Below are 57671 nucleotides of genomic sequence, written 5' to 3'. Positions count from 1 at the left end.
ATGTGGCACACATTGCATTGACGGTAAGTAAACTTAAACTCGGCGCGCAGTCAATCACGATAAAATCATACGGTTTCGTTGCGCGGCCGTTTTTGGCAGGCATATCAGCGAGCTGCTGCATGGCTTTTGACAAAATTGCATGATTTTCAGGCTTTTGACTTAAATGCAAATCACTGCCTGACAATTCATTGTTGGCACCGACAATATCAAACCCATTCGGGGTTTTGACAATCGCCTCATGGATTGGTAAATCATCCAATAGCACATCAGCAATACTGTACTCTAACTCGCGTTTATCTAGCCCTGATGCCGTGGTCGCATTGCCTTGGGCATCCAAATCAATCAGTAAAACTTTTTTGCGGCGATGTGCCAGTGCACTTGCCAAATTAACCGCGGTGGTGGTTTTGCCCACCCCACCTTTTTGATTAGCAATGGCTAAAATATCCATGAACTGTCTCGCAATGTGTTGATAAAAAGGTTAAAAATTGTAGTCAAAAACAGCCAGTTTTTCAAACCCTAATACCGGTAAAACTGGCTGAAATGGGGTGTTTATCTTTGCAAATAAATCAAATGGCGTGATTCATGCAGCTCAGGCACGGTTAACACCTGCGTGTTAATTTGCCACTCATTTTGAAGGGCTTGAATCTCGTCAACAGGTTCAACCCCCTTCATGGCACAAATGATACCATTGTCTGCCAATTTGCTTTGACTATGGGTGACAAAATCCACCAGCGATGCAAATGCCCTTGAGGTAATCACTTGATAAGTCCCTGCATGCGCTTCGATACGACTGGCAACCGGTGTTAGATTTTTTAACCCCAATTCACTGGCGACTTGCTTGATAAAGCGAATCTTCTTTTGGTTACTATCGAGTGCTGTCACCGCACGTTGTGGCTGACAAATAGCCACCATCACCGCTGGCAAACCCGCACCCGTCCCAATATCTAGCAAATCACCGGCTGGCAAAAATGGTACAATCGACAAACTATCAAAGATATGTTTGATTAATGCTTGTTGGTCATCTTTGATAGCGGTCAAATTATACGCTTTATTCCAAAATAACAGCTGCTGTAGATAATACAGTAGCTGTAATTGCTGCTCATCCGATAGCTGCAACTTTAACTCAGAGAGTGCTTGTTGCAACTGCGGCTTTAATTTTACGTACTGGGGTTGTAGCTTTACATTAATCTGCGCCATTAAAACACCCGATTAAGACCATTGAGCGCAGCAACGCGGTAGGCTTCTGCCATCGTTGGGTAGTTAAAGGTAGTATTGACAAAGTATTCTAGCGTATTGCTGCCCTTACTTTCCATCACTGCTTGTCCGATATGAATAATCTCAGAGGCGTGATTGCCATAGCAATGGATACCCAAAACCTCTAAGGTTTCACGGTGGAACAGTATTTTTAACACCCCACTACGCTCACCGATGATTTGTGCGCGGGCAAGGTGTTTGAAGAAGGCTTGACCGACTTCATACGGCACTTTTTCGGCGGTTAATTCTTGTTCGTTTTTGCCAATGCTTGAAATTTCAGGAATGGTATAAATACCCGTTGGCACACTGCGAACAGGTTGTGCGTTTTCATCGCCCACCATATAAGCAGCGGCGCAGCGTCCTTGGTCATAAGCCGCCGATGCAAGCGATGGCCAGCCAATGACATCCCCTGCGGCATAAATATTTGGGATATCGGTTTGGTAATGCTCATTGACTTTGAGTTGACCCCGGCTGTTTGCGCTGAGTCCGATGGCGGCAAGGTTGAGACTGTCGGTATTACCTGAGCGACCGTTTGACCATAAAATAGCATCTGACTTGATGCGTTTACCACTTTTTAGGTATAAAATCACGCAGTCATCATAAGTTTCTAGCCGTTCAATTTCTTCTTTGTTGCGAATCAACACGCCAAATTGTCTAAAGTCATGCGACAATGCGTCAGAAATCTCATCATCTAGATAGCTAAGCAACTGCTCTTGGGTGTTAATCAAATCTACTTTATAACCCAGACCGGTAAAAATAGACGCATATTCACAGCCAATCACGCCCGCACCATAAATAATAATGCGCTGTACTACATAATCCATTTGTAGGATTTTATCGGAATCAAATACGCGAGGATGGCTAAAATCTAACAAATCAGGACGATAAGGACGGCTACCCACGGTAATAATGGCTTGTTCAAAGGTAATGTCTTGCTCGGTACCATCACTCATATCAACATGAATGGTATGGGTATCTTTAAAACTTGCCCAGCCATTGATTAAGTCAATTTGATTGCGCTCGTAAAAACGGGTATGGGTTTCTACCTGATTACGCACCACTTCGCGCGCTTTGGTTAATACTTTATTAAGTGGAATCTGGTGATAGTCGATGCCCTGGTTTAAGATAGGATCGCGGCGATTACCGATAATATTAAACACCGACTGGCGCAATGCTTTACTTGGAATCGTACCTACGTGTGTACAGTTACCGCCCACTTGTTTGCGTGGATCAATCACGGCAACTTTTTGCCCAGATTTGGCGATTTTCATCGCTGCCGCTTCGCCCGCAGGTCCTGCGCCAATCACAATAGCATCATAATCATAGGCATGGCTAACGGCATCTTGACGCTTATAACGCTTTAAATTGATACGGGTGTTATCCAGCGGGCTAATTAAATCAAAATGCACCGATGCATCATCAAAATGTTTGACCTTATCGTCGTCTTCACTGATACTGACGGTATTGGCTTTTTTATCAGAATCCGAAATTTCAGTTTTGGTTGGTTTTGCCAAAATTTCGGTAATATTTTCTTGGGGCTCAATAATTGACTGCATATTGGAATCACAGATGTTTTCGTTTTCATTGTTTGTAGCGGGAATTTGAGTAACTTTGTCATTCATCCGTTTTTTTGGCATATTAGCTCCCATATTTTAAGCCTTGATAATGAATAAAAAATTTTTAAATTGAATATAAAATACAATAAATCAACCGTAGGTTAAGAGATTACATTAACCAATTCGACGTTTTAACCCCGTCATTTGTAAAATACGCGTCGCGATTTCTTCAATCGACATTGTTGATACATCAATATTTGGAATCCCTTGAGAAATATAAATACCTTGAATGGCGCGCAATTCCTGCTGACATTGCTGGTAACTTGCATAGCGGCTACCTGCACGGCGCTCGTTACGAATTTTCACCAGTCGATCGGTGTCAATCACCAAACCAAACAGTTTGTCACGGTAGGGCTTTAACGCTTTGGGCAACGAATTTTCATATAAATCATCTTCAGTCAACGGATAATTTGCCGCACGAATACCGAATTGCAACGCTAGGTATAAAGAAGTAGGCGTTTTGCCCGAACGTGACACCCCAACCAAAATAATATCTGCCGCATCATAATGGGTGGTACGCGCGCCATCATCATTATCTAAAGCAAAATGCACCGCATCAATACGCGATTTATAGTTCTCAGAATCGACATCCCCATGGGCATGACCGGTATGCGGTGCAGGTTGTACTTTGATTTCATCGGCAATTTTACTAATTAAACCTTCATAAATATCCAAGTTAAAGGCATCTGCACCGTTGATTCGCTCACGAATCACAGGGTCAACGATGGTATCAAAGACTAGCGGCTTTACCCCATCACGTTGGTGGGCAAGATTGATTTGATTGACCGCTTCATCGGCGCGATCAAGGGTATCAACATAAGGAATAACCCGGGTCTCAAATGGTACCGTGGGAAATTGACTTAAAATAGAGCGACCTAGGGTTTCAGACGTAATCGCGGTACCATCGGAGATAAAAAACACACTTCGCAACGACTGCGAATTTGCAAAATTTAAGGCGTCTTTATTTTGAATCGTGGCTTTGATTTGCTCAATGGTCATGAAAAATTATCCAAAAAAATGACAAGAAGCGTCCATACTATTTTAAATTAACACTGGTTTAAACTGACACTACTGACATTAGGGGTTAACCCCATTCATTCACCGCGTTTTTGGCAGTCAATGTCATCTATTAATGTCCTTATCAGTGCAGACACTATCGTTTGTCTCACGGGCATTTGTTTTACAGGTCGAGAGTTTGTTATTATACGTGACTTGTAGGCTTTAATCTAACAAATCGATGCTTAATTTGCCTTAATTAGCCATCAGTTATTGTCATTGAAGGCTTATCTACGTTTTTTATCCCCTTAAACTCAAAGATATCCAAGCAAAATTTTAGTTGGATTGTTGATGGCTGACAGTTTTTCTAAAATTATAAATTTTTTGCTAGAAAATCATTTTTTAAGATGAATTTTCTGCGAAATACCGTTATAATCTTTCCAAAATAATCTTTATTTCACGGAGTTATCACCTTGAACGCACAAGTTATCTCACTCGACAAGTTAGGCAAAAACGACATTGACAAAGTAGGCGGTAAAAACGCTTCATTAGGTGAAATGATTAGTCACCTAACGGATTTAGGGGTAAGCGTACCAGGTGGTTTTGCAACAACGTCTGAAGCTTTTAACAAATTCTTAATTGGTACAGGTCTTCAAGACAAAATCAAAGACGCGCTTCAAGGTCTGGATGTGGATGACGTTGCGGCATTGACTGCCACGGGCAAAAAAATCCGTGACATGATTATCGAGCAAGAGTTGCCTAAAGATCTAGAACAAGAAATCCGTGATGCCTTTGCCGAGATGAGCCAAGGCGAGGACATCGCTGTTGCAGTTCGTTCATCAGCGACTGCCGAAGATTTACCAGACGCCTCATTTGCCGGTCAACAAGAAACTTTCCTCAATATCCGTGGTATTGACAATATCTTGATTGCTATTAAAGAAGTCTTTGCTTCTTTATACAATGACCGCGCCATCGCTTACCGCGTTCACAAAGGTTTTGAGCACGCAGGTGTTGCGTTATCAGCTGGCGTACAACGCATGGTACGTTCAGAGACAGGCACTTCAGGTGTGATGTTCACCATTGATACCGAAAGTGGTTTTAATGACGTGGTATTTATCACAGCAAGCTATGGCTTGGGTGAAATGGTCGTACAAGGTGCGGTGAACCCTGACGAATTCTACATTTCAAAAGCGTTATTAAATGCCGGCAAACCCGCCGTAATCCGTCGCAACCTCGGTAGCAAACAACAAAAAATGGTTTATGCGGACGAGCACTCAGCTGGCAAATCAGTCAAAATAGTCCCAGTAGACAAAGCAGAACGCAACCAATTTTCACTGAGCAATGAAGAGTTGGTTGAACTTGCCAAACAAGCATTAATCATCGAAAAACATTATGGTCATGCGATGGATATCGAATGGGCAAAAGATGGTGACAGTGGCAAATTGTTCATTGTGCAAGCGCGTCCAGAGACCGTAAAAAGCCGTGAAAGTCAAAATGTCATGGAGCGTTACATCCTTAAAGAAAAAGGCGATGTCATCTGTGAAGGTCGTTCAATTGGGCAACGTATCGGCGCAGGTACTGTACGCGTGGTCAATTCAATCCATGAAATGGATAAAGTACAACCAGGTGACGTCCTTGTGTCTGATATGACTGACCCAGACTGGGAACCCGTCATGAAACGTGCCGCTGCTATCATCACTAACCGTGGTGGTCGTACCTGTCACGCGGCAATTATCGCGCGTGAATTGGGCGTCCCTGCCATCGTGGGTTGTGGTAACGCCACTGACCTATTGACCGATGGTCAAGCCGTCACTGTATCTTGTGCAGAAGGTGATACCGGTTATATTTACGAAGGTCAATTGGACTTTGAAATCCAAAACAACTCAATTGAGTCAATGCCAGACTTGGCATTTAAAATTATGATGAACGTCGGTAACCCTGACCGCGCATTTGGGTTTGCCCAAATCCCTAATGAAGGGGTGGGTCTGGCGCGTTTAGAATTCATCATCAACCGCATGATTGGTGTGCATCCAAAGGCACTGCTTAACATGAACACCCTACCACGCGAAATTGTACAAGCGATTCAAGAGCGCATGGCAGGTTATGCTTCACCGATTGATTTCTACGTTGATAAATTGGTTGAAGGTATTTCAACCCTAGCCGTCGCATTCAAAGATAAGAAAGTTATCGTACGTATGTCTGACTTTAAATCGAATGAATATGCAAACTTAATCGGCGGTAAACTATACGAGCCATCTGAAGAAAACCCCATGCTCGGTTTCCGTGGTGCCAGCCGTTACGTATCAGAAAACTTCCGTGACTGCTTTGAGTTAGAATGTCGTGCATTAAAACGCGTTCGTGATGAAATGGGCTTAACCAACGTTGAAATCATGATTCCATTCGTACGTACGACAGAGGAAGCGCGTAAGGTATTAGAACTGCTTGAGAAAAATGGTCTTAAACGTGGTGAAAACGGTTTACGCGTCATCATGATGTGTGAGTTGCCAACCAATGCCTTGTTGGCAGAAGAGTTTTTACAATACTTCGATGGTTTCTCAATCGGCTCAAACGATTTAACCCAGTTAACGCTTGGTCTTGACCGTGATTCGGGTATCGTATCTCAATCATTTGATGAACGTGACCCAGCGGTTAAAAAACTACTGAAAATGGCTATCGATGCCTGTAACGCACAAGGCAAGTATATCGGTATCTGTGGACAGGGCCCTTCTGACCATCCAGATCTAGCCATGTGGTTAATGGAACAAGGTATTACTTCTGTTTCACTGAACCCTGATTCAGTGTTAGATACTTGGTTCTTCTTAGCAAAAACCGAAAAATAAGCTGGTTAGCATTAATAAAGCCCTTAGTTTTGACTAAGGGCTTTTTTTATTTTTTAGGGTCAAAAAAAACCTAGCATGGATATAACACGCTAGGTTCTTTTGACGCTGCAATTTATAACAACACGCGGCGTGGATCTGCTAGTAATTTTGCAATATATCGGGTAAATACCGCAGCGTCCGCACCATTGATCACACGGTGGTCATACGATAATGACAACGGTAGCATTAAGCGTGGCTCAAACTCGCCTTTAGTCTCATTCCAACGTGGCTGAATGCTAGATTCACTGACGCCTAGAATCGCAACTTGTGGCCAATTGACCAGCGGCGTAAAGTAAGTACCGCCAAGATTGCCTTGACTTGAAATCGTAAATGACGCGCCGGTTAACTCTTTAGCAGATAGTTTTTTATCACGCGCTTTTTTGGCAAGCTCACCGATTTCAATCGCTAGTTGCTTGATGCCTTTTTGCTCTACATGTTGAATGACAGGAACTGTCAAACCATCCTCGGTTGCGACGGCAAAGCCTAAATTCACAGATTTACGGATGATAATCTGGGTATTGTCATCGCTTAAATGGCTGTTAAATTTTGGATGTTGCATCAGCGCGTAAGCAGTTACTTTCATGATGAAAGCCAGAATGGTTAGACTCACCCCTTCTTTTTTCATCTCATCTTTTAGGTCGCCACGCAATTTTTCTACATCGGTAATATCTGCCAAATCAAACTGGGTGACTTGTGGCAAATAGGTATTGTAATTAAGCTGCGGAATTGAGACTTTTTGTAGACGGGTCAAATCTTGGCGCTCAATTTCTCCCCAAATTTCCGTTTTACTCATATCGGGTAAATTAGGTAATCCTGAGCGAGCCGCTGATGGCGCAGATATATTATTTGCTGCTGCGGGCGTGCTAACTGCTTTTATTGTATTTTTGACATAAGCAAACACGTCTTCTTTGACAATACGCCCATTAGCGCCCGTACCAGTCACCTCACTGACATCAACACCCAATTGGCGGGTAAGTTTGCGCACCGCAGGACCTGCATAAACTGCGGCGTTTTTGGCATTAATTTGCGCTTCAGACAGTTTTGACTGTGAACTTGACTGGCTAGCTGTCGTGGTAGCGCTATTAGTTGAAGTCGACGCGGTATTTTGCGTTTTAACGACTGCTTGCTGAGTAGTATGGGTGGTCGCTTGCGGCTGTGAAGCTGAACTTGATGCAGATTGCACTGATCCCGCCGCTTCAATCACAACAAAGTCTTGACCATTGGTGACGGTATCGCCAGCGTTAACCAGTAATTCAGCCACTTTACCGGCGACTGGCGAGGGGACTTCCACCGAGGCTTTATCGGATTCTACCAACAACAAGGGTTGTTCTGCTGTAACCTCATCGCCTACTTTCACCATCCATTCACTAATCTGTGCCGACTCTACCCCAAGATCAGGCAAACCAAAGGTTTGTTTACCAGCGGGTGTGGATGATTGAGGGGCAGATACCGTTTGAGCAGGTGGCTGATTTTGGTTTGCGGCTGAATTGGCTTGACTGGCAGCTTGTTCTGATGAGTCACTGGCTAATGGCTGTTGCGTGGCTAATTGGGAGGTCATCACGATAAAATCTTGACCATTGGTGACCGTATCCCCTGCATTGACTAAAAATTTGACAATTTTTCCGCTGACAGGTGCCGGTACTTCGACCGATGCTTTATCGGATTCGACCAATACCAGCGGTTGTTCAGCAGTGACAGTATCACCTTCTTTGACCAACCACTCACTAATTTCTGCGGTATCGACACCCAAATCTGGCAATGTATAGGTTGCTTCAGCTGATGTAGATGTGGGCTGTGATTGGTTTGACGCAGCCATAGACGGCGCTTGCGATGAAGTCGTATTAGCCTCTTTAGTCTCTTTAGTCTCTTTAGTTTCTTTAATTCCTCCAGCTTCGTTAGATTGGGCTGCTTGTTGGTCTGTCTGTTGCGCAGATTGCTCTACGGGTGTAGTGTTGGATTGGCTATTGCCTGCACTGTCGATGGTGAGAATCACATCACCTTCTTTGACCTTATCGCCGATTTGAAGACTAATTGCTGTAATAGTCCCTGCTGATGTTGCAGGCACTTCCACAGAAGCTTTGTCAGACTCTAATAAGACAATGTTATCGTCCACATTGATGACATCGCCGACTTTGACCATAATTTCGCTGACTTCAGCGCTATCAACGCCTAAGTCGGGAACTTTGATTTCCATGGGTTTATCCTTAAAGTTTTATTTTTACTAAGTTGGCAATCAGCCGCTAATACGTGGCTGATTTTTTCCAATTATTAATTGATATTATTCAGGTTTTTCGTTAAGAATTGGCGCATCGGCTTTATCTTCTGCTTTGCCATCTGCTGAAATCGCTTCATCATCCTCTTCAACCAAGGTTGGTACAGGTTTTGGATGCGCGCCTAAAATCGCTGGGGCATCTGGGGATTGGTCGATTTGTACTTGAGGATACCAAGCAGGTGAAGCATCGGCATCAATACCTAGGCTACTAATGGCATCTTTGACCAAACGCGCATCAACTTCGCCTTCATCTGCCAATAGTTTGAGCGTTGCTACCACAATATGGGCAGCATCCACTTTAAAGAAACTACGTAATTGGCTGCGGCTATCCGAACGACCAAAACCATCGGTACCTAAGGTGGCATACGGACGACTGTCTGGTAGGTAGGCGCGGATTTGTTCAGAGAATATGCGCATATAGTCGGTGGCGGCGACTACAATACCTTCATGCTGGGCAAGCTGCTCAGTAATCCAAGGCGTACGCTGTTCATCTAGTGGGTGCAAACGATTGTACTCATCACATGCCATGCCCTCACGAGTGAGTTCATTAAAGCTTGTGACACTCCACACGTTGGCATTGATGTTGAATTCTTCAGCTAGAATTTGCGCGGCTTTTTCAACCTCACGTAAAATCACGCCCGAACCCAGCAATTGCACTTGTTTTGAACCATTATCTTTGAGCAAGTACATGCCTTTTTTGATGCCTTCTTCGACCCCTGTTGGCATAGCTGGTTGCTCATAGTTTTCATTCATTAAGGTGATATAATAGAAAACCCGTTCGCCTTCACCATACATACGGCGCAGACCATCTTGTACAATCACCGCTAGCTCATAACCATAACATGGGTCATAAGTGACACAGTTTGGTACCGTATTAAATAAAATCAACTGATGACCATCTTGGTGCTGTAAGCCTTCGCCATTGAGTGTGGTACGACCTGCAGTACCGCCAAGCAAGAACCCTTGCGCCTGCATATCGCCTGCGGCCCAAACTAAATCACCGACGCGTTGGAAACCAAACATGGAGTAATAGATATAAAAAGGAATCATCGGTAACGCATTGGTTGAATAACTGGTCGCTAACGCAATCCAAGTACTCATCGCACCCGCTTCATTAATGCCTTCTTCCAGCATGTGACCGTCTTTGGCTTCTTTGTAACCCATCAAGGCTTCATGGTCTTCAGGGGTATAATTTTGGCCCGATGCCGAGTAGATACCCAATTGGCGGAACATACCTTCAAGACCAAAAGTACGGGCTTCATCAGGCACAATCGGCACCACACGCTCTTGCAGCACTTTATTTTTTAGCAGTGCCGCTAGCAAGCGTACAAATACCATGGTAGTAGATTGCTCTTTGCCTGCACTACCTTGTAGTAATTTATCAAAAATCTCTAACCCTGGGACATCGAGTGGAATATGACCACTACGGCGATTGGGCAAATGTCCGCCCAGTGCTTGACGGCGACCTTTCAGATATTGGATTTCAGCAGAATTTTCATCAGGACGATAAAACGGCAATTCTTCAAGCTGCGCATCGGTAAATGGCAAATCAAAACGGTCACGGAAATATTTTAATGAATCAATTTCGAGTTTTTTGATTTGGTGGGTTTTGTTGACTGCTTGGCTTTGGTTAGATAAGCCATAACCTTTGACGGTTTTAACCAAAATCACCGTCGGCTGACCTTTGGCTTTCATGGCTTCACTAAATGCAGCATACACCTTCATCGGGTCGTGGCCACCACGGTCTAAATTTTGGATTTCTTGGTCAGTCCAATCTTTGACCATCTCGGCAAGCTCTGGGTATTTACCAAAGAAATAGTCACGGACAAATTTACCATCACGCGCTTTATAGACTTGGTATTCACCATCGAGGGTCTCAAGCATACGGTATTTGAGCGCGCCTGTATGGTCTTTGTCTAGTAGCGTATCCCATTTACCGCCCCAAATGACTTTAATCACCCGCCAGCCTGCACCGCGAAACACGGATTCAAGCTCTTGAATGATTTTACCGTTACCACGTACCGGACCATCTAGACGCTGTAAGTTACAGTTAATCACCCAAATCAGATTTTCTAGATTCTCGCGACCGGCTAGTGAGATAGCACCTAAGCTTTCTGGCTCATCGGTTTCACCATCGCCCAAGAATGCCCAGATTTTGCGACCTTCTTTTGGAATCAAGCCACGATTTTCAAGATATTGGTGGACATGCGCATGATAAATTGACATGATTGGGCCTAAACCCATCGACACGGTTGGGAACTGCCAATAGTCAGGCATCAAATAAGGGTGTGGGTAGCTAGATAGCCCCTTGCCCCCTACTTCACGGCGAAAATTCGTTAGCTGCTCTTCAGTCAATCGACCTTCTAAAAATGAGCGAGCATACATCCCTGGCGAACCGTGACCTTGATAATAAATCATATCACCGCCAAAGCTTTCACTCGCTGCGCGCCAAAAATGGTTAAAACCTGTTTCGTATAACGTTGCGCTAGAGGCAAAGGTCGCTAAGTGACCACCTAAGTCGTCGTCATTTTTGTTGGCACGCATCACCATCGCCACCGCATTGTAACGAATGATAGCGCGAATTTTACGCTCTAGGGTTAAATCACCGGGATACGAGGGCTGATCTTCTACCGGAATAGTATTGATGTAAGCGGTATCAAGGCGGTTAACGCGTAACCCTTCTTGTACCGCCTTATCATAGATGGCTTTTAGTAAAAAAGTAGCACGTTTTTTTCCCACTGACTTGATCACCGAATCAAAGGCGTCAAGCCATTCTTGGGTTTCTTGACTATCAGGGTCTTTAAAATACTGATATTGCATTTTTCGTTCCTTCTGGCAATGGCATCCATCCATGGAAATAACCTAGAATGGAGCTAGGTTGTAAACGACTCAAAGTATTCAACTATTAGACACAAAACATTGTTATAAATAGCGATAGCAATATTTTACATGAAAAAAATATTTATGTATTTTCGCTAATTTTTGATAGGTATTTAGTTATGAAATAAAGGTAAAAAAAACAACTGTTTTTTCTGACCCAATAGTAAATTTATCGACAAAGTAAAGCGATAAAAGCGTTAAATCGCTTGACAGTCAACCATCAACACTTATCAACTGCTTTTTGATAAGCTGGACGAGCTTGGCATTTTTTTAACCAATTGTGAATGTTGGCGTATTTTGCCTCTAAACTATGGGTTTCTTGCATGGCGTTTATGCCAAATTCAAGCTGTATATCAGCGCCGCTAAATTGGTTGCCAGCAAGCCATTCATTACTCCCCAAATGCTTATCTAACATCTTGAGCTGTTCGGTTAGTGAATGATTCAGATAAGATTTGTCTATCCCTGATTTGAGTAATTTTGCCACTTGCTTGATACCTATCGGTGATTTTTCTATCATGGTAGCAAATATTAGTCGGATAATAAGCAAGGGCATCAACGAGCTTTCGGTAAAATGCAGCCAATATCGATACTGTTCATACGCCTCACTGCCATAATCTGGGCGAAATTTTTTATTCAGCACCAGTTGTGAGATTGGATGTGCATCTTGCGGGTCGCTTAACTGGTCATAGTTATCAATCAAATACTCAATGATATTGGCAGATTCAATCAGCGTTTTTTCATTATCTTGCAGGATAGGTGCCTTACCCATCGGGTGAATTTTTTGCAAAGATTTGGGTGCCAAACCATGATGGCGTTCGTACTTGGTCAACTGATACGGCAGCTCTAATTCCTCTAATAGCCAAAGAATACGAAACGAACGTGATTTTTCAAGGTGATGTAGATGCAGTTTTGACATGGGTATACTCGTCTTCTAATGTAATAGGATTTTTGGAACAAAGTAACTTTAAATTTTATAAGGCTTTAAACTTACTGGCTGTTGCGAAATTGTAGAATTCAGCGAAAAAAAACCAGCTTATTGATTGATAAGCTGGTTTGATAAAGCGAGGTTACAAATATCAAAGCTACAAATTAGTCATCTAACTGTTGTGCATCGGCTTCTAGTAAACCATCTTGCTGCAGCGCATCAGACAACTCGATGTTTTGTAAATCCGCGCTGTCTGGTAAATCAGTACCATCTTGCGCCATATTGTCAGACAATGCTGTCTCTAAACTCTCTTCGTCCAGCTCGTCTTCACTACCGCCTTCAACCAAAGCGATAGAAACCAATGATTCATCTTGTGAAATACGAATCAGGGTGACCCCTTGCGCATTACGACCTGTCTGCGCGATTTGTCCGACAGGTGTACGCACCAGCGTGCCGGCATCAGAAATCAGTACAATATCATCAGCATCGGTTACCGCTAATGCCTGCACCAGCTCGCCATTACGCGCCGTGGTTTTGATGGCGATAATACCTTTACCGCCACGACCTTTGACAGGGAAATCAGAGACAGGGGTACGTTTGCCAAAGCCACGCTCACAAGCACATAAAATCTCGCCTTGCTGTGGGGCAACAACCAACGACACCACACGGCTAACCGCAACGACACTGTCATTGTCTTGGTCATCTTGGCTATCGTCTTCAAGCTCGGTGTCGTCGTCTTCAATACCTTGATTGGCCAGTAGCGTCACCCGCATACCGCGTACCCCTTTTGCGGTACGACCCATCGCACGGATTTTACTTTCATTAAAGCGAATGGCTTTACCTTCATTAGAAAATAACATAATGTCTTGCTCGCCATCGGTAATGGCAACACCAATCAAGTTATCGCCGTCGTTGAGCTCAACAGCGCGAAGTCCGTTGGCGCGAAGGTTTTTAAATTGTGACAATTGGACGCGTTTTACCATACCCGATGCGGTTGCAAAGAACACATAGCTATTGTCATTTTGCTTGTCGTCTTCGGTCACGGGCAAGATGGCGGTGACTTTTTCATCGGCATCGAGTGCAATCAGATTGACCATCGGACGGCCACGCGAACCGCGGCTGGCCATAGGCACTTCAAACACTTGTAACCCAAATACACGGCCACGATCGGTAAAAATCATCACGTTGTTGTGTGTGGACGTGACCACCATATGGTCAATGACGTCGTCTGCTTTCATGGCAGTGGCTGACTTGCCTTTGCCACCGCGTTTTTGGGCGATGTAGTCGCTGATAGGCTGGGTTTTGGCATAGCCCGTGCGTGAAACAGTCAACACAACGGTTTGTTCAGGAATCAAATCTGCACGGCTAAAGTCACTGCGGCTATCGACGATTTGGGTTTTGCGCGCATCGCCAAAATCCTCACGAATTTGGATTAATTCGTCTTTGATTACTTGCATTAATTGCTCAAAGTTATCCAAAATGCTTTGTAATTGGGCAATGAGTGCCAAGATTTCTTTGAATTCTTGCTGTAGCTTGTCTTGCTCTAGCCCCGTTAAACGGTGCAGCTGCATATCCAAAATAGCATTGACTTGGTCAGGCGATAGACGATAATGTTGGTTGTTATCAATCAGTCCATATGGGGCGTTTAGGTCTTCGCCTTCAATCACATCAGGGCGAATCGAATGACTGCCTGCTGCCTCTAACATGGCAATCACGCCACCTGACTGCCAAGTATTGGTCAGTAAGTTATCGCGGGCTTCTTGGCGGTTTGCCGATGCCTTGATAGTATCAATAATACGGTCAATGTTGGCAAGGGCAATCGTTAGTCCTTCGAGCAAATGGCCACGCGCCTGCGCTTTTTTGAGTTCAAAAATAGTACGGCGAGTGACCACTTCTTGGCGGTGACGCACAAAGGCGGCAATCAAATCACGCAACGTCATGATTTTAGGTTGGCCTTCATCTAAGGCAACCATGTTAATGCTAAAACTTGATTCTAAAGGCGTTTGGATAAATAGGTTGTTAACGATGACTTCCGCGTTTTCACCACGTCTTAAGTCAATGGCGATACGCATCCCATCTTTATCTGACTCATCACGAATCTCGCTAATGCCTTCAAGTTTTTTATCGCGTACCAATTCTGCGATTTTTTCAATCAGTTTTGCTTTATTGGTTTGGTATGGAATCTCGGTAAATACAATACGCTCACGTTCTTTATTGGCGCCCGTTTCACTCATCGGTTCGATGTGATATTTGCCGCGCAAATGCAAGCGACCTTTACCGGTGCGATAAGCATCGACAATGCCTGAACGACCATAAATAATACCGCCTGTTGGGAAATCAGGACCGGTGATATGCTGCATGAGCATTTCACCAGAGATGTGCGGATCATCGGCATAGGCCAAACAGGCATTAATCACTTCGGTCAGATTATGTGGCGCCATATTGGTCGCCATACCCACCGCAATCCCTGTGGCACCATTGACCAGCAAATTTGGAATACGGGCTGGCATGACGCTTGGCATTTGCTCCGAGCCATCATAGTTTGGCTCCCAATCCACAGTGTCTTTATCCAAATCACCCAGCATTTGGTGAGTAAGTTTTTGCATGCGCACTTCGGTATAACGCATCGCTGCGGCAGGGTCATCATCCACTGAACCAAAATTACCTTGACCATCGATGAGCATATAGCGCATTGAGAACGGCTGCGCCAAACGCACAATCGCGTCATAAACTGCCGTATCGCCATGCGGGTGGTATTTACCGATAACATCACCGACCACACGCGCCGATTTTTTGTAAGGTTTGTTAAAGTCGTTTGATAATTCATGCATCGCGTATAACACACGGCGATGGACAGGTTTCAGCCCATCACGCACATCAGGTAAAGCACGGGAGACAATTACGCTCATGGCATAGTCGAGATAAGATTGTTTTAATTCATCGACGATGCCAATGGGGCTAACGGAATCGGTGGACATGCACGCTCCTTTTATCAAGCTACTTAAATATATGAGTCATCTTATTTATTTTACTTTTCAAGGCGATGCCTAAGCTAACAACCATGCGTTTAAAAGCAATGCGCAATTTTGACCAAAAGCTGCAAAAAACCCCAATCAAAAACTTCAGAAAAGTAACACAGATGACGTTATATTTTTAGGATAGTAAAAAGGAATAATTATAGCATAAAACGCATGATTTAGCAGTTAACTCACCGCCAAATGTCGACGGTAATGTCAAAATATCATGCTTTGACGGGTGTTATTTTACCCCCATGGTAAACTGCCCAAAATTAACCAGCTATCTTAATCAACTATTGTAATAATCTATAAAATAAACTGTCTAATGACAAAGCCTGTTGATAAACAGGCTTTGTTAAATGAGAATCAGTTAAGTGCATGTTGGTTAATTGGCTATAGCTTCAGGCTATCGCCAATTTAGAACTGACTAAACAATGTCTGTGCCACACCCATACAATACGGCGTGACTAAACCATGATATTGCATAGCGATGGCTTGTGATGGATTGCCCCCGTTGGCAGCCGCATTCGCTGCAATATTTTGCACTTTGCTAGCAAATCCTGCTTGCATTTTTTCTGATTGAGACTGGATGCTATTATTGTTAACGGTATCAAAACCTAACGTTTGATAAATCGGTTTTTGACGCGTGGCGCGATTGGTGACATCAATATCAATAATTCCCAACTTGGTCGCGCTAGTTTTATTAGTATCTGTATCCCATAGTTTTTTCATTAAGCTAGTATTTACGTCAAAGAATACCATCGGATCTTGGTTACCACCACACATAATGACAGGCATTGTGGGTAAATAGCCGCGCAAGTCATTGGCTTTTAACGCTTTACGTAGTGGATGTTCAGGCAGTGTGGCTGGCACTGGGCTATAGTTGGTATAACCTTGTAAATAAGGCACTGCCCAATCGACATTTTTTTGGGCATCTGCCAAGTACCCTAATCGGTAGTCATTTTTGACTAAATAATGCGTCGTGTCAAAACCAAAGCTAAATGCTGGGTCAGACGGTGATATCGCATCGAGCGTTGAATTGCCCGTTGGGGCTTTTTGAAACATCGCTGAGGCAGGCAATCTGCCACTTAAAATGAGTTGCATATCAGTCATACTGGTGCTAGGCAGTAGCGAGGGGATTTCATCGGCATTGGCTGGCGCAAACATGTCACTGGGTTTGGCATAAATATCGCCATACTGCTCTTGATAGTTGCGAGCCATCAGCGGGGCAAAAAACGTCGCACCGAGCATGACTTTGCCACCAAATACCACATCACCAAAGGCTTCCATGGCATAGGGTCCAGAAATTGGCAGTGCTGCTGTCACAGGTTCTTTGAGCGTTTCAAGATAGCGTGTGGTTGCCATAGTGACATAGCCACCTTGAGAATAACCTGTGATAAACAATTTGCCATTGTCAGCTACATTGGTTGCACTGCCCGTGCGGCGTACCACTTCCCTGCCTGCTTTTAACGCATCTGCCATCTCGTGTGACTGCTGCTGGGCATTGAGGTATGGATGATAAGCTAGGCTTGATTTGTCATAACCTGCGTAATTGGGTGAGACAACCACATAGCCCTGCCCTGCAAACAGAGCCGCTAACAATGTCGCGGCTGGTCCTGCTTCATTGTTGGCATTACCCACTTCTGCAAAATTATAGGCTTTGGTCGTTGCCGTACCGTGGGCATTGAGTACAATGGGTCGATTGCCACTACAGCTTGCATCCGTGCCTGTCGGAATAAACACAGCACCCGTCGCATCGGTCTTATTACCCTTGACATCAACAGTATCATATTGCATGTATTCTACACGCACACCACACTTGGGCGTGGCTGCAACTTGGCTAAAATCGGGATCTGTGGTATTAAATAACTGGGTTAAGGCGCTGGCGGTGAGATTTTTGGTCGTTAATGGATCTTTGATTAAATTACCTGTGGGCAGTGAAGCAACGCCTGTTTTTGCAGGTGGCGTTGTCGCAGAATCATTGTCGCTACCACAAGCGGCTAGAGTTGAGGCCAACCACACCGAGATAAAAATTTTGGTTAGGCTAAAAGTAGGGTGGATTAAATTAGACTTACCGTGCATCTCATACTCCTTATGAGGAAATTAATGGTTCATATCCTTGAACAACGCATCATGTTACCCAAAAAAAAACGGGCATGAAAACGATACGCTCATCATGCCAGTTTTTGTACTATTTGAACATCCGTTTCTAAAAAAAATTGCTACTGAAACAAAAACCTAAAGTAGCTCTAAACAGATTTGCGTTTAAACTTGCTCCAAACCGCAGTTACTGGGCCCGATAAGGCGTAAATCACGCTAATGGCGAGCAATCCTGCAGGAATATTATACAGCACGATACCGAGCGCGAACACAATCAAGATGAGTGCCACAAAGGGGACACGCTTTTTATCAAACTCTTTAAAGCTATAGTATTTTAAATTACTCACCATCAAAAAGCCGGCAATCACCACCCAAATGGCTGCCAAGATTTGAAAAGCGCGACTGGTCGCCGGCAATTCAACTTGCCAATCCATATGCACCATCACAAACGTCGTGACTAAAATAGCGGCTAACGGACTTGCTACCCCAACAAAGTATTTTTTATCAACGACACCAATTTGTACATTAAAACGCGCCAGTCTAAGCGCCGCACAAGCAGCATACACAAAGGCGCAAGCGATACCAATACGCCCCAACGGCTCTAACGCATAATGATAAATCAATAACGCAGGCGCAAGTCCAAACGCGATGCAGTCGGCTAGCGAGTCTAGCTGCTCGCCAAAGGGACTTTGTGCATTGAACAGCCTTGCCGCCCGACCATCTAACCCATCTAGCAATGCCGAGATAAAAATCGCCACACAGGCACGCATGTAATGCCCTTCCCCCAACGCGCTTTGGGTAATCGAATAAAATGCCGCAAGCAGCGACAATAGCGTAAATGAATTGGGAATTAAATAAACGCCTTTTTGCGCAATCGTTTTGTCAGCGACACGCGCATTTTCAATGACTTCAAAGGTCAGCCCATCATAGTCATCGGTTTCTGCCAATTCACGGTTACGCTGATGCTCAAGCTGAATTGGATTGATATGCTGAGCCGGTGGCGGCTGTTTGGATGGGTCGATGGGCGTTTTGATAAGGGTTGGTTGGTTATTATTATCGTTATTCATTGATTATCCTTGCAGGTTGTCTCTTGCAGGTCGTCTATAATAAATCGTCTGTTGCTAGGTGCATCAAGCTCGGTAAAAAATTGCGAAATTTGGCGGGTTTGATGACCAGTTAACCCGCCAAGTGTGGCATTATTCGCCAACCAACCACTGTACTTTGGTACGCTGTTCCACGCTCATTTGTGGGCTTTCAGGATGCTGCAAAATTGGCTGTAAATATTGCAAAATCTCTTCAGCTTTAGCATCAAATTGCCACGGTGGGTTAATCACCAACATACCCGTCCCATTTAAGCCCATCGGCAAATCAGGGGGAAAAATATTCAGCTCAAGCACCAACTGACGGCGGATTTCGGTGCGTTTCATTTTTTTATAAAACAGCTCAACCGCATCGTTATTTTTGATGGGGTACCAAAGAGCCAACACCCCGGTTGACCATTTTTTATGCGCTTTGACCAACAAATCTACCAATGCGCTAAAATCACGATGTTCCTGTTCAAAGGGGGGATCGATTAAAATCAACCCGCGTTTTTCTTGGGGTGGTAATACCGCCAAAATCCCTTCATAGGCGTTACGATGTTGCACGCCAATCGGCAATTGGTGCAGTTGGTAGTTGAGCGCATCAAACTCGCTGGCTTTCCATTCAAACGCTTCGGCGCGATTGTTAATCTCTGGGTGAGCGTCTTGTTGTTTTTCGATGTGATGGGCAATAAACCAAGGCGAACCTGGATACACATGCTTATCATAGAATTTTTTGGCGTAGCCAATATCTTGTAGATAAGTTTGCACCGCCTGTGGCGCTTGGCTATTATCTTGCGCCAGTAGTTTGGTAATACCATGGATGGCTTCACCCGTTTTTTTGGCTTCATCACTGGCCAGTGAATACAAACCGCGCCCACCATACGCATCCAAAATATAATAAGGTTTTGGCTTGGCGCTCATCATCTCAAGTAATTGGAGTAATAAAACGTGTTTTACCACATCAGCGAAGTTGCCTGCGTGGTAGCTGTGTTGATAATTCATAATAAATTTTTCGTAAACAAATTAGCAGGTATGGTAGCATAGCTATCAAAAATTGGCGAAGTTTTTGCTAGAAGTTTTTGCTAAAAATTGCCCAGTTAAATGTTTAAACAATGCTGGAGGAAACACAGCGCACATGCCAGAGTTGAATTTTATCCTGCCCAACTGGTTTGAAAAAATAAACGACGCACAGCTTGACGGTTTGGTTAATGACGGGTTTATCGTGCTAGATGACTGTTTTGACGTCAAATTTTTTCGGGCGTTACAAAAAGAGAGTGGCTTGATTGATTACCAAGCGGCCAATTTGACGCAGGGTGAGCGAATCACTAGCATTCGCGGGGATAGCACCCGCTGGATTGATGAGCACTGTCCGATGGGTATTCAGTATCTACAAGCGATTAATGAGCTCGCGCAATTTTTTAATCAAACCTTATACACAGGCATTCGCCGTAGTGAAGCCCACTATGCCCGCTACCCTGCAGGGTTTGGTTATCAGTGGCATTCAGACAATCCGCAAGGACGTGATGAACGTGTGTTATCGGCAGTTTTTTATCTCAATGAGAGTTGGGGCGCGCACGATGGCGGTGAAATTGTCGTCATCGACCAACATGACACACAGCAACAATTACAGCCGCAAGGTAACAGATTGGTGATTTTTAATAGTAACTTAGTCCATCAAGTCGCAATCACCCATCGTCAACGCTTTTCCATTGCCACTTGGATGAGAAAAGATGGGCTAATTAGCCAGTAATAAACTTGCCGCAATCACCCACATCACAACCCCGATGAGGATATCAAGAATTTTCCAAGACAGTGGTTTGGCAAATAGCGGCTGCAGCACACGCGCACCATAACCCAAACTAAAAAAGAAGATAAACGAAGATAAAATTGCGCCCAATGCAAACGCCAGTTTATCAGTAACCTGTGACGCAATCGTCCCAAGCAAAATCACCGTATCTAAATACACATGGGGATTGAGCCAAGTAAACGCCAAGCACATGGCAATCACTTGTTTTAAATTACCAACGTCTTCACCCTGCGCCACGAGCGATTGGTTTGATTGATAAGCCGCAATAAAACTTCGAGCACCATACACAATTAAAAACAACGCCCCTGCGTATTTGGCAATGGTGATAATCAGCGGAAATTGCGAAATCAGCTTGCCAAAGCCAAACACGCCACCGGTAATCAACACCGCATCGGATAACGCGCAAATCAAACACACGATAAAGACAAATTGTTGTTTTAGCCCTTGTTTAAGCACAAACGCATTCTGCGCCCCAATCGCCAAAATCAGAGAAAAGCACACGCTCATGCCCATGAAAAAAGTAGAGAGATTCATCGGTACCACAGGTCCCCAGTAACATTCGCAAAAAACACAAAAAAAGCACAGTGAGAAAAAAGTACAGTAAGAAAAAAAGCATAGCGAGAAAAAAGTACAGTGAGAAAAAAAGCGTATTGTAGCCAAAATCCTGAGCGATTGCGAACAATGCGACGCGCTAAGGCGCTAATTTATGCTAATATGCAGCGCAAATAAGCGAGATTTTTGAGAGATTTTTAAGGAAACGACAATGACTGATTATGCCAGTAACGCCACTGATTTAGACCACCTTCAAGCGCAAACCTTAGCACTAAGTTTACAGCTGATGCGCGAGCCATCAGTGACGCCGACTGACCTTAACTGTCAAAATATACTGGCTGAGCGGCTTAACCACCTCGGCTTTGATTGTGAGTTTTTATACTTTGGTGAAAAAGGCGCAACAGGACGCGAAGCAGAAGTCAAAAATTTATGGGCAATTCGTCAAGGTCGTGGGCAGGCGCAGGCGCCCGTATTATGTTTTGCAGGCCATACCGATGTCGTGCCCACGGGGGATGTCAGCCAATGGACTTATCCGCCATTTGAGCCTACTATCAAAGATGGTATACTGTATGGGCGTGGTGCCGCAGACATGAAAACAGCGATTGCGGCATTTACTGTCGCTGTTGAAAATTTTGTCGCCAAGCACCCCAATCATCACGGCTCAATTGCTTTGTTAATTACCGCTGATGAAGAAGGTCCTTCAATCAACGGTACAGTCAAAGTGGTTGAAACATTGCAATCGCGCAACCAACCAATCACCTATTGCTTGATTGGCGAACCCTCTAGTACTCACAGCTTGGGCGATATCATCAAAAATGGTCGCCGTGGCTCGCTCGGCGCCGTTTTGACGGTGACCGGCAAACAAGGCCATGTTGCCTACCCGCATTTGGCAGTGAACCCTATTCATTATGCTTTACCAGCCCTGTCCGAGCTTTGTAACCAAACTTGGGACAATGGCAATGCGTATTTTCCCGCCACCACCCTGCAAATCTCCAACCTTAATGCAGGCACTGGGGCTAACAATGTGATTCCTGCAACGTTAAGCGCCGAGTTTAATTTTCGTTTTTCAACTGAGACCAACGATGAGAAACTTAAAGCAACCACTCATGCGATTTTTGATAAGCATTTTCAAGACAGTGCAGCCAGTTATCACATCGATTGGAAATTATCGGGCAACCCATTTTTGACGCCGCAAGGCAAACTCGTCGGCGCCTGTCAATCCGCGATTAAAGCCGTGACAGGGACAGATACACAGCTTTCAACCACAGGCGGCACCTCAGATGGTCGTTTTATCGCAACCTTGAACGTTGACAATAGGTCGCCTGAAGTGGTTGAGCTTGGCGTGCGTAATGCCACCATCCACCAGATTGATGAGTGTGTAGCAGTCGAAGATTTGGGTAAACTTGCCGCAATTTATGAGCAAATACTACAAAACTTGCTGTTAGACTAAATGCTGTTAAGCCAAATATTGCCTTCAGCTTAATCTAGTTCGTCTAGCCAAGCCATTTGAATCGCTTCTAGTTGTTTTTCAGTCGATTTGGTTGGGTCATCGCCAAATTCTTCCAACTGCGTCACATACCGATGCAAATCGGTAAAACGAATATATTGCACGTCTTCATCAGGGTATTTTTCAGAAAGTTGAATGGCAATTTCTAACGTGTCGTTCCATTTGAGGGACATATTTTTCTCCAGTTATTTGATGGGGGTGAGTTTTTTGATTTCGTTAAGATTGTCTTGCCAAGTTTTGATGACAGGATGGGTTTGTTCGTCTTGTTGTACAATGACGCGGGTCGGTTGCACTTGCCCATCTAGCATCAATACAATTTTGGTCAGTGCCACCACATTTAAGTCATTTTTCACCCAAAACTCGTGGCGAAAATACAGGTATTTTTTATCCCAAGCCAATAATTGACTGCGAAGCGTCAATTTATCAAACACAAAGCTTTCTTTGATGTAGGTTAATTGTTGCGATGCAATCACCCAACCTAGCTTGTCCGTTGGGCGTTGCTGCATCAGCCACTGTTGGATGTTAAGCTCAATAAAGCTTAAGTAGCGATAATTAGGCACATGATTACGAAACCCCATATCATGCGGCAAAATCCGGTAGTGGCGGATAATCGCATCGCTGTAGCTTGGTTTGGATGACTTTGCTTTATCGGATTTTAGCATCAAGCATAATATAAGATAACGAATTAATAAATTCATAAATTTTCCTTGTGATATCCGCCTGATTATAGCAAATAAAAAACCCTGACTAAACTGATTAGTCAGGGTTGATTAAAGTTACAAAAACTTAGTGACCTGTGCCATTGATATGGCGAATCATGTCTTCCACCACTTTTTTGGCATCGCCAAAGATCATCATGGTTTTATCCATGTAGAACAAGCTATTATCAAGACCTGCGTAGCCGGCACTCATTGAGCGTTTGATGACCATCACGGTTTGCGCTTTGTTTGCTTCAAGAATCGGCATACCAAAGATCGGTGAGTTTGGATCGTCTTTTGCCGCTGGGTTGACCACGTCATTGGCACCGATAATCAGCACAACGTCCGTACCGGCAAAGTCCGAGTTGATTTCATCCATTTCTAAGATGTCTTCATACGGTACATCCGCTTCAGCCAATAGTACGTTCATATGACCTGGCATACGACCTGCCACGGGGTGAATCGCAAAACGCACGTCCACGCCTTCTTCTTTAAGCATTTCATAAAGCTCTTTTACCGCATTTTGCGCACGGCCTTGCGCCATACCATAACCTGGCACAATGACGACACTGCTAGAGTTTTCCATCATAAAGGCAGCATCTTCAGGTGAGCCTGTACGGTAAGTTTTCGGTCCCGTATCTTCTTCTGTCGCAGCGGCTGAGCTGCTTGACATACCGCCAAACAATACGTTGAGCAGTGAACGATTCATGGCTTTACACATAATGTAAGACAAAATCGCCCCAGATGAACCTACCAGCGACCCTGCGATAATCAGCATTGAGTTGCCTAGGGTAAAACCGATACCGGCTGCCGCCCACCCAGAGAATGAGTTTAGTAGCGATACCACCACAGGCATATCACCGCCACCAATCGGTGCAATCCACATCCAGCCAAAAATAATAGCCAGGATGGTCATGGCATAAAACGCTGGCATGGATTGGGTGGTGAAATACATAATACCAAATGCTAGCATCGCGATGAACAATAGCGCTTGGACAGGTTTTACCCAAGTGCCTTTAAGCGTCTTTGCCCAGCTTTTTGCCGCCAACTTACCAAAAGCAAACATTGACGCTGAGAAGGTAATTGCACCAATAAAACAGCCCACAAACAACTCAAACCGCGCGATGGTGCTATGCTCGACGCCTGTATGCAATACGCTCGCTAGTGCGATGGCAACTGCCGATAGACCGACTAAAGAGTGCATCAAAGCCACGGTTTCTGGCATTTGCGTCATAGCGACAGTGCGTGCTTTCCAAGTACCGACCACAGCACCTAGCACCATCGCGCCAACAATTAATACAAACACCGGACTGGGTGCCAAGAAAAAGGTGGTAATAATAGCAATCGCCATACCTATCATACCGAATCGGTTGCCACGGATGGCGGTTTTTGGGCTTGATAAACCCCGTAAGGTTAAAATAAATAGCACCGCACCAATCAAATAAAACCAATCCGCATGTTGGGCGACCCAATTCAAATTCTCATTCATCAAGCATTTCCTTCTTTGTTTGGCTCAGCTTTGGCTTTTTTATCTTTTGATTTAAACATCGCAAGCATACGTTCCGTCACCGCAAAACCACCAAAAATATTGATGCTGGCTAGAAATACCGCAAACGCCCCCAATAAGCTGGTTGGGGTAAACATATTGCCATCGATGCTGACGGTCTGCAGCATGGCACCGACGATGACGATACTGGATAAGGCATTGGTCACCGCCATGAGTGGGGTATGAAGTGCAGGTGTTACCCCCCAAACCACGTAATAACCCACAAAAATAGCCAAAACAAAGATACTAAAGATTGCCACAAATGGGGTGGCAGATGTCGCAGACGCTAATAGGGTCAATAACATAAAACCTCCTAACCTCGATAGGTAAAATTAAATGAAAATTAGGTTAGCGACTGGCTAACAATACTTGACCTTGGCTAGTAACCAGCAAGGCTTTTTGGATTTCATCTTCTGGATTGAGCGCAAACACTTTATTGTCATCCATCAAGGTTGCAAAAAAGTTATATAAATTATTGGCATACAATGCCGATGACTGCGCCGCCAAGGTCGATGGAATATTGGGCACACCCATGATGGTGACACCATTTGGGGTAATGATATTTTGTCCAACCACTGAGCCTTCCACGTTACCGCCTGTTTCCACGGCCATATCGAGTAAAATTGAGCCAGATTTCATTCTATCGATGGTAGCTTGGTGGATCAAACGCGGGGCATTGCGACCCGGAATTTGAGCCGTGGTAATCACAATATCTGCTTGGCTGACTGCTTTATCGACAACCGCGGCTTGGTCTTTGATATATTGCTCAGACGGTGTCCAGGCATAGCCGCCTGTGTCTTTGGCTTTGGCTTTTTCTTCATCGCTCATGGGGACATCGAGCCATTTACCACCCACTGACTCCACTTGATCACGCACGGTGGGACGTAAGTCACTGGCTTCTACAACAGCACCCAAACGACGAGCGGTGGCAATCGCTTGCAGACCCGCGACGCCCACGCCTAGGATGACAATACGTGCAGGTTTCACCGTACCTGCCGATGTCATAAACATGGGGAAAGGACGACCAAACTGGTTGGCAGCCAAAATCACCGCTTTATAACCTGCCAAGTTGGCTTGGGATGACAGCACATCCATGTTCTGTGCTCGCGACAAAGTTCGCGGCAATAGCTCCATGGCATACACTTTGGCATGGCGATTGGCATAGTCCTGCAAATTGGCATTACGATACGGATTCATCATGCCGATAACAATCGCTTCTTGTTTTAGCTGGTTGATTTTTTCAATCGGTAAGCTATTGACCGTGAGCACCACATCACTTGTTGAGATCGCATCATCAACAATTTGCGCCCCTGCTTGTTCCAATGCATCATTGGTAATAAACGAACCTTTACCCGCATCACGTTCGACCACAATACTGTGACCCAACTTGATGAACTTTTTGATGGTATCGGGGGTAATCGCAATCCGATTTTCATATAATGCAGTCTCTTTTGGTACACCAATTTGCATACACTCTCCTCAAGCGGTTCGGTTGGATTCTCAATCCATAACTGACGATTAGCTTAGACAGTTATAAATTAAAAAAATGATAATTAAATTACCATAAATATAATTAATTATGCAAAATAAGTCTACGCGGGATAACAAGTAAATCTGACTGACGCGTATAAAAAAAAGTTATCAATAAAAATTTTTACAAAATTTTCTTTTAACAAGATAGCTTTCTGAGGGTCAGTTTATTTGCATAGGGCGCTTTTTAACGTTGCCATTGTCGATTTCAAATACATCAAAATCTTGCGCAAGCCAGAAGTTACCTTGATAACTGGCAGCCACTTCCGCGCGAATATGTGACATATTCAAAGTTTTGTTGCTAGGTTTATCAACAGGTTGAAAGCGTGCGCTAAAATGGGTCAAAATCAGGTTTTTTAATTGTGACAGCTGCGCAAACTCAGCTACTTGCTTGGCGGTTGAATGCATGGGGTCAAAATAATGAGTGGCTACTTTTCGTTTATCAGCGATTGCTTGGGTATAGGTCGCCTCGTGTACTAGCACATCGGTATCTGATATGGCATCGGCTAATAGCTCAGGTGAGTCATTGTCGCCTGCGACTATCAGCACGGTTTTATGCAGCGTGGTGGTGACAAAATCCGCGGATTTTAGCAAGGTGTTATCATCTAGATTGACGTCAATACCGTATTTAAGCTTTCCCCATAGCCGTTTATCTAGCACGTTAAGCTCGGTGAGTTTTTCGGTCAATAAGGTTTTTTTGGACAGTTGCTGGGTGAATTTAAAGGCATGGCTAGGGATACGGTGTGATAGCGCAATCACATCAATTTGTAACTGATGGTCGTCTGTCAAATCCAACGTGACAGGTTGGTAACTATCCCCCTGCACTCTATTTTCAATGGCGATAAAATGAATGTCAAAACTTATCATCAGCGCTGTCGTAGCTTGCACGGCGGCAAGATAATCGGCAATGGCTTGCGGGGCGATAAGGGTTAATGGGTGCTTGCGTCCACTCATCGCCATACTAGCCAGTAACCCTGGCAAGCCATAACAGTGGTCGCCATGCACATGGGTGATACAAATCAACGCTAGCTGCATCACGGACAACGGGGTTTTGAGTAATTGATGTTGCGTGGCTTCCCCACAGTCCACCAATATCCAAGGGACATTTTTTGATTTGCTATAAGGATTGATGAGAGATACAGCAAGCGCGGTGACGTTGCGGTGTTTGGTGGGTATCCCTGCAGATGTGCCCAAAAAAGTGAGTGTTAACATGATTGCCTCTTGATCAAACGAGTGTTACATCGTTATAGTGAACATTTATCAATTTAACTATAAAATAAAATGCGCTAACAAATTTGACAACAACTTTTGACTGGGCAATGACTTCAACGCATCCTTTTAGCCCCTAGCCCCTAGCCTTTAACCATTAGCCCTGTACTTGTTGATAGGCGGATTTGGGGCGTGCTTTATTACAGGTGCAACGGCTGGCGCATGGCTTTACCCGTTTACGTTTTAAAAATTTGGTAACAGATAATAGCAATAATAATTTGGCAAGCGGGTTATTATTGAAGATGATTTCACTGAGTTTTGGTATACTCAGTGCGACTTGTATCACTTCTTATATCACCTACTGAACACAATAAGGAAATGCTATGTTCAAGTTTTTTACCCCATTATGCTTCTCATTAAGTTTATTTGGCTGCCAAGCTGTTAGCCCAGCTCAGCAAAACCCCCAACCTATGCCTCAGCCAATTAAGAAACCTGAGATGATGTGCACCATGCAATATGATCCTGTCTGCGTCAAAACTATCAATAATGGCATCGTCCGCTATCAAACCTATGGCAACGCTTGTATGGCAAATAATGGCGTCAATGCTATGGACAAGACCATGAGTGTCACCAAAGGTGCTTGTGAGTCAGAGACTAGCAAATAACTGAGTTAGTAAGTGATTGGCTAGCAAATAGCTGGGCTATCATAATTTAGCCCGACATAACGTCGCACTAGCTTGTTTGCCATAGCTTACTGACGATAAAACAAGCGAAGTGTTATAATCCCTCTAATTACTTTGTGTTAAAGGTTTTGCATCTGTATGTCATTAGCGCTGATTATTGATGATGAAGTAGATTTGTGTCGCTTGATGCAGATGACACTTAAAAAAATGGGCATTGAATCCAAAGTCGCCTATGACTATGCCACTGGCGTCAGCCATCTTCAAACGTATAATTTTGATTTTTGCTTAACCGATCTCAAACTTCCTGATGGGACAGGACTAGATATCGTTAAATTTATCAGTAAAAATTATGCCAAAACCCCCGTGGCAGTGATTACCGCCCACGGTAGTATGGATTTGGCGATTGAAGCGTTAAAATTGGGGGCGTTTGATTTTGTCAACAAGCCGCTTGAGCTGTCGCGGCTGCGCCAGTTGGTCGAAAATGCCTTGAAGGTGGCGGAAAATGCCAACAAACTCAATTGTAAAGAAGTCTATGATCCTTTCAGCAATCGCTTAATCGGACAATCTAACGCCATTGCCCAGCTCAAAACCACCATCCAAAAATTGGCGCGTAGCCAAGCGCCCGTATTTTTGTGGGGAGAATCAGGCACTGGTAAAGAAGTCGTTGCCAAGCTGATTCATGATTTAAGCCCGCGCTGCTCTGCCAATTTTGTGCCTGTTAACTGCGGCGCCATCCCATCAGAGTTGATGGAAAGCGAGTTCTTTGGGCACAAAAAAGGCAGTTTTACTGGCGCTACCGCAGATAAAGAAGGGTTATTCCAACAAGCGAATGGCGGTACGCTATTTTTGGATGAAGTAGCGGATTTGCCGATTTCCATGCAAGTCAAATTATTACGCGCGATTCAAGAAAAGAAAATTCGCCCCATTGGTAGTGCCCAAGAAATTGCCGTGGATGTGCGTCTTTTATCCGCTACCCATAAAAATTTGGCTAAGCTTGTCGAAACGGGTGAATTTAGACAAGATTTATATTATCGCATCAACGTGATTGAAGTAAAATTACCAAGCCTCAATGAACGGCGTGATGATATTTTACTGTTAGCCAATCATTTTATTTCTTTGATTGCAGAAGATTGGGGACTATCGCAGCCACTGACATTATCGAATGAAGCCGCTGTTCAATTGGCAAACCATCACTTTGCAGGCAACGTGCGTGAATTAAGAAATATCTTAGAGCGGGCGATTACTCTAGCTGATGATAATGTGATTGAAGCCCATCATTTGAATTTGCCATTATCAGCCGCCAACGTACCGCCTGAAACCATAGAAACCCCCAATCAATCCATCTTATCAACACCGAGTCAACCGAGCGCGCCAAAAGTTGCGCCCTTAGCCGAGCCTAAATCCGCCGCAAGCAGCCCCATCAATACTTCCTATAGCAGCAACTTGTTTGCAAGTGGTTATAAAGTCAAACCCAATATTCAACTTACGCCCACACCGACCCAATCCAACCATGAAGCGTTAACCCATGAATCGTTAACTTTAGATGCGCCGATAGGGGGTATCAATGCGCCTAATTTAGCCCAGCCCTCTGCTGAAGAAGGTCAACTGCCTGCCGAAGGGCTGGAAGAATATTTGATGAATCAAGAACGCAAAGTCATTATCGCAGCACTCAACTGCAGTGGCTGGAATCGCACCCAAGCCGCTAAACTATTAAATACAACATTTCGCTCACTGCGCTACCGTATGAAAAAATTGGGCATTGATAGTGGCAGTGATATTAATAGTGATAGTGACAGCGATGAGGATTAAAAACTTCGGATAAAGGACAAATCGATATTTTTTGATAAATCTACTATCCCTACTTGGTCATAACAAGCTAGTGGAAAGCGCCGGCGGATGCCTAACCACTGGTTTGCTGATTTAGCAAATAGCACGAATCGATTGCCTTTTTCATCGAGGCTTTGGTCGATATTGTCAATTTGATGCAGGCATTTTACCGCAATGATATCAATGTCTAACGTGACAGCCGGTTTTTGGTACAGACGTCTGTCTTGTTGCTGTTCAAACTTCTTGGTGAGTTGTAACCACTGCCAATAATCTATGGGCTGCGCAAAGTCTAAATAAGCCACTTGGTTAAAATAAACCGCTGTATTGGATGTTTGCTTGTTTAAGTCATCGTGTAAATTGTTATCACTACAAGTATCTTCACTACTATGAATCGCGCTGAGGGTCAAAGTGCCAAAGTTTTGCAGCCAGTCTTTGGCTTTTTGTAAATAATAAGGTTGTTTGACATTACTGGCTAACGACAAAACACAGGCTTTGATGACTATGACATCACGCGGTGGTACACTCATACTCAAATGCTCAAATAAACATACTTTTTGCTTAGGCTAATTAATTTTGCTGAAAACGGGTAATTTTAACACCGACACTATCGGCTTGTTTGATGGCGGTAGGTTTGTGAATCGTCACTGTGACTTTTTCTGGGGCAAATTCTACCAAAATCATCTCAGCAACCAATTGCGCTAACCGCTCTAACAGCGCGACTCTATTGGCAATGCTCACTTCAGCCACGCGCTCACTGACACTTTTATAATTGATGGCATCTTGAATATTATCAGTCTGCGATGCTTGGTATTGACAGCCCACCATTTCAATATCAAAAATCAACGGTTGGGTTATTTGCTGCTCCCACTCATACACGCCAATCACGGCATCGACTTTGAGACCCCTCACAAATACCGTATCTGTTGAATTACCTGTCAGTTTGACTGGCTGATTGTTGGACTTTTCGTTTGCAATCGCATGTAAGGCATCCGCCGCTGAATATAGTGATTCATGCATGGTTTTTTGTGTGGGGGCTTGCGTGGTGCTGTGGGGGGTTTCAAGCTTAGTTTGTTGGGTGGTTTCTGGTGTGGTCATTTTTACTCTCGTTAGGTATTTCGTTGTTTAATTAAATCATAACTAAAAAATACCAACCCTGTCCAAATAAAGGCAAAGGTAATCAATTTATAAATGTTAAAAGGCTCATGATACAAGAATATCGCCAATAAAAAAATCATGGATGGGGTCAAATAATTTAAAAAGCTTAATAAACTAAAGTTGACCATTTTGGTGGCTTTATTAAACATTAAGAGCGGTATCAAGGTCACAGGCCCTGCAATCATCAATAAAAAAATTGATGGCGACAGCCAAAAATCTAACTGACTACTAGCAACATCATGCATAGCAAACCAACCAATAAAGATAGGTACCAATAGCGCGGTTTCGATAAACATCGCAGACAGCGCGTCAAGCGGGGTATGGCGATGCATTAAACCATATACAGAAAAGCTACTCGCCAACACTAACGATACCCATGGCAATTTACCCAGCACGACCAACTGAATCGCCACGCCTATCGCTGCCAAAATCACTGCCATCCATTGCAAAGGACGCAGTTTCTCTTTGATGACCACAAGGGATAGTAAAATACCCATCAACGGACCAATATAATAGCCCAAACTGGCTTCCAAAATCTGATCATGATTGACCGCCCACACGTACACCAGCCAATTGACCGAGATAATCGTCCCCGAAACGGCAGTATAAAGTAGCCATTTTGGGTTGGCTTGAATCACTTTTAACCAGTGCCAGTTTTTGGTCACTGTCATGATTAGTAAAATCGTGACAAACGTCCAAATAATTCGATGCCCAATGATTTCAATCGCATCATACTCTTTGAGTAGCTTAAAATACAGCGGGAAAAAACCCCAAATTAAAAAAGCCACCAGTGCGGTCAACACGCCTTTGGGGGTGGTTACTACGGTTGGTTTTTCATGGTCAGTAATATCAACGGTACGGGTCGGAATGTCACTATTGATGATATCAATGGTTTGATTTTGGGGGATGTGATTTTCGGGGATTTGATTTTTCATTAACACAACGATAAATTTTATTTTTTATAAAAAAGCGAAAACTAAGAAAGTCATAGTCTATCTTAGTTTTCATGTCATCCATGTAAAGACTTGCGAAAGTGATACAAGTTTAGCTCAACTAGGGTTTAGTCAGTCACTACTTTAACTTGTAATCCTGCACTATTGACCAGTTCAGCAAAGTTGGGGAAGCTGGTATTGACCGTCTCGGTACCATGAATGGTAATCGTATCACTCGCGCGCAAACTTGCCACAGTAAAACTCATGGCAATGCGATGGTCATGGTGACATTCAATCTCACCACCACCAAACACCTGTGCCACATCACCGTGACCTTCAATTTCAATGCCATCATCGAGTACGGTACAGGCAATTCCTAAGGTTTTTAGCCCATCTGCCATCACTTGAATACGGTCAGACTCTTTAACGCGTAATTCAGCTGCGCCATGCAACACGGTTTTACCCGTGGCACAACTTGCTGCCACAAACAGCACAGGGAATTCATCAATGGCGAGTGGCACCAAGTGCTCAGGAATCTCAATACCTTGCAATTTTGAAGATTTCACCACAATATCGGCAACTGGCTCACCGCCAACAGTGGTTTCATTGGTCAATGTCAAATCAGCGCCCATCAGCTTTAAGATATCAATCACGCCGGTGCGCGTGGGATTGATGCCCACTTTGTTGATGGTCACATTGCCTTGTTGGGCGATGGCGCCTGCGACCATAAAAAATGCCGCGGATGAGATATCAGCAGGCACTGCGATATCACATGCCGTTAATTCGCCGCCCCCTGTCACACTAATTTGATTGCCATTGTGCGCTTTTGACACTGTTACAGGATAACCAAATGCCGTCAGCATGCGCTCGGTGTGATCGCGCGTCACTTCTGGCTCAATCACTGTGGTAGTGCCTTGTGCCCATAGCCCTGCTAGCAGCAAACACGATTTGACCTGCGCTGATGCCATCGGCATTTCATAGCGGATACCTGTTAAAGTTTGATTGCCGGTGATGCTAATCGGCGGTGTGCCTTTTTCGCCCGTGGTTTGGATTTTGGCACCCATCTCACGCAGAGGCTTGGCGACGCGTTCCATGGGACGTTTGGATAAACTCGGGTCACCCGTCATCACCGAATCAAATTTTTGTGCTGATAAAATACCTGATAACAAGCGCATACTGGTGCCTGAATTACCCATGTATAGCGGATCATGCGAGGGTTTTAACCCATGTAATCCAACCCCATGAATCACTACCCTGCCCTGATTAGGACCTTCAATCACTACGCCCATATCACGAAAGGCTTGCAAAGTAGCGAGTGCGTCTTCACCTTCCAAAAACCCTGTCACCGTGGTGGTGCCTTTGGCTAACGAACCAAACATAATTGAACGGTGAGAGATAGACTTGTCACCTGCGACGGTGTGACTGCCTTCAAATTGTTGCGCTGGGGCGATAACGTAAGTTTGCTTCATGGCTTGTTTTTCCAAATAAGGCGTTTTATTTAACATGTGTCCAAAATGTTGTCGGGCGGCTTGGGCTTGGGTCAATATACCCAGCATCTGCTCAGAATCATTGGTCTCAATAATTGCTTTCAACTGACTTAACTGCTCACTAAATTCATCAATGGCATCGAGTAGCGCGGTTTTATTGGCATAAAAAATATCATGCCACATGGTTGGGTCGCTGGCTGCGATACGGGTAAAATCCCGAAAGCCACCCGCCGCGAAACGAAAAATATCCATATTGTCGTTATGCTTGGCTAATTGCGCGACTAAATTGTAGGCGAGCAAGTGGGGTAAATGACTGGTACGCGCGAGCACCTTATCATGATAATCCGCTGACATGGTTACCACTTCTGCGCCAGTCCGCGACCATAGCGCAATCACTTTTTTAACCGCTTGTTTGCTAGTGGTGTCTAGGGGCGTTAAGATAATTTTATGGTTATCAAATAGTTTGGCATTACGCGCATCAATCCCTGATTTTTCTGCCCCTGCAATCGGATGGGCTGGCACAAAACCTTTTGGCATATCCTCACCAAACACCGCGCTGGCATCTGCAATGATATTGCCTTTGGTACTGCCCACATCCATGATAATGGTTTTATCGGTAATAAAGGGTTTGATTTGTTCAAAAATTTTTTTGACCGCCTGTACTGGCGTGGCTATTACCACCAAATCTGCCCCTTGCACCGCAAGGGCAGCATCATCAAACCCTGCATCAAGCAGCCCGTATTTGATACCTTTGTCAATGGTTGATTGTGAACGGCTGACCGCCACAATTGATTTGGCCAATTTTTTATCACGCATGGCTTGTGCCAAACTTGCGCCGATGAGCCCTAGCCCAATAAAACACACTTTTTCAAACATTTAACTTACCGATTTTTTATAATTTGCTAAAAAGACTGCCAATGCAATCAAAATCCCACCGAAAATAGTGCTGATGGTTATTGTTTCACCCAATAAAACCACGCCCAACAATACCGCAATGAGCGGAATAAAATAAATATACAGCGAGGTTTTTACCACGCCCAAATGCTTATTGGCATTGGTCCACAACACAAAACACAAGGCAGAAGCGATACCCCCTAAAAACAGCAAATTTGCCAGATTGATGGGCGTAAACGCGTGAAGGTTGATAAAGGCTTCACCTGTCACCAGCATATACAGTGACGCGGTGATTATGCCATACAAAAGCACTTTACGCATGCGTACCATCGGGCTTAGTTCATCTTTAATAGCACTGTTAGCAAACCCAAAGAACGACCACGCCAACCCACTTAATATCGCCAAAATATTACCTAGCATGCCATTGGTTAAACTCATCGGCTGATTCGCCAGCACCAACGCCACGCCAACCAATGCTATCACACAGGCAATCAACAGCAACTTGCTAAAGGTATGCGTTTTAATGATAAAACTGGCAATCAGCACCGTAAATAACGGAGATGCTGTGACTAGCAGCGCCGCATTACTGCTATAGGTATATAGCAATGCGGTATTTTCTAGCAAAAAATACAAGGTGATACCGCACAGCCCCGACAAAAAATACAACACTTCGTTTTTTGCACTACTAAAGGTTTGCAGTCTAGGTGACATGGCAAACAATAACACATAGGCAAATACCGACCGATACAGCAAAATCTGAATGGGTGACATATCCGCCAGCAGCACCTTGGTGCTTGCTAACGTTGTTCCCCAAACGATGACCACAAATAACGCTAAAAAATGCCAAAATACGTCACGATTTTTTTCTAACTTTTTTTCTAACTTTTTTTCTAACATCGGCTCAGCTCAATACCTGCGCCAACGTATCTAAAAAACGGTTGATTTCTTCAGGCAAACCCACACTCACGCGTATCCAAGCTGGCAGACCGTAACCAACCATCGGTCGCACCACCACACCTTGCTCAATCAATGATTGATAGATATCCATGCCATCGCCGACATTGACCATCACAAAGTTGGTGGCTGATTTGACATAGACGACACCTAAGCTATCCAAGCCATCATACAAGGCTTGTTTTTGCTCATGGTTAAACGCCAAATATTGATTAATAAAATGTTGGTCTTTAATTGCTGCTGTGGCGGCGGCATGCGCCAATGTACTGGTATTAAACGACTGGCGCGTATAATTTAAAATCTCGGCAATGCTTGCGCTGCTTACGGCATAACCAATGCGCAAGGCTGCCAGTCCATAAGCTTTGGAAAAACTACGTAGCACAATGACATTGTCATATTCTTGGGTCAAATCTACACAGCTGAGCGTTAGTACAAATTCGATGTAAGCCTCATCAATCACCACCAACACCTCCGATGGCACTTTTTTGATGAATTTAACCAGGTCATCTTTGGCGAGCACGGTGCCTGTGGGGTTGTTGGGATTGGTGATAATCACCATTTTACAATTGGCAGTTTGATTGACCGTCTCAAGCATCGCAGGCAAATCATGAGCAAAATTTTTGGCAGCGACTTGTTGGGTTCGCTCATTGATACCCAAAGACGCCAATTCGTAATCCGAAAACGCGTATTGAGAATACACAATCACATCATCGCCATCAGCAAAGCTTGCGGTAATGTTATTGAGTAATTCATTAGAGCCATTACCCAACACAATTTGTTTTGTTTCGCAGCCCAAAAAATCGGCTAAGGCTTGTTTAAGCCCCTGCCCTGCACCATCGGGATAACGCGATAATTCGCCCAGTTTTGACGTGATTGCCAAGGTCACGTGTGGCGAGCAGCCCGTTGGGTTTTCATTGCTCGCCAATTTGACGATGTCACCCAAGCCATACTCACGGGTCAGCTCTTCATTGGATTTATCCATTTCATAAGCTTTTAACTGCTCAATACTGTGATTGACCGATTGGATCGTCATATCAAAACCTTTAGTTGATGATTGATACTGATAAAATTTTATTGTCAAAAACGGTTAAATCACCGCTTTTGGATAAGCACCTAATACCCGTAAATCTTTGACCTGCGGGCGAATCTCAGCGAGCGCGGCTTGCATATTGGCGTCGTCAATATGACCGAGCATATCAATAAAGAACACATAAGCCCATTTGTTTGGACGCTCTGGGCGGGTTTCGATACTGGTCATCGACACGCCATGTTTTGCTAGCGGCTGCAATATTTGAATCAGCGCGCCTGCCTGATCTTTGGCTGCCACTAAAATCGAGGTTTTATCTTGACCTGACGGCGCTACTGCTTCGCGGCCAATGATTAAAAAACGGGTGGTATTGGACGGGGTATCTTCGATATTTTCAAATAGTCTGTGCAAATTATATTCGCTTGCTGCCACTTCCCCTGCAATGGCGGCTGAGTGCCACTCATTTTTGATACGCCGCGCCGCTTCACCATTGCTAGAGACTGCCACCCGCTCGACATTGGGATAATGGGTATCTAGCCATTGGCGGCATTGGGCAAGCGCTTGGCTGTGGGCATAAATTTTTGAAATCGCGCCCACTTTGGTATGCTCACCCACCAAAAATTGATGATGCACCGGTAATTCCACCTCGCCAATGATTTTCAGATCGGAGGATAAAAAACCATCAAGGGTATGATTGACCACGCCTTCTGACGAATTTTCCACAGGGACGACGCCATACATCGCAGAGCCTGCTTCCACTTCACGAAACACATCAGCAATGGTCGATAGCGGCACTGTCGTGGCGGCTTTACCAAAATGCTTCAGCGCTGCCATGTGGGTAAAGGTGCCTGCAGGACCCAGATAAGCAATTTTTTGTGGGGCTTCTAAGTCTAAACACACTGACATAATTTCGCGGAATAAACGTGCCATTTTATCGGCAGGGAGTGGACCCTCATTACGCGCCATCACTTTTTTTAGTACCTGCGCTTCTCGCTCTGGGCGATAAAAAATCGGATTGTCCTCTTGCGTCTTTTTGGCTTTGGCTACTTGCACCGCATAGCCTGCTCGCTCGTTGATTAATCGCTGGATTTTTTCATCCACTTCATCAATTTTTTGGCGAAGTCCAATTAATTCATCATTGCTCATCGTTTGTTCATTCATAAAATTACAACTCAACAGTCAACACTGACCTGCGCGATAGGATTGAGGGTCATAAATCACAGGCAGCCTAGCTTGAAATATACCTTGAAATATACAAAGTTACCAAATGGCTTTATAGCAGAAATTGCCTAATACTAGCACAAATCACGCCTGTTAATCGAGTTTCGCTCAGCGCTTTTTCATCACAAATAGTGATATAGAGATAATATTTTTGGCATACCCTAAAAAAAATTGGATTTTTCTGCTTGATGCTTAACAAATACTTGCAAAATAGAAAAAAAACTAGCGATTGTCACAATGTTTGTGATAGCTTTTAAGGTAAGTTAACTAACATTGAATGAAACCATACTATTTTGTCCGTGATAGGTTATCAAAGACATGCAGCAATTTGACATTTAGGAAAGTACATGACTAGCAGCTTAAACCAACTAAAAATGATGACAACCATTGTGGCAGATACTGGGGATTTGCAGGCGATTGCCCGCTTAAAACCAGTCGATGCGACCACCAACCCAAGCTTGATTACCAAGGCATTGTCAGCGCCACAAATGCAGCCTATTTTAATTGAGACATTAAAAAAATACCCCGATGATATGGATGCGGTGATTGATGAGCTCACCATTTATATCGGCACAGAAATTTTAAAACTGATTGATGGTCGTGTTTCCACTGAAGTGGATGCAAGGTTGTCTTACGATACCGATGGCACCATTGTCAAAGCGCAGCAATTTATCAAAGCGTATGAAGTCGCTGGGATTGATAAAAAACGCGTACTCATCAAAATCGCTGGCACGTGGGAAGGCATCCAAGCCGCCAAAGCGCTAGAGCAACAAGGTATCCATTGTAACGTGACGCTGCTATTTGGCTTGCACCAAGCCAAAGCCTGTGCCGATGCCGATGTTACCTTAATCTCGCCATTTGTCGGACGGATTTTGGATTGGCAGAAAAAAGATGAAGGACTCGATAACATCGAAATCAGCCGTGATAAAGGCGTGAACTCTGTCAAAACTATCTATCATTACTTCAAACAGCATGGCTACACTACCCAAATCATGGGCGCGAGTTTTCGCAGCATTGAGCAAATATTGGCATTGGCGGGTTGTGATTTATTAACGCTTGCGCCTGATTTGCTAGACCAACTTGCCACGATGGACGTCAAAGTCGAGCGTCAGCTATTCCCCGACATGAAATTTATTGACCTCAAAAAAGAAACCCTCGATGAGACCCAATTTGCCGAGCAACATGCGCTTGATCCTATCAGCCAAGCGTTATTATCAGCCGGTATTGAAGGCTTTATCCAAGCTAGAGAAGCGTTAGAACAAACCTTGAGAGGCTTGGTTAACTAAAGCTTTAATGAATAAAGCTTGGTTCATTAAATTTTTGTTAGCGGCTAATCATGTCCTTTAATCATGATTAGCCCCATGCCACTCCATTAGCCTTTAGCTTGCAACACGGTATAAAGTGGTATAGCAAGCGGTTGATGCAAATCCACCAAATCAAGCAATACAAGTGCGCCTAATACTTGATGTCCTGCGGCTTCACAAAGCCCCACCGCAGCGCTCAAAGTACCCCCTGTCGCCAATATATCGTCCACCAACAACACATTAGCAGGCGCAAGTCCTGCCTGCATCTCTAAAGTATCACTACCATACTCTAGCGCATAGCTTTTATTCGCCACAGGCGGTGGCAGCTTGCCTTCTTTACGTACCAATACCATGCCTTTGCCTGTTCGACCCGCCAACAGGCTAGCAAAAATAAAACCCCGCGCTTCAATGGCGCCAAAGCAATCAACCGCATCAAATACTGGCTTTGGTATCGCTGCCAGTAACGCATCGATTACCGCATTGATGTGAGCGCGCAATAATGGCGTGATATCATAAAACGCAATGCCTGGTTTGGGAAAATCAGGTACCACTCTGATGATTTGCCAAAATGGGTGCGGTGAATCAGGGGAGATAGTCGATTGCATAGGATTGACCCAGTTAAGTAAAAAATTAAGTAAAATTAAGTATTAAGTAAAAATTAAATAAAAATTGCTAAAGCGTGCCTCATTCTAGCAATTTTTTCCTGCTGAGCCAATCAAGGTCACGGACAGCATTATGCCTTTATTTTAGCCATGATTAATAGGCTAGGCTTGGGCGAACTGATTTAAAGATTTGCGATATGGGATTGAATGTTGCCTGTCATTGGCTTGCTTGTTTCGGTGCATACTTGTAAACTATCGCAAGTTAAATTTTTAGGGGATTGCGTGAGTTTTGCATGGTTAACATACTGCTCGGCATTGTAATTGCAATTTTTATCCTTATCTTCAATAGCAAAAGTTACCACTAATATAGGGAAAGTTATCAATGAAAAAATATCAATGTATCGTGTGTGGTTGGGTGTATGATGAGGCACTGGGCTGCCCAGAAGAAGGCATCCTTCCGGGTACACGCTGGGAAGATATTCCCGAAGACTGGACTTGCCCTGAATGTGGGGTTAGCAAAGTAGACTTTGAAATGATTGAACTATAATAAATATAATAGGGTTTTATCATGCAATCAACTAACAATGCCGATAGTGCGAGTTTAGACAGTATCAGTTCAAATGACGCGCCTATTGCGCAACTGCCAAATACACAACCACAACCTGTAATCATTATTGGCTCAGGGATGGCGGGCTATACGCTAGCGCGTGAGCTCAGAAAGCTAACGACTAGCTTGCCTATCGTCATGGTGTGTCAAGATAGTGGTGATAGCTACGCTAAACCAACCTTGTCAAATGCCTATGCGCAAAACAAACTTGCCGATTCCATCGCTAATGCAAGCGCGGCAAAAATGGCAGAAACGTTAAACCTAACCCTATTAAATTTTCATCAAGTCACCGATATTAATGCCGATGAACAAGTCATTGTGGTTCGCTCGTTAGTCAATGAAGCGTCTCAAACAACGCTTGCTTATCGAGATTTGGTATTGGCGACAGGCGCGCATTCTAGACTGTTACCCAATCTAGCTGTCAATCACCAAACCATTTTTGCCGTCAATCATTTAGATGAGTACAAAAGCTTTCAGCAGCGCCTAAATACCCTAAAATCTCAAAAATCAGCCCCGGTTAAGGTAGCGATTATTGGTGCAGGATTGATTGGTTGTGAATTTGCCAATGATTTGATTGGTCAAAATACCGGTAACCAGACCACTGACATCACAGTGGCAGTCTTTGATAAAGCGGCACGCCCACTATCTCAGCAGCTTCCTAGCGAAGCGGGTATCATGTTACAAGACGCTTTGACTCAGTCAGGGGTGACATTTTATTTAGGCACTGATATCACCAGTATCACGACAAATATTGACACAAGCGATAATGCAACCGTGACTATCTCATTTGACAAGGATAAGCAATCACAAACCTTTGAGGCGGATATTGTTTTGATAGCGATTGGTTTGGTGGCTAATACTGAGCTTGCCGCATCAGCGAACATTGCCATAGCATCTTCACAGCACATCAATCCTACAGTAACCCATTTACCAAGAACCGTGCAGCAAGGCATCAAGGTTGATGCGTACCTAGCCACATCGGCCAAGCATATTTATGCCATTGGCGATTGTGCCAACGTGATGGGTAGCTACATGCCCTATGTCATGCCATTGATGAACCAAGCCAAAGCCTTGGCAAAAACCTTGGCTGACCCTAACATGGCGCCGACCAAAGTGGCGTATCCTGCCATGCCAGTGGCTATCAAGACACCTAGTTTACCTTTGGTGGTATTACCCGTATCAGGGCAGTACAGTGACGATCAACTGTATTGGCAAACGACCCTAACCACTGATGGAATGGTCATGACCGCCCATCCAAAAGATGATACCAATAGCATTTTAGGGTTTGTATTAGCCGGTAGAGAAGCAGCAAAACAGCGCTTAACGTTAACCAAGCAAGTGGCGGATTGGCTTTCTTAGCTGCCACGCTTATGCAACGAGTCATCTAATGCGGCAAGTTCATTCAACAACCTACTAGCAGATTGATATTTTTGGAATAAATTATGGATTTAGCCAAATTTAATTTTGAACCCTCAGTGATTACGGACTTTATGCAAAGTGCCATCATTGATATTGGTGATGAATTACAACTGTGTGTTGAAGTTGGTGGCAATCCTGATCATCCGCCCTTGCTACTGATTATGGGCTTAGGCTCGCAGTTAGTGTTTTGGCCCGATAGTTTTGTCAAAGGCTTGATTGATGCAGGCTTTTTTGTGATTCGTTTTGACAATCGTGACATCGGGTTATCATCAAAAATCGCCCGACCCTTCCCCCGTTTTCCCGTCAACAATGTCAAAATGATGCTGCGTATGCAAGTGGGTTTGACGAACCGTCATTTTCCTGTGGCGTATAACTTATTTGACATGGTTGAAGATACCCGCCGCTTACTTGATAAGTTAGCGCTGAACAATGTGTATGTGGTGGGCGCCTCCATGGGCGGGATGATTGCGCAAATTTTGGCTGCCAAATACCCAAAACGCGTGTCGACACTGGGTCTCATGTTTACCAGTAACAACAAGCCATTTTTACCACCCACCAAGCCAAAACAGCTGCAAACCCTACTTTCACATCCCAAAACCACCCAAATTGATGACGTGGTCGCATATGGCGTGTGGTGTATGCAGCGTATCGGCTCACCCAATCATGTGGATGAAGAGGAAGTAGAACGGCTCATTCGCTTGCGGTTTGAACGTAGTTATCACCCACGTGGCGCGCTTCAGCAGCTGCAAGCTATATTAGCCACTGGCTCTATTGTTAAATTCGACCAAAAAATCAAACAGCCAACCATTATCATTCATGGAGAAAAAGATGGGCTGGTGCCATCGGCGCATGGTCGGGCGATTGCCAAAGCGATTGCGCACAGTGAGTTTCATTTGATAAAGGATATGGGACATGATTTGGCAAAACCCTTTATCCCTACGATTGTCAAACTGCTAGCCGATCATTATGTGAAGCATGCTTAAGTCGCTAATTTAATAGCCGCCATAATACAAACAGCACTGCAATCACATAAAAAATTGGTGCAAGCCAGCTACTCACCTGCCAAACGGCATGACTGGCAATCATTTGCGCGATAAATAATGAACCCACAAACCCAAGCACCGCAAGCCAATCCTGCTGACGACTTTTGAGCATATCTGAGCGAATTTGCTGTATTTCACGCAGCTGCTGATCTTGGTGGCCACCCAGATTTGACAGACTTTGCAAACTATTATCTAGCAATTGTGGCATGTCATTGAGACTTAGTAACAGTTCAGGTAATTGCTTGCGTAGCTCGCCAATTTTTTGCATCGGGTCAAATTGCTGCTTCACCCAGCCTGTCAAAATCGGCTTGGCGAGCGACCAAATATCAAGCTCAGGGTATAAATCCCGTCCTAAACCTTCCACATGCACGAGCGTTTTAAGCAGCAGCATCAACTGCGGCGGTATATCCAAATGATAGCGACGCGCAATATCAAGCACCGACATGAGCACGCCTGCAAAATCAATGTCGTTGATTGGCTTACTAATCATCGGTGACACGGTGCGGCGCATATCGCGCATGAGGGCGTATTTATCGGTATTGGGTGGAATCCAGCCTGCCCGAGCAATGATATCTACTAGACCGGTAAAGTTATTGTTCATTACCGATAGTAAAAGCCTTGCCACAATCATTTGGTCAGCTTTAGACAGCTCGCCCACGATTGAGCAATCAAGGGCGATGTAGCGGGGATTGGGATTTGGGGTATCGGCTGGCAGCGTTTCAACAAACACATTGCCTGGGTGCATATCGGCATGGAAGAAATTATCCCGAAATACTTGGGTGAAAAAAATCGTTAATCCTTTTGCCGCAAGTGCCGCCCTATCATATCCAAGCGCATCAAATACTTGGGTTTGCGAAATCGGCACCCCAACAATGCGCTCCATAATCATGATGTTTTTGCTGGCTTGGTACACTTCAGGCACATACATCATCGATGAACCCAAAAAGTTGTTACGCATTTGGGTGGTATTGGCAGCTTCAAGGGTTAAATCAAGCTCATTGAGCAAGACTTGCCGATAATCTTCAACGATATCGATAATATGTACGGCACGCGCCGCTTCAATCCGTGCCGATGCCCACCCTGCCAAATCGCGCAATAATTCAAAATCTTCAATAATCTGTTCACGGATGGTTGGGCGAACTATTTTGACTACCACTTCACGCCCATCATGCAGGCGTGCGGTGTGTACTTGGGCGATGGATGCCGCCGCTAACGGTGTGCCATCAAATCTAGCAAATAGCTGATTGATACTTTGCCCCAAACCGCCTTTTTTTGTCGATTGTTCAATTTGCTCGATAACCGTATCGACACTAAAGGGTTTCACCCTGTCTTGCAGATGCACCAACTGCTCAATAATCTCAGGGGTGACCAAATCACGACGGGTGGAAAGCAGCTGCCCTAATTTTAAAAACAGCGTGCCCATCTCTTCAAGCGCCAGCCTAACTCCGTCTGGATGGGGTTTTTGAAAATAGCTGGCAGGGTGCATACGGATAAGCTTGGCAATGGGCTCAAGCTGCGGCGTCTCTTCCATAGGTAGATGGGTATCAACACGATAATAAGCGGCAATGCGCCACAGTTGTAAAAGACGTTTGCGATGATTTAGTAACACGTTGGCAACTCGTTAGAAAGCTTATCAATGGTGGGAATTCTAGCATGATATAAGCAATTTTTTAATGGTTAAAAAAAAGACGGGGATTTAACCCGTCATGTTGATTGTGCAAAAGCGACTTTTGCAATAAATTTACTTCTGCAATCTACTTTTCCAATCTACTTTTGCAATAAAGCCGCTTGCTGTTGCTTGATGGCATCGAGTCTGGCTTGTTCACGTTCAATATCCGCCCGCAGTTTTAGTAGCTGTTGTTTTAACTCATTGCCTGCATTGGTATCAGTACTTGCATCGTTGGTTTTCCACTCTCTAATATTGGCAATATCGGCAAACATCTCTTTGGCAGGTACAGCGATTGTGCCTTTTAGGTTGGCTAACAGATTAGACAATTGACTTGCCATCGGCAGACCAATCAAAGGTTGCAGTTTACCAATGATATCAGGGTCAAACCCAGCGACTAACTGTTTGACTTGCATCAGCACTTTATAATCGCCCTCAATCGGCAGATTGCCTTGTGGTTCACCCATCAAATTGAGCAAATGCACAGGATTGTCCACCTTGACAATACAATCAGGTTTGCTTACCACGGCGCTACCATTAGGTTCAAAAACATCAACCGTCACAGGCTCAAAGCGGATATGGTCATCATTAAAAATCGTATCAAATTCTATGGCGGGCTCTGCCATCACTAGCCGCAAAACTTTACCCGATAACGGTTGTAGCCCTGCTTGGGTGATGGGGTCAGTGGCAATCGCTAGATTAACCACTTTTTCAATGCCTGCGAGTAGTAATACAGTAAACATCTGATTCTCTTTTAGTATATAAATTTCAGTGAGCTATTATATTTTTCGCCATCAGTTACTTTTTAAACCCACGATGTACCGCCACGATACCGCCTGTTAAGTTGTGATAATCACAATTGACAAAACCTGCGTCTTCCATCATGCCTTTTAAGGTGCGTTGGTCTGGGTGCATACGGATAGACTCTGCCAAATACTGATAGCTTTCGCTATCATTCGCCACCAATTTACCCATGAGTGGCAATGCGGTAAACGAATACAAATCATACACTTTACCAAATGGCTCAAACACCGGTTTTGAAAATTCCAAAATCAGCAAGCGACCGCCTTTTTTGAGCACCCGATACATCGAGCGCAGTGCCGCGTCTTTATCAGTGACGTTGCGTAGCCCAAAGCTAATTGTCACCAAATCAAAACTTTCATCGTCAAATGGCGCCAGCGTCTCAGCATTGGCGAGTACAAAGTCGACATTACTACAGCCTGCATTGAGCAGACGCTCACGACCGACCTCTAGCATCGCTTCATTGATATCGGATAATACTACATGACCTGTGCGACCCACCTCTTTACTAAAGGCTTTTGCCAAGTCACCTGTGCCGCCTGCGATATCTAGCACCCGTTGACCTGCTCGCACGCCCGTTAGGCTTATGGCATAGCGTTTCCACAGACGATGAATGCCGAGTGACATTAAATCATTCATGATGTCGTATTTTTTGGCAACAGAGGTAAACACTTCTGCTACTTTTTCTTGTTTTTCAGCTTTTTTGACGGTTTTGTAGCCAAAATGGGTTTCTTCATTGCCATCGGTGGCTTCGGTATGGGGGTTGTCGATGGCTGATTTATCAAAACTGCTAGTTGATTGCGCTGATGATTTATTGGGAATAGCGTCATTGGGGATCGCGTGATTTGGGGTAGCGGATGCAGGGCGAGTGAGCTGCTGACCTTGGGGCACGGATTCTGGTAAATCAGCTGTGCCAGTAAATTGACGGTTGATGGTGGTGTCAGCTGTCAGTGATTGTTGTACTTGGCTATTGAGTTTGTCATTGGCTTGGATGCTGTCTTTAACCAAGCTGTCTTGGACTGAATTATGGTTATTGTCGTTCATGTGGTTTCCTAGTGAGGTCATCGCCAATCAAAAATTGGCAAAGTTAAAAGCGTAAAGTTCGTGCAAAATTTTTTTCTATTTTATCACTAAACATCAAAAGGATGTTCTTTGCCCGCATGCACATTGGTAATGATTTGCAACTCTTTTTCACAAAATGGCTCGATAAAGGCGCCAATACTTTTAATCGGTTTGATGGCAGCAAAACCTTCGGCGATAAAGTCATATAACGGCTGAAAACCTTTTTTGTACGCTGTGCCTTTGGCAAGTGAAAATGCTTTTTGTAAGATAAATGATTTAAGATATTTATCCGTGCGATAGCACATTTGTTTGAGGTCAGCAATCTGCTGGCGTCTTGCCGACTCTGCATTGACGGATTGATAGGCTTTAATCATGGATGGCTCATCCACGGATAAATGATTCTCTTGTAAATACTGAGCAAGCTGTAAATCAAGCTTAATGGCGTTAATCGCTTCGATGATACCGGCTGCCCCTGTGCTCACGGCATTGGCAGGGATAAATTTTTCTAGTTTTTCAGCCTTTTGCACCATGCGCTCTAGCTGTTCAGCGAGTACATTGAATTTTTCGCCGCCATATAATTGGTCAATTAAAAATTCCCCCATGGCTTGGTTGTTGGCGCTGGCAAATAAGGCTTGGTGGGTTTTATGAATACGACCGCGTTGCCAGGCTTGTACTTCACTGAGTTTTTGCGCTAACTGGGTATCGCTGTGGTATGGAAGGGCGCGAAATTGTTTTAAATCTTGTTCTAATTGGCTTAAGCTGCTCATAGGGCCTCGATTTTTTTGCAAAATTTTTAAATTCAAAACAGAGAAACTGCAGTTTATCTATTGTATAAACCCACAGTAAAATGAAGTTTTGTGCCGCATTACCTTAATGTAAATCCAGCAAAAATACAAATCGTAAATTGTTCAACAATAGCATAACTGCTATCTTTTAAAAAAAATGAAGCGGTCATTAGCAAAATTTCGGGTATTTCCCTAAGAAGGTCGTATGCCAACGCAAAGTAGCAATAGTTTAACCAATAGCTTAAATAATAACTTAAATACCAAGTTGGATAATAACAATACAGCCGCGTCTGCACCCATCAATAACGCTGCCAAATCTGCCAAAACCGATAAAGCTCACAAAACGCCACCTGCGACACTTGAGGCGCAATTAAGTTTTGACTTGATTACCGAGCAAACTACCCTACGCGAGCAACGGGCTGACAAAAACTCGCGCGGGTTACTCATCTTGGTCAATGGTATGGAAAATTCGGGCAAAGGCGAGGCGGTTAAAGCGCTAACCGAATGGATGGACGCACGCTATATCAAGGTTCACGCGACCATGGGACAGCATCCCAGCCGCTACCAACCGATTTGGCAACGCCACACATGGCAACTGCCTAGAAAGGGTGAGATTGCGGTGTATTTTGGCAACTGGTACGCTGACTTGATTCGTTATGTGTTTGACTGTGGCGATGATATAGATGAACAGCGCTTACAGCAAATGATTGAAGACATTGAGGCGTTTGAACAAGATTTGGTCAATAACAACACCGATATCGTCAAGTGCTGGTTTTCAGTCGACAACAAAACGCTAAAAAAACGCTTGACCGATGAGGAGCCTGACCCTGAGCAGTTGTACCATTTAGATTGGTTTCGAAAAAAAGATGTGAAACGTTTCAAACGCTTTAGCAGCAAGCTGATGGGGTTACAATCAAGCTGGCACCACCTAGATGGACAGGATATTGATGCCTCAAACATCCAATTTGCCAATGTTGTATTAGCAGCGCTGCAAACCATGAACCAACTATCTGCAGCAACAGATGCCCAAGACAACCCCCAAAAAGCTGACAAATCAGCTAACCCTAAAACGGACAAAAATCCTGTTAAACCCAGCCCACTGCCTTTTAAACCCACCCCTCTGATTGATGAGTTGGTTAGCGTCGAATCCCACGCATTAGAAAAAGCAGACTATAAAGAACAACTGCATAGCAAACAACATATACTCGCTGAACTGATTCGTGAGCGAGGTCAGCGCCATATCATCTTTGTCTTCGAAGGTATGGATGCGGCAGGCAAAGGCGGTGCGATACGCCGCATCATTGCCCCACTCGACCCGCGTGAATTTACCATCCACGCTATCTCCGCACCGACCGAAGATGAATTAAAACACGCCTATCTGTGGCGTTTTTGGACGCGCCTGCCCCATGATGAAATGGCAGATGTGGATATAGCGTATTTATCACAAAAATTCAAACGCAATAAATGCGTCGCCTTACTCAAACAACGCCTGCATAATAGCCGAGTGACCATTTTTGACCGTAGTTGGTATGGTCGCGTACTCGTTGAGCGTATTGAAGGCTTTGCAAAAGAGGCAGACTGGCAACGTGCTTATGGCGAAATCAATCGCTTTGAAAACGACTTGGTACAGAGCAAGGCCATTTTGGTCAAGTTTTGGCTCGCTATCAGTGAAGAAGAAGAACTTAAACGCTTTAGAGCGCGTGAACAGACGCCCAATAAGCAGTTTAAAATCACCGATGACGATTGGCGTAACCGCGCCAAATGGCATGAGTACGTGCAAGCGGCTTCCGACATGATTCATTTAACCCACCATAAAAAACGCCCGTGGTATGTGATTGCCACCGATGATAAATATACCGCAAGACTCAAAATCCTTGACGCTATTATTTCCGAGCTATCTAAAAATTTATAAAGCGCTATCTAAGAATTTATAAACTGTTAATAGTCTGCCTTTTTACTATTTTACTATATCTTAAAACTGTCTACCCAACTTGATGAAAGATAATGATTTTGGTGGACAGTTCCCCTATAATATCGTGTTTGATTTGATTATTTAGCCTGATTAGTTATCCTTAATAAATCCATCTAAACTGCAAGTGAGCAATATGGAATCTTTACGCAATTTTTTGAAAGGTTGGATGGGCAAAGCCTTGCTCGTTCTTTTTTTACTGCCTTTAGCCATCACGGGTTTTGAGTCAATTGTCCGTAGCGGCGATGACCCCAATGCTGTCGCCAAAGTTGCAGAGTTAAATATTGATAATGCTACCTTGCAAACCATGATTAACAATCGCCGCGAAACCTTGCTTGAGCAAGTGAATGGCGATGCAAGCCTACTTAATAGCGATAAATTACGTGAGCAGATGCTGCACAATTTGATTGACCGCTATTTGATTATCAACCAAGCCAACAAGCTTGGTTTTACAGTGTCCGATGCGACTATCACCCAAATGTTGATGGCAGAAAAAACCTTTCAAGACGCCAGCGGAAAATTTTCTAATGAGTTGTTTGCTGACTATTTAACCCGTCGCGGCATGACCAAAGAGCAATTATTTGATTCGGTTCGTCAAGACTTGTTGGTAACTGCCTTTAGCCGCGGTATCATTAATACAGGGATTTTTGCGCAAGGGAGTATTGATAAACTTATGTCAATGCTGTCTGAGTCGCGCCCTGTGCAAGTGCTGCGTTTGGACTGGCACAGCTTTGCGCCGCAGGTACAAGTGACGCCGCAAGAGATTGCAAGTTATTATCAAAAAAATCAAGCAACTCTTAAATCTAGTGACATGGTGGATTTAACTTATCTTGAACTCAATAAAAATGCCCTGCCTGTTGCTGCCCCAACGGCTCAGGAATTGCAGCAACAGTATCAAACCTATTTGAAAAATAGCAACAACCAGACCGAATACGAATTGGCAATGATTTTGATGAATGGTGATCAAGCACAAGCCACCTTAACCTCATTAAAAAGTAAACTTGATGCCAATCAAGCGGATTTTGCGGCGCTTGCCAAACAGTACTCGCAAGATGAAGGCAGTAAAAACGATGGCGGCAATATCGGTCCGATTACCCAATCGATGTTCCCCAATGATTATGACACCATCATGACCCAAATCAAGACCCTAAAAGTCGGTCAAGTCACCAGCCCCATCAAAACCAACTATGGCTATCATTTATTCAAATTGGTAAAAATCAATGGTCAAACCCCACCAACCATTGAAAGCTTGACGCCTGTATTAACCGAACAAATTATGGCGCAAAAGCGTGAAGCCGCCTATCAAGATTTGATTGGGAAAATCAACAATGACGCAGTTGCTGGCGCTACTATCACCGAGCTTGCCAATCGCTACAAATTAACCGCCAAATCGATTAAAAACTACCCTAAAACCAATAACTCCTCTGCACTGAGTCAACCTGCCATTGTAGCGGCGGCATTTGAGCCACTGGCGCTGCAAGAAGGCAGTGTGTCAGTCGGCATAGATGTCTCTGATAAAGTGGTATGGCTGCAATCAACCAATCACCGCCCCAGCAAACTCATGACACAAGCCGAAGCCGAGCCGGTTATTAAAGCCAAACTTATTGAAGAGAAAGCAAAAAGTTTAGCACTGGCAGAGGCCAATGCCATCGCTGCCAAAGTCAAACAAGCCAATTCAATTGCGGCGGCGGGTGTCCCATTCCAAGATTTGGGGATTGTGACTCGTCAAGATAGCAAACTGAGTGATGACGAGCGTGCTGTGGCATTTAGTCAACCTGCTGTTAACAATCAACTAGCGGTCATGACGCGGCCTACTATGTCGGGTGCGAGCGTGATTGTTGGCGGTGTTATCACTAATGATAACGCCCAAATCACGCCGCAAGTTAAACAACAAACTGCCCAAATCGTGCGCGAAAATATCGGTCAGTCCCAGTTTGAGGATTACTTAGCATACCTAAAATCCATCACTAAAGTCACGGTTAAACCGCAGACTGCTACGCCATAATATGCTATTAATACATATGCGCTGAATAAGTCAGCGCCTTGTTCTAGCAATAACGAGTGTTTAGCAATACGTAGCGCCATCAAAAAAGGCTTACTAATGATGATTAGTAAGCCCTTTTTTATCGGTGGGTATTAATGATTTTCAGAGGCGTGATTGATGGTATATTTTGGAATTTCAATGGTCACATCTTGATCGTCGATGATGACTTGGCAAGATAGTCTCGAATTTGGCTCTAGCCCCCAAGCGCGATCTAACAAATCAGCTTCGATATCATCCATTTCCTCCAAGCTATTAAACCCTTTTCGCACGATAACATGGCAAGTAGTACAAGCTTTTGACATATCACAAGCATGCTCAATTTTCACGCCTTTTTCTAGCAAGCCACGGCATAGATTATCGCCTTCATTGAGTTCAATCTCTGCGCCAGTGGGGCAAATTTGGTGATGCGGTAATACAGTAATTTTTGGCATAGCAATCTCTTAATTAATAGTCTTATGTATTCAAAATTAATTTGACCAATCCGCGGTTGAAGTGCCTTTCATGGTTTCATTGACCGCTTGGTTCATGATAAGTGCAGCAAAATCATCACTATGAACTTTTAGCTGCGCGCTCGCTGTTTCTAACTGGGCTTGTTCAGCACCATCAATCGCCTGTTGAACATCAGCCATCGAGGTTTGCAGCGTATTTTTCTGTTCATCTGTTAATAAAAAGCCAAATTCTGCAAGCGCGGATGCTAGCGCCAACAATTCTCGTTTTGCTTCTACCTGACTTTCAACCAAGCTACGCTGCAGTCGATCTTGCATGGCAAAATCAAAGCCTGCTTTGAGCAGTTTTTCCTGCTCATCTTCTGACAACCCGTAAGATGGCTTGACTTGAATTTGGCTTGCTTTGCCCGTTGTCAACTCTTTAGCCCAAACTGTTAACTGACCATTGGCATCAATTTGAAAAGTGACTTCGATACGCGCCAACCCTGCTTTCATCGCTGGAATGTCAGTCAGTTTAAACTGTCCTAACGAGCGATTGTCAGCCACCGTATCGCGTTCACCTTGTACCACATGGATAATCATACCATTTTGGTTATCTTGATAGGTTGTAAATACCTGTTTACGGGTCACAGGAATGGGCGTGTTACGCGGAATAATCACTTCGGTGAGACCGCCCATGGTCTCAAGCCCCAAGGATAAAGGCGTGACATCAAGCAGCAACACCGTATTTTGCTGTTGTCCGATTAATTGGTCGGCATATTTGGCGGCGCCTAACGCGACGACTTCATCGGGATTGATGCGTGACAGTGGCGGCTTATTAAACGTTTCTGCTACGATTTGCTGAATCAATGGCATTCGTGTCGAACCACCTACCAATACCACTTCATCAAGCTGGGACGTCTCAAGTCCAGCATCACGTAACACTTGCGCACAAACCGCTAATGTACGGTCAGTGACAGGCTGGATGATTTGGCGAAGATTACTTTGGGTTAACACAATATCAAAAGCTTGACCGCTGATTGAAAGCTCCGCCGTCACTTGGTCTGTTTTTGATAACTGCTCTTTAAGCGTGCGAGCCTGTACGTTTAGCAGCTGTTTTTGATGATTATCAATGCTTGATGGATTCAAACCTGTTTGTTGAATGAGCCAATTAGCAATCAAGCGGTCAATATCATCGCCACCCAGTGCGCTATTACCACCCGTTGCCAGCACTTCATACACACCGTGATTGAGCTTTAACACCGATACATCAAACGTGCCCCCGCCCAAATCATAAATAAGATGATACGCTTCGTCTTGTGCTTGGTTCAGCCCATACGCCATCGCAGCAGCCGTCGGCTCGTTTAATAAGCGAATCACATGAATGCCTGCCAATTTAGCCGCATCTTTGGTGGCTTGGCGCTGTGCTTCATCAAAATAAGCCGGCACCGTAATCACCGCCCCTACAATACTATTGTCAGGTAATGCCAATTTTGCTCGGTCATATAGATGTTTTAACAGGATACTTGATATTTCAACAGGGTTTTTGGCACCTTGTGGGGTTTGGATACTTGGCATGACGTCGACATCACCGACTAATTCATAGGGATGATTGAACTTAATATCCTTGATGCTTCGTCCCATAAACCGTTTGACCGAGCGTACTGTGTAGCTTGGCGCTTGTTCTGCCATTGCTTCAGCATGACTACCTACCAAAGTTTCTGGATTACCATTCTCATCTAAACCAAAATACACCACCGAGGGTAAAAGCTTTTGGCAATCGCTACCTTTTACCTGAGTAGCAATTTGACTGTCGTCATTGGCGTTATTGTCACTGGATTGACACTCACTAACTTTATCACCAATCACTTGTGGCTCGCCTGAACGCACTACCGCTACCAGTGAGCGCGTGGTTCCTAAATCAATTCCTAAAGCAAAACGATGCGCATGGGGCTTGGCACTTTGATTGGGTTCAGCGATTTGTAATAACGACATAAATTGGACCAATTAAAAAATAGAAAAAATAATTTGAAAATAAAACCAGCTTAGTTTATATCTTTAGCTTAGTTTGTATCTTTATAGAAAGTCAAAACGGATGGTATTATAAATTAAAAACATGATAAACCAAATAAATTAACCAATGCTAGGACGACTTACCCTTTAATCATGATTTACACATACAAATCGTCATCATTATCAAAATTCTGCTGGGCTAATTCATCGGTGGTTTTTGCCACATCTGCTTGCAGTTTAACCAAAAACTGCAGTTTTTGAATGATATCTATCGCCTGTGTGGTTAACGCATCATCATTAGCCTCACCTTCAGCTAGATTATCAATTTTTTGATAAACTTCGTCAAAAGCAAGTTGGTAATTATTTAGCCATTCGGTAAGTTTTTTGCTAAGCAAGGTAATACTTTGGCTATCAGCATCGTCTAAATCGATGCGAAATGACATGGCATCGTCTAAAAAGTCCAAATCACGAATTGGCTGATTAATAGATTGTGAAATACCTTTGAGTGCCAATAAATGTGACGCGCGAGAATCAGGGTTTTTAAGCGTATTGTAGGCTTCATTAATAATCGCAGACGCTTGCTCAGGCTTTAGTGCGGATAATTTGGCGATTGATTCACGCAAAAAACCATCGGTATTAGCAGGCAGCGAAAGGTGTTGCTCAGCTAAAGACGCATCAACATTGTTATCAGGATGGAACTTAGATTGAAGTTGGCGAAGGGTCTGCTGAAGCTTGGCGATATCAATTTGATAGTGTTGGGGTACATTCATCAACTCAAAATAATTAACCATTTTCAACTTCCCCTACCAAGCCATTACTATACTGAAAAAAATATTACAAACTAAACGGTGAAAGATTCACCACAGCCACACTCACCTTTTTGGTTAGGATTACTAAATTTAAAGCCTTCATTGAGACCTTCTTTGACAAAATCCATTTTCAAACCATTAAGATAAACTAAGCTTTTTGGATCGACAAAAACACTAACCCCGTTGCTTTCAAAACGTTGGTCATTAGGGTCTGGCTCATCGACAAATTCCAGCACATAAGCTAAGCCAGAACAACCTGCGGTACGGATACCCACACGGATACCTTCCCCATGACCACGGTTTTGCAAAAACTCGCGTACATGTTGAGCTGCATCGTTTGATAATTCAATCACTTTACTACCCCATTTACTCATGTCAATCTGCAATTACTCATGTCAATCTGCAATCATTTCAATCTTTAGGCCAGTCAATTTGAGCGACCCACACACAGTCTTATTGAGGATGAATCAATAAGACTGTTACAATCGTGAAATCAATCAAGCTTCAGCTTTGGATTTATAATCTTCAATCGCTGCTTTAATGGCGTCTTCTGCCAGCACTGAGCAGTGCACTTTAACAGGCGGCAGTGCCAACTCTTCAGCGATATCTTTGTTTTTAATCGCGCTAGCTTGATCTAGGGTTTTGCCTTTAAGCCATTCTGTAACCAATGAGCTTGAAGCAATGGCTGAACCACAGCCATAGGTTTTAAAGCGCGCATCTTCAATGATACCGTTATCACCCACTTGAATTTGCAGGCGCATCACATCGCCACAGGCTGGCGCGCCGACCATACCGGTACCGACATTTTTGGCATCTTTATCTAAGTTTCCCACATTGCGTGGGTTTTCATAATGGTCAAGCACTTTATCACTGTAGGCCATTTCATTTTCCTTTTGGCTGGTTACGTCAAACGTAACTGACTAATCTTTACTTATTAAATTGAATAAATTTTTAATACAAATTAATTGTTAATACAAATTAATGTTCGTTCCATTCCACACTATTTAAATCAACGCCTTCTTGGTACATATCCCAAAGCGGTGATAAAGCACGTAATTTTTCAACCGCGGTTCGCACCTCAGCAATCACATGGTCAATATCTTCTTCGGTAGTATAGCGACCCAAACTAAAACGAATTGAACTGTGAGCAAGCTCATCTGACAATCCAAGCGCGCGTAATACGTAGGAAGGCTCAAGCGTCGCTGATGTACAAGCAGAACCCGATGACACGGCAAAATCTTTCAATGACATCATCAACGATTCGCCTTCTACAAAGTTAAAGCTGATGTTGACGATATTTGGAATGCTGTGATTCATGTCACCATTAAGATAAATTTCATCAAGCTCTTTTAAGCCATCCCACAGGCGTTGACGCAGTTTTGTCAGTCTGGCTTCATCTTCTGCCATACGTTTGCCCGCAATGGCAAAGGCTTCACCCATCCCCACGATCTGATGCGTTGCCAAAGTACCTGAACGCATGCCACGCTCATGACCACCACCTTGCATTTGTGATTTTAGGCGCACACGTGGTTTACGGCGAACATATAAAGCACCAATACCTTTGGGACCATAAATTTTATGGGCAGAAAAACTCATCAAATCAACTTTTAATTGCGCTAAATCAATCGGGGTTTTACCGGCTGCTTGCGCCGCATCGACATGAAAAATAATACCTTTTTCACGGGTGATTTCACCAATCGCCGCAACATCTGTTAACGTGCCAAGTTCGTTGTTAACCATCATTAGGCTTACTAAAATAGTATCTTCACGAATAGCGTCTTTGACTTGGTCAACCGTGATCAGACCTGTCTTTGGCTGTGGGTCTAGATAGGTAACTTCAAAACCTTCTGTTTCTAATTCACGGCAGACGTCTAGCACGGCTTTGTGTTCAATTTTACTGGTAATGATGTGTTTGCCTTTACCACTATAAAATTGCGCCGCCCCTTTAATCGCCAAATTGTTTGACTCAGTAGCCCCTGAAGTAAACACAATTTCACGTGAATCGGCGTTGATTAATTCTGCGATTTGCTCACGAGCAGTTTCAACCGCTTCCTCAGCTTGCCAACCAAACCCATGCGAACGCGAGGCAGGATTACCAAACACACCATCAAAGGTCATGTATTTCATCATCTTTTGGGCGACTTGCTCATCAATTGGTGTGGTCGCGGCATAATCTAAATAGACTAATTTATTCATGCTAACAAATTCTCCCCAGAATTTTGTTTTAAGGTTTTGCTGTTATCAGCTAATGAATGATTGTTACTAATATTACTAACTTTAGTGGTGCTATGCTTTGCTCGTTGCGATACGGGGGCATCTGTCATCGGGTTTACCGCAGATTGATCCTTATGCTGCATATCTTCTACCATCAAAATTTGACGCTCAGAAATTTCACGGATAATTTGACGGTTGATGAGCGTATCTAGTGTCACGGTGGACAAATAGTTTTCAATTTGCTCAGACAATCCATTCCATAAATCATGGGTTAAACACATGGCGCCATCTTGGCAGTTGCCCTTACCTTCGCAAGCTCTAGCATCCACCGACTCATCAACTGCTGAAATAATGGTCATAATCGAGATTTCATTGATGGGCTTGGCAATATGATAACCGCCTGAGGCACCGCGAGTGCTCACGACCAACCCTTTTTTACGCAGCTTTGAAAACAACTGCTCAAGATAAGAAATAGAAATCTCTTGACGCTTTGCGATATCAGACAATGACACAGCCAATTCATGTTTTTGCTCTTGCAATGCCAAATCTAGCAGCGCCGTCACTGCATAGCGTCCTCGGGTTGTCAATCGCATAGTAGCCCCACTTAAGTTAAAAATTTAAATCCGTTCAAGCACAATAAGCTGTGAAAACACGTTTTATGGTTGGTATGGCTATTATATGAAAATCCGAGTCTTTTAGTCAAGATTAATTCTTACTAAAACACTCGGATTTATTTATTGCTCGGATTTATTTACTCAATCATAAACGATTTTTTATCAAAGCAATTTTTTTATCAAAGCAATTTTTTATCAAAGCCATATAGGGGGGAATGGGTGTTATTTTACCGCCCAACCAATC

Annotated in this window: 48 protein-coding genes and 1 pseudogene (2 of these 49 only partly in view); 11 read left to right on the top strand and 38 right to left on the bottom strand. The window is 44.0% G+C overall.

Annotation, left to right across the window (positions count from 1 at the left end; all coding sequences use genetic code 11):
* The 4 genes from ACAM39_RS05515 to ppsR all read right to left on the bottom strand — a co-directional run.
* Positions 1 to 448, bottom strand: partial view of a ParA family protein gene (locus tag ACAM39_RS05515; protein ID WP_369628517.1) — the 5' portion only. It extends 353 nt beyond the left edge of the window; the window shows 448 of its 801 coding nt (coding positions 1–448); the start codon lies at positions 446 to 448; the stop codon falls past the left edge of the window.
* A 101-nt stretch (positions 449 to 549) separates the two neighbouring features.
* The gene (rsmG, locus tag ACAM39_RS05510; protein WP_369628516.1) at positions 550 to 1197 is read right to left on the bottom strand and encodes a 16S rRNA (guanine(527)-N(7))-methyltransferase RsmG; all 648 of its coding nucleotides are present in this window, start codon (positions 1195 to 1197) and stop codon (positions 550 to 552) included.
* Positions 1197 to 2876 carry a Si-specific NAD(P)(+) transhydrogenase gene (sthA, locus tag ACAM39_RS05505; protein WP_472828272.1) on the bottom strand — a complete coding sequence of 560 codons (1680 nt, stop codon included), beginning with the start codon at positions 2874 to 2876 and terminating at the stop codon, positions 1197 to 1199. The genes rsmG and sthA overlap by 1 nt, the downstream gene beginning before the upstream one ends.
* A gap of 108 nt (positions 2877 to 2984) precedes the next feature.
* A complete protein-coding gene (gene ppsR / locus ACAM39_RS05500; RefSeq protein ID WP_036596013.1) occupies positions 2985 to 3869 on the bottom strand; it encodes a posphoenolpyruvate synthetase regulatory kinase/phosphorylase PpsR in 885 nt (294 codons plus the stop codon).
* Between the two features lie 470 nt (positions 3870 to 4339).
* Here ppsR and ppsA point away from each other — a divergent pair, with 470 nt between their 5' ends.
* Complete coding sequence (gene ppsA, locus ACAM39_RS05495) at positions 4340 to 6706, top strand: phosphoenolpyruvate synthase (RefSeq protein WP_369628514.1); 2367 nt, start codon at positions 4340 to 4342, stop codon at positions 6704 to 6706.
* Between the two features lie 112 nt (positions 6707 to 6818).
* Here ppsA and ACAM39_RS05490 read toward each other — a convergent pair whose 3' ends face one another.
* The 7 genes from ACAM39_RS05490 to ACAM39_RS05460 form a co-directional block, all read right to left on the bottom strand.
* Entirely contained in the window at positions 6819 to 8939 is a 2121-nt protein-coding gene (locus ACAM39_RS05490; protein ID WP_369628513.1) for a 2-oxo acid dehydrogenase subunit E2, read from the bottom strand.
* Positions 8940 to 9023: 84 nt separating this feature from the next.
* On the bottom strand, positions 9024 to 11837 hold the full coding sequence (gene aceE / locus ACAM39_RS05485; RefSeq protein ID WP_369628512.1) for a pyruvate dehydrogenase (acetyl-transferring), homodimeric type: 2814 nt from the start codon (positions 11835 to 11837) through the stop codon (positions 9024 to 9026).
* Positions 11838 to 12117: 280 nt separating this feature from the next.
* A complete protein-coding gene (locus ACAM39_RS05480; protein WP_369628511.1) occupies positions 12118 to 12813 on the bottom strand; it encodes a glutathione S-transferase in 696 nt (231 codons plus the stop codon).
* Between the two features lie 173 nt (positions 12814 to 12986).
* Entirely contained in the window at positions 12987 to 15800 is a 2814-nt protein-coding gene (gene gyrA, locus ACAM39_RS05475) for a DNA gyrase subunit A (protein ID WP_369628510.1), read from the bottom strand.
* Positions 15801 to 16256: 456 nt separating this feature from the next.
* Positions 16257 to 17921 (bottom strand): alpha/beta hydrolase family protein, encoded by a 1665-nt coding sequence (locus tag ACAM39_RS05470; protein WP_369628509.1) that lies wholly within the window; start codon positions 17919 to 17921, stop codon positions 16257 to 16259.
* Positions 17922 to 18088: 167 nt separating this feature from the next.
* Positions 18089 to 19006: a CDP-diacylglycerol--serine O-phosphatidyltransferase gene (gene pssA, locus ACAM39_RS05465; RefSeq protein WP_369628508.1), complete on the bottom strand. Its 918-nt coding sequence runs from the start codon at positions 19004 to 19006 to the stop codon at positions 18089 to 18091.
* A 129-nt stretch (positions 19007 to 19135) separates the two neighbouring features.
* On the bottom strand, positions 19136 to 20023 hold the full coding sequence (locus ACAM39_RS05460) for a 23S rRNA (adenine(2030)-N(6))-methyltransferase RlmJ (RefSeq protein WP_007116651.1): 888 nt from the start codon (positions 20021 to 20023) through the stop codon (positions 19136 to 19138).
* 133 nt (positions 20024 to 20156) lie between these two features.
* Between ACAM39_RS05460 and ACAM39_RS05455 the strand changes: the two genes are divergently transcribed.
* Positions 20157 to 20771 (top strand): 2OG-Fe(II) oxygenase, encoded by a 615-nt coding sequence (locus tag ACAM39_RS05455; RefSeq protein WP_369628507.1) that lies wholly within the window; start codon positions 20157 to 20159, stop codon positions 20769 to 20771.
* Here ACAM39_RS05455 and ACAM39_RS05450 read toward each other — a convergent pair.
* Positions 20757 to 21371 carry a LysE/ArgO family amino acid transporter gene (locus ACAM39_RS05450; RefSeq protein WP_369628506.1) on the bottom strand — a complete coding sequence of 205 codons (615 nt, stop codon included), beginning with the start codon at positions 21369 to 21371 and terminating at the stop codon, positions 20757 to 20759. The two genes, ACAM39_RS05455 and ACAM39_RS05450, sit on opposite strands and share 15 nt — an antisense overlap.
* A gap of 220 nt (positions 21372 to 21591) precedes the next feature.
* Here ACAM39_RS05450 and dapE point away from each other — a divergent pair, with 220 nt between their 5' ends.
* Complete coding sequence (gene dapE / locus ACAM39_RS05445) at positions 21592 to 22830, top strand: succinyl-diaminopimelate desuccinylase (RefSeq protein WP_369628505.1); 1239 nt, start codon at positions 21592 to 21594, stop codon at positions 22828 to 22830.
* 29 nt (positions 22831 to 22859) lie between these two features.
* Here dapE and iscX read toward each other — a convergent pair whose 3' ends face one another.
* The 6 genes from iscX to ACAM39_RS05415 all read right to left on the bottom strand — a co-directional run bounded on the left by iscX (position 22860) and on the right by ACAM39_RS05415 (position 27873).
* Positions 22860 to 23060 (bottom strand): Fe-S cluster assembly protein IscX, encoded by a 201-nt coding sequence (gene iscX / locus ACAM39_RS05440; RefSeq protein ID WP_007116656.1) that lies wholly within the window; start codon positions 23058 to 23060, stop codon positions 22860 to 22862.
* 12 nt (positions 23061 to 23072) lie between these two features.
* A complete protein-coding gene (locus ACAM39_RS05435) occupies positions 23073 to 23585 on the bottom strand; it encodes an acyl-CoA thioesterase (protein ID WP_369628504.1) in 513 nt (170 codons plus the stop codon).
* Positions 23586 to 23673: 88 nt separating this feature from the next.
* Positions 23674 to 25062 carry an NAD(P)(+) transhydrogenase (Re/Si-specific) subunit beta gene (locus ACAM39_RS05430; protein WP_095355761.1) on the bottom strand — a complete coding sequence of 463 codons (1389 nt, stop codon included), beginning with the start codon at positions 25060 to 25062 and terminating at the stop codon, positions 23674 to 23676.
* Between the two features lie 11 nt (positions 25063 to 25073).
* Positions 25074 to 25436: a proton-translocating transhydrogenase family protein gene (locus tag ACAM39_RS05425; protein ID WP_007116659.1), complete on the bottom strand. Its 363-nt coding sequence runs from the start codon at positions 25434 to 25436 to the stop codon at positions 25074 to 25076.
* A 43-nt stretch (positions 25437 to 25479) separates the two neighbouring features.
* Positions 25480 to 26601, bottom strand: a complete 1122-nt coding sequence (locus ACAM39_RS05420; protein WP_369628503.1) for a Re/Si-specific NAD(P)(+) transhydrogenase subunit alpha — start codon at positions 26599 to 26601, stop codon at positions 25480 to 25482.
* A 222-nt stretch (positions 26602 to 26823) separates the two neighbouring features.
* Positions 26824 to 27873 (bottom strand): ribonuclease Z, encoded by a 1050-nt coding sequence (locus tag ACAM39_RS05415; RefSeq protein ID WP_369628502.1) that lies wholly within the window; start codon positions 27871 to 27873, stop codon positions 26824 to 26826.
* Positions 27874 to 28253: 380 nt separating this feature from the next.
* Here ACAM39_RS05415 and ACAM39_RS05410 point away from each other — a divergent pair, with 380 nt between their 5' ends.
* Positions 28254 to 28535 (top strand): subtilase-type protease inhibitor, encoded by a 282-nt coding sequence (locus ACAM39_RS05410; RefSeq protein WP_099808037.1) that lies wholly within the window; start codon positions 28254 to 28256, stop codon positions 28533 to 28535.
* Between the two features lie 156 nt (positions 28536 to 28691).
* The gene (locus ACAM39_RS05405; protein WP_369628501.1) at positions 28692 to 30362 is read left to right on the top strand and encodes a sigma 54-interacting transcriptional regulator; all 1671 of its coding nucleotides are present in this window, start codon (positions 28692 to 28694) and stop codon (positions 30360 to 30362) included.
* Here ACAM39_RS05405 and ACAM39_RS05400 read toward each other — a convergent pair.
* From ACAM39_RS05400 to pheA, 7 genes are all read right to left on the bottom strand, one after another.
* A complete protein-coding gene (locus ACAM39_RS05400; RefSeq protein WP_369628500.1) occupies positions 30359 to 30907 on the bottom strand; it encodes a 2-amino-4-hydroxy-6-hydroxymethyldihydropteridine diphosphokinase in 549 nt (182 codons plus the stop codon). The two genes, ACAM39_RS05405 and ACAM39_RS05400, sit on opposite strands and share 4 nt — an antisense overlap.
* Before the next feature lie 40 nt (positions 30908 to 30947).
* Positions 30948 to 31475, bottom strand: a complete 528-nt coding sequence (gene folB / locus ACAM39_RS05395) for a dihydroneopterin aldolase (RefSeq protein WP_369628499.1) — start codon at positions 31473 to 31475, stop codon at positions 30948 to 30950.
* Between the two features lie 11 nt (positions 31476 to 31486).
* On the bottom strand, positions 31487 to 32470 hold the full coding sequence (gene rarD, locus ACAM39_RS05390; RefSeq protein ID WP_369628498.1) for an EamA family transporter RarD: 984 nt from the start codon (positions 32468 to 32470) through the stop codon (positions 31487 to 31489).
* A 125-nt stretch (positions 32471 to 32595) separates the two neighbouring features.
* The gene (locus ACAM39_RS05385; protein ID WP_369628497.1) at positions 32596 to 34830 is read right to left on the bottom strand and encodes a bifunctional prephenate dehydrogenase/3-phosphoshikimate 1-carboxyvinyltransferase; all 2235 of its coding nucleotides are present in this window, start codon (positions 34828 to 34830) and stop codon (positions 32596 to 32598) included.
* The gene (locus tag ACAM39_RS05380) at positions 34831 to 35745 is read right to left on the bottom strand and encodes a DMT family transporter (protein ID WP_369628496.1); all 915 of its coding nucleotides are present in this window, start codon (positions 35743 to 35745) and stop codon (positions 34831 to 34833) included.
* 4 nt (positions 35746 to 35749) lie between these two features.
* Positions 35750 to 36835 (bottom strand): histidinol-phosphate transaminase, encoded by a 1086-nt coding sequence (hisC, locus tag ACAM39_RS05375; protein WP_369628495.1) that lies wholly within the window; start codon positions 36833 to 36835, stop codon positions 35750 to 35752.
* Positions 36836 to 36889: 54 nt separating this feature from the next.
* Complete coding sequence (gene pheA, locus ACAM39_RS05370; RefSeq protein WP_369628494.1) at positions 36890 to 37990, bottom strand: prephenate dehydratase; 1101 nt, start codon at positions 37988 to 37990, stop codon at positions 36890 to 36892.
* 407 nt (positions 37991 to 38397) lie between these two features.
* On the opposite strand from pheA, the gene ACAM39_RS05365 reads away from it, so the two are divergent.
* A complete protein-coding gene (locus ACAM39_RS05365; protein ID WP_369628493.1) occupies positions 38398 to 39336 on the top strand; it encodes a transaldolase in 939 nt (312 codons plus the stop codon).
* 86 nt (positions 39337 to 39422) lie between these two features.
* Here ACAM39_RS05365 and ACAM39_RS05360 read toward each other — a convergent pair whose 3' ends face one another.
* Positions 39423 to 39959 (bottom strand): adenine phosphoribosyltransferase, encoded by a 537-nt coding sequence (locus ACAM39_RS05360; protein ID WP_369628492.1) that lies wholly within the window; start codon positions 39957 to 39959, stop codon positions 39423 to 39425.
* Between the two features lie 379 nt (positions 39960 to 40338).
* Here ACAM39_RS05360 and rubA point away from each other — a divergent pair, with 379 nt between their 5' ends.
* The 3 genes from rubA (at position 40339) to ACAM39_RS05345 (ending at position 42965) form a co-directional block, all read left to right on the top strand.
* Positions 40339 to 40503, top strand: a complete 165-nt coding sequence (gene rubA / locus ACAM39_RS05355) for a rubredoxin RubA (RefSeq protein ID WP_036589380.1) — start codon at positions 40339 to 40341, stop codon at positions 40501 to 40503.
* A 21-nt stretch (positions 40504 to 40524) separates the two neighbouring features.
* Positions 40525 to 41922 carry an FAD-dependent oxidoreductase gene (locus tag ACAM39_RS05350; RefSeq protein WP_369628491.1) on the top strand — a complete coding sequence of 466 codons (1398 nt, stop codon included), beginning with the start codon at positions 40525 to 40527 and terminating at the stop codon, positions 41920 to 41922.
* A gap of 80 nt (positions 41923 to 42002) precedes the next feature.
* A complete protein-coding gene (locus tag ACAM39_RS05345; protein ID WP_454795034.1) occupies positions 42003 to 42965 on the top strand; it encodes an alpha/beta fold hydrolase in 963 nt (320 codons plus the stop codon).
* 4 nt (positions 42966 to 42969) lie between these two features.
* Here the strand turns inward: ACAM39_RS05345 and ACAM39_RS05340 are convergent, their stop codons facing one another.
* The 4 genes from ACAM39_RS05340 to ACAM39_RS05325 all read right to left on the bottom strand — a co-directional run bounded on the left by ACAM39_RS05340 (position 42970) and on the right by ACAM39_RS05325 (position 47321).
* Positions 42970 to 44634 carry an ABC1 kinase family protein gene (locus ACAM39_RS05340; RefSeq protein WP_369628489.1) on the bottom strand — a complete coding sequence of 555 codons (1665 nt, stop codon included), beginning with the start codon at positions 44632 to 44634 and terminating at the stop codon, positions 42970 to 42972.
* A 158-nt stretch (positions 44635 to 44792) separates the two neighbouring features.
* Positions 44793 to 45434, bottom strand: a complete 642-nt coding sequence (locus ACAM39_RS05335; RefSeq protein WP_369628488.1) for a ubiquinone biosynthesis accessory factor UbiJ — start codon at positions 45432 to 45434, stop codon at positions 44793 to 44795.
* A gap of 55 nt (positions 45435 to 45489) precedes the next feature.
* Complete coding sequence (ubiE, locus tag ACAM39_RS05330) at positions 45490 to 46536, bottom strand: bifunctional demethylmenaquinone methyltransferase/2-methoxy-6-polyprenyl-1,4-benzoquinol methylase UbiE (RefSeq protein ID WP_369628487.1); 1047 nt, start codon at positions 46534 to 46536, stop codon at positions 45490 to 45492.
* Between the two features lie 86 nt (positions 46537 to 46622).
* Positions 46623 to 47321, bottom strand: coding sequence for a DUF8198 family protein (locus ACAM39_RS05325; RefSeq protein ID WP_007116680.1), 699 nt, complete (start codon positions 47319 to 47321; stop codon positions 46623 to 46625).
* A gap of 223 nt (positions 47322 to 47544) precedes the next feature.
* On the opposite strand from ACAM39_RS05325, the gene ACAM39_RS05320 reads away from it, so the two are divergent.
* Complete coding sequence (locus ACAM39_RS05320; protein ID WP_369628486.1) at positions 47545 to 49251, top strand: ATPase; 1707 nt, start codon at positions 47545 to 47547, stop codon at positions 49249 to 49251.
* A 193-nt stretch (positions 49252 to 49444) separates the two neighbouring features.
* Positions 49445 to 51313, top strand: a complete 1869-nt coding sequence (locus ACAM39_RS05315; RefSeq protein WP_369628485.1) for a SurA N-terminal domain-containing protein — start codon at positions 49445 to 49447, stop codon at positions 51311 to 51313.
* A 131-nt stretch (positions 51314 to 51444) separates the two neighbouring features.
* Here ACAM39_RS05315 and fdx read toward each other — a convergent pair whose 3' ends face one another.
* The 8 genes and pseudogenes from fdx to ACAM39_RS05275 all read right to left on the bottom strand — a co-directional run.
* On the bottom strand, positions 51445 to 51783 hold the full coding sequence (fdx, locus tag ACAM39_RS05310) for an ISC system 2Fe-2S type ferredoxin (protein WP_369628484.1): 339 nt from the start codon (positions 51781 to 51783) through the stop codon (positions 51445 to 51447).
* Between the two features lie 36 nt (positions 51784 to 51819).
* The gene (gene hscA / locus ACAM39_RS05305; RefSeq protein ID WP_369628483.1) at positions 51820 to 53772 is read right to left on the bottom strand and encodes a Fe-S protein assembly chaperone HscA; all 1953 of its coding nucleotides are present in this window, start codon (positions 53770 to 53772) and stop codon (positions 51820 to 51822) included.
* A 176-nt stretch (positions 53773 to 53948) separates the two neighbouring features.
* A complete protein-coding gene (locus ACAM39_RS05300; protein ID WP_369628482.1) occupies positions 53949 to 54581 on the bottom strand; it encodes a Fe-S protein assembly co-chaperone HscB in 633 nt (210 codons plus the stop codon).
* A gap of 50 nt (positions 54582 to 54631) precedes the next feature.
* Positions 54632 to 54973, bottom strand: coding sequence for an iron-sulfur cluster assembly protein IscA (gene iscA / locus ACAM39_RS05295; protein ID WP_219620280.1), 342 nt, complete (start codon positions 54971 to 54973; stop codon positions 54632 to 54634).
* A gap of 123 nt (positions 54974 to 55096) precedes the next feature.
* Positions 55097 to 55480 carry a Fe-S cluster assembly scaffold IscU gene (iscU, locus tag ACAM39_RS05290; RefSeq protein WP_036597557.1) on the bottom strand — a complete coding sequence of 128 codons (384 nt, stop codon included), beginning with the start codon at positions 55478 to 55480 and terminating at the stop codon, positions 55097 to 55099.
* Positions 55481 to 55577: 97 nt separating this feature from the next.
* Positions 55578 to 56795 carry an IscS subfamily cysteine desulfurase gene (locus ACAM39_RS05285; protein WP_101963720.1) on the bottom strand — a complete coding sequence of 406 codons (1218 nt, stop codon included), beginning with the start codon at positions 56793 to 56795 and terminating at the stop codon, positions 55578 to 55580.
* Between the two features lie 179 nt (positions 56796 to 56974).
* A pseudogene (locus ACAM39_RS05280) lies at positions 56975 to 57406 on the bottom strand (Rrf2 family transcriptional regulator); the annotation flags it as partial.
* 243 nt (positions 57407 to 57649) lie between these two features.
* A protein-coding gene (locus ACAM39_RS05275; RefSeq protein WP_369628481.1) for a hypothetical protein crosses the window boundary here: on the bottom strand, positions 57650 to 57671 show its end. The gene runs 641 nt beyond the window's last position; the window shows 22 of its 663 coding nt (coding positions 642–663); its start codon lies off the right edge, out of view — the gene reads right to left on this strand; the stop codon is at positions 57650 to 57652.

This window comes from Moraxella sp. K02, from assembly GCF_041154755.1.
In the GTDB taxonomy this organism is placed as follows: Bacteria; Pseudomonadota; Gammaproteobacteria; order Pseudomonadales; family Moraxellaceae; genus Faucicola.
The sequence above is the reverse complement of the archived record's forward strand: the minus strand, read 5'-3'. Positions and strand labels throughout refer to the sequence as shown.

Bases quoted from the DNA above. Each gene is read 5' to 3' on its own strand.
- folB (WP_369628499.1), bottom strand. From the start codon at position 31,475: ATGACCACACCAGAAACCACCCAACAAACTAAGCTTGAAACCCCCCAC.
- ACAM39_RS05460 (WP_007116651.1), bottom strand. From the start codon at position 20,023: ATGAATTATCAACACAGCTACCACGCAGGCAACTTCGCTGATGTGGTA.
- ACAM39_RS05470 (WP_369628509.1), bottom strand. From the start codon at position 17,921: ATGCACGGTAAGTCTAATTTAATCCACCCTACTTTTAGCCTAACCAAA.
- ACAM39_RS05455 (WP_369628507.1), top strand. From the start codon at position 20,157: ATGCCAGAGTTGAATTTTATCCTGCCCAACTGGTTTGAAAAAATAAAC.
- hscA (WP_369628483.1), bottom strand. From the start codon at position 53,772: ATGTCGTTATTACAAATCGCTGAACCCAATCAAAGTGCCAAGCCCCAT.
- ACAM39_RS05335 (WP_369628488.1), bottom strand. From the start codon at position 45,434: ATGTTTACTGTATTACTACTCGCAGGCATTGAAAAAGTGGTTAATCTA.
- rsmG (WP_369628516.1), bottom strand. From the start codon at position 1,197: ATGGCGCAGATTAATGTAAAGCTACAACCCCAGTACGTAAAATTAAAG.
- ACAM39_RS05350 (WP_369628491.1), top strand. From the start codon at position 40,525: ATGCAATCAACTAACAATGCCGATAGTGCGAGTTTAGACAGTATCAGT.
- ACAM39_RS05410 (WP_099808037.1), top strand. From the start codon at position 28,254: ATGTTCAAGTTTTTTACCCCATTATGCTTCTCATTAAGTTTATTTGGC.
- iscA (WP_219620280.1), bottom strand. From the start codon at position 54,973: ATGAGTAAATGGGGTAGTAAAGTGATTGAATTATCAAACGATGCAGCT.
- rarD (WP_369628498.1), bottom strand. From the start codon at position 32,470: ATGAAAAATCAAATCCCCGAAAATCACATCCCCCAAAATCAAACCATT.
- ACAM39_RS05365 (WP_369628493.1), top strand. From the start codon at position 38,398: ATGACTAGCAGCTTAAACCAACTAAAAATGATGACAACCATTGTGGCA.
- ACAM39_RS05400 (WP_369628500.1), bottom strand. From the start codon at position 30,907: ATGAGTGTACCACCGCGTGATGTCATAGTCATCAAAGCCTGTGTTTTG.
- aceE (WP_369628512.1), bottom strand. From the start codon at position 11,837: ATGCAATATCAGTATTTTAAAGACCCTGATAGTCAAGAAACCCAAGAA.
- fdx (WP_369628484.1), bottom strand. From the start codon at position 51,783: ATGCCAAAAATTACTGTATTACCGCATCACCAAATTTGCCCCACTGGC.
- ACAM39_RS05415 (WP_369628502.1), bottom strand. From the start codon at position 27,873: ATGTTAACACTCACTTTTTTGGGCACATCTGCAGGGATACCCACCAAA.
- pssA (WP_369628508.1), bottom strand. From the start codon at position 19,006: ATGAATAACGATAATAATAACCAACCAACCCTTATCAAAACGCCCATC.
- pheA (WP_369628494.1), bottom strand. From the start codon at position 37,990: ATGAATGAACAAACGATGAGCAATGATGAATTAATTGGACTTCGCCAA.
- ACAM39_RS05490 (WP_369628513.1), bottom strand. From the start codon at position 8,939: ATGGAAATCAAAGTTCCCGACTTAGGCGTTGATAGCGCTGAAGTCAGC.
- sthA (WP_472828272.1), bottom strand. From the start codon at position 2,876: ATGAATGACAAAGTTACTCAAATTCCCGCTACAAACAATGAAAACGAA.
- ACAM39_RS05320 (WP_369628486.1), top strand. From the start codon at position 47,545: ATGCCAACGCAAAGTAGCAATAGTTTAACCAATAGCTTAAATAATAAC.
- ACAM39_RS05425 (WP_007116659.1), bottom strand. From the start codon at position 25,436: ATGTTATTGACCCTATTAGCGTCTGCGACATCTGCCACCCCATTTGTG.
- ACAM39_RS05360 (WP_369628492.1), bottom strand. From the start codon at position 39,959: ATGCAATCGACTATCTCCCCTGATTCACCGCACCCATTTTGGCAAATC.
- ACAM39_RS05385 (WP_369628497.1), bottom strand. From the start codon at position 34,830: ATGTTTGAAAAAGTGTGTTTTATTGGGCTAGGGCTCATCGGCGCAAGT.
- ubiE (WP_369628487.1), bottom strand. From the start codon at position 46,536: ATGAACGACAATAACCATAATTCAGTCCAAGACAGCTTGGTTAAAGAC.
- ACAM39_RS05405 (WP_369628501.1), top strand. From the start codon at position 28,692: ATGTCATTAGCGCTGATTATTGATGATGAAGTAGATTTGTGTCGCTTG.
- ACAM39_RS05285 (WP_101963720.1), bottom strand. From the start codon at position 56,795: ATGAATAAATTAGTCTATTTAGATTATGCCGCGACCACACCAATTGAT.
- ACAM39_RS05300 (WP_369628482.1), bottom strand. From the start codon at position 54,581: ATGGTTAATTATTTTGAGTTGATGAATGTACCCCAACACTATCAAATT.
- iscU (WP_036597557.1), bottom strand. From the start codon at position 55,480: ATGGCCTACAGTGATAAAGTGCTTGACCATTATGAAAACCCACGCAAT.
- ACAM39_RS05325 (WP_007116680.1), bottom strand. From the start codon at position 47,321: ATGAGCAGCTTAAGCCAATTAGAACAAGATTTAAAACAATTTCGCGCC.
- ACAM39_RS05480 (WP_369628511.1), bottom strand. From the start codon at position 12,813: ATGTCAAAACTGCATCTACATCACCTTGAAAAATCACGTTCGTTTCGT.
- hisC (WP_369628495.1), bottom strand. From the start codon at position 36,835: ATGACGATCCAATCGGTCAATCACAGTATTGAGCAGTTAAAAGCTTAT.
- rubA (WP_036589380.1), top strand. From the start codon at position 40,339: ATGAAAAAATATCAATGTATCGTGTGTGGTTGGGTGTATGATGAGGCA.
- ACAM39_RS05420 (WP_369628503.1), bottom strand. From the start codon at position 26,601: ATGCAAATTGGTGTACCAAAAGAGACTGCATTATATGAAAATCGGATT.
- ACAM39_RS05435 (WP_369628504.1), bottom strand. From the start codon at position 23,585: ATGAATTTATTAATTCGTTATCTTATATTATGCTTGATGCTAAAATCC.
- ACAM39_RS05315 (WP_369628485.1), top strand. From the start codon at position 49,445: ATGGAATCTTTACGCAATTTTTTGAAAGGTTGGATGGGCAAAGCCTTG.
- dapE (WP_369628505.1), top strand. From the start codon at position 21,592: ATGACTGATTATGCCAGTAACGCCACTGATTTAGACCACCTTCAAGCG.
- ppsR (WP_036596013.1), bottom strand. From the start codon at position 3,869: ATGACCATTGAGCAAATCAAAGCCACGATTCAAAATAAAGACGCCTTA.
- iscX (WP_007116656.1), bottom strand. From the start codon at position 23,060: ATGTCCCTCAAATGGAACGACACGTTAGAAATTGCCATTCAACTTTCT.
- gyrA (WP_369628510.1), bottom strand. From the start codon at position 15,800: ATGTCCACCGATTCCGTTAGCCCCATTGGCATCGTCGATGAATTAAAA.
- ACAM39_RS05380 (WP_369628496.1), bottom strand. From the start codon at position 35,745: ATGTTAGAAAAAAAGTTAGAAAAAAAGTTAGAAAAAAATCGTGACGTA.